44 protein-coding genes and 4 pseudogenes are annotated in these 49,581 nt (G+C 59.5%); 25 read left to right on the top strand and 23 right to left on the bottom strand.

Annotated elements, in window-relative coordinates; all coding sequences use genetic code 11:
• The first annotated feature begins 44 nt into the window (after window positions 1–44).
• The gene (locus ACIQWP_RS30415; protein WP_402795859.1) at window positions 45–335 is read left to right on the top strand and encodes a recombinase family protein; all 291 of its coding nucleotides are present in this window, start codon (window positions 45–47) and stop codon (window positions 333–335) included.
• 23 nt (window positions 336–358) lie between these two features.
• Here the strand turns inward: ACIQWP_RS30415 and ACIQWP_RS30410 are convergent, their stop codons facing one another.
• From ACIQWP_RS30410 to ACIQWP_RS30400, 3 genes and pseudogenes are all read right to left on the bottom strand, one after another.
• Window positions 359–1,360 (bottom strand): alpha/beta hydrolase family protein, encoded by a 1,002-nt coding sequence (locus ACIQWP_RS30410; protein WP_402795844.1) that lies wholly within the window; start codon window positions 1,358–1,360, stop codon window positions 359–361.
• Between the two features lie 161 nt (window positions 1,361–1,521).
• Window positions 1,522–1,752 (bottom strand): annotated as a pseudogene (locus tag ACIQWP_RS30405) (Tn3 family transposase); the annotation flags it as partial.
• A gap of 17 nt (window positions 1,753–1,769) precedes the next feature.
• A complete protein-coding gene (locus ACIQWP_RS30400; protein WP_402795841.1) occupies window positions 1,770–2,936 on the bottom strand; it encodes an ROK family protein in 1,167 nt (388 codons plus the stop codon).
• 141 nt (window positions 2,937–3,077) lie between these two features.
• Here ACIQWP_RS30400 and ACIQWP_RS30395 point away from each other — a divergent pair, with 141 nt between their 5' ends.
• The 9 genes and pseudogenes from ACIQWP_RS30395 to ACIQWP_RS30355 form a co-directional block, all read left to right on the top strand.
• A complete protein-coding gene (locus ACIQWP_RS30395; protein WP_402795838.1) occupies window positions 3,078–4,079 on the top strand; it encodes an extracellular solute-binding protein in 1,002 nt (333 codons plus the stop codon).
• Window positions 4,080–4,115: 36 nt separating this feature from the next.
• The gene (locus ACIQWP_RS30390) at window positions 4,116–5,114 is read left to right on the top strand and encodes an ABC transporter ATP-binding protein (protein ID WP_402795836.1); all 999 of its coding nucleotides are present in this window, start codon (window positions 4,116–4,118) and stop codon (window positions 5,112–5,114) included.
• On the top strand, window positions 5,111–6,820 hold the full coding sequence (locus tag ACIQWP_RS30385) for an ABC transporter permease (protein WP_402795833.1): 1,710 nt from the start codon (window positions 5,111–5,113) through the stop codon (window positions 6,818–6,820). The genes ACIQWP_RS30390 and ACIQWP_RS30385 overlap by 4 nt, the downstream gene beginning before the upstream one ends.
• Window positions 6,821–6,832: 12 nt before the next feature.
• Window positions 6,833–7,756: a sugar phosphate isomerase/epimerase family protein gene (locus ACIQWP_RS30380; protein ID WP_402795832.1), complete on the top strand. Its 924-nt coding sequence runs from the start codon at window positions 6,833–6,835 to the stop codon at window positions 7,754–7,756.
• Window positions 7,753–8,214: a hypothetical protein gene (locus ACIQWP_RS30375; protein WP_402795829.1), complete on the top strand. Its 462-nt coding sequence runs from the start codon at window positions 7,753–7,755 to the stop codon at window positions 8,212–8,214. Before ACIQWP_RS30380 ends, ACIQWP_RS30375 begins: the two co-directional genes overlap by 4 nt.
• A gap of 65 nt (window positions 8,215–8,279) precedes the next feature.
• Window positions 8,280–9,494 (top strand): IS701 family transposase, encoded by a 1,215-nt coding sequence (locus ACIQWP_RS30370; RefSeq protein WP_402795827.1) that lies wholly within the window; start codon window positions 8,280–8,282, stop codon window positions 9,492–9,494.
• 230 nt (window positions 9,495–9,724) lie between these two features.
• Window positions 9,725–9,892: pseudogene (locus tag ACIQWP_RS30365) on the top strand (transposase); the annotation flags it as partial.
• Complete coding sequence (locus tag ACIQWP_RS30360) at window positions 9,883–10,479, top strand: IS5 family transposase (protein ID WP_402795857.1); 597 nt, start codon at window positions 9,883–9,885, stop codon at window positions 10,477–10,479. The pseudogene ACIQWP_RS30365 and the gene ACIQWP_RS30360, both read left to right, overlap by 10 nt.
• Window positions 10,480–10,502: 23 nt before the next feature.
• Window positions 10,503–11,150, top strand: a pseudogene (locus tag ACIQWP_RS30355) (nucleotidyl transferase AbiEii/AbiGii toxin family protein); the annotation flags it as partial.
• A 76-nt stretch (window positions 11,151–11,226) separates the two neighbouring features.
• Here the strand turns inward: ACIQWP_RS30355 and ACIQWP_RS30350 are convergent.
• The 19 genes from ACIQWP_RS30350 to ACIQWP_RS30260 all read right to left on the bottom strand — a co-directional run bounded on the left by ACIQWP_RS30350 (window position 11,227) and on the right by ACIQWP_RS30260 (window position 30,156).
• Window positions 11,227–11,805, bottom strand: coding sequence for a MarR family winged helix-turn-helix transcriptional regulator (locus tag ACIQWP_RS30350; protein ID WP_402795825.1), 579 nt, complete (start codon window positions 11,803–11,805; stop codon window positions 11,227–11,229).
• A 58-nt stretch (window positions 11,806–11,863) separates the two neighbouring features.
• Window positions 11,864–12,661, bottom strand: a complete 798-nt coding sequence (locus ACIQWP_RS30345; RefSeq protein ID WP_402795854.1) for an ABC transporter ATP-binding protein — start codon at window positions 12,659–12,661, stop codon at window positions 11,864–11,866.
• Window positions 12,661–13,593 carry an ABC transporter permease gene (locus ACIQWP_RS30340; RefSeq protein WP_402795822.1) on the bottom strand — a complete coding sequence of 311 codons (933 nt, stop codon included), beginning with the start codon at window positions 13,591–13,593 and terminating at the stop codon, window positions 12,661–12,663. Before ACIQWP_RS30340 ends, ACIQWP_RS30345 begins: the two co-directional genes overlap by 1 nt.
• Window positions 13,590–14,534: an ABC transporter substrate-binding protein gene (locus tag ACIQWP_RS30335; RefSeq protein ID WP_402795849.1), complete on the bottom strand. Its 945-nt coding sequence runs from the start codon at window positions 14,532–14,534 to the stop codon at window positions 13,590–13,592. Before ACIQWP_RS30335 ends, ACIQWP_RS30340 begins: the two co-directional genes overlap by 4 nt.
• 73 nt (window positions 14,535–14,607) lie before the next feature.
• Entirely contained in the window at window positions 14,608–15,828 is a 1,221-nt protein-coding gene (locus ACIQWP_RS30330) for an alpha-hydroxy acid oxidase (protein WP_402795819.1), read from the bottom strand.
• 36 nt (window positions 15,829–15,864) lie between these two features.
• Window positions 15,865–17,292, bottom strand: coding sequence for an FAD-binding oxidoreductase (locus ACIQWP_RS30325; protein ID WP_402795816.1), 1,428 nt, complete (start codon window positions 17,290–17,292; stop codon window positions 15,865–15,867).
• Window positions 17,289–18,326 carry a prephenate dehydratase domain-containing protein gene (locus tag ACIQWP_RS30320; RefSeq protein WP_402795814.1) on the bottom strand — a complete coding sequence of 346 codons (1,038 nt, stop codon included), beginning with the start codon at window positions 18,324–18,326 and terminating at the stop codon, window positions 17,289–17,291. Before ACIQWP_RS30320 ends, ACIQWP_RS30325 begins: the two co-directional genes overlap by 4 nt.
• Window positions 18,327–18,417: 91 nt before the next feature.
• Window positions 18,418–19,101: a class I SAM-dependent methyltransferase gene (locus ACIQWP_RS30315; RefSeq protein ID WP_402795846.1), complete on the bottom strand. Its 684-nt coding sequence runs from the start codon at window positions 19,099–19,101 to the stop codon at window positions 18,418–18,420.
• 447 nt (window positions 19,102–19,548) lie between these two features.
• Window positions 19,549–20,412, bottom strand: a complete 864-nt coding sequence (locus ACIQWP_RS30310; protein ID WP_402795811.1) for a DMT family transporter — start codon at window positions 20,410–20,412, stop codon at window positions 19,549–19,551.
• Between the two features lie 392 nt (window positions 20,413–20,804).
• Window positions 20,805–21,677, bottom strand: coding sequence for a D-amino-acid transaminase (locus ACIQWP_RS30305; RefSeq protein WP_402795809.1), 873 nt, complete (start codon window positions 21,675–21,677; stop codon window positions 20,805–20,807).
• A 58-nt stretch (window positions 21,678–21,735) separates the two neighbouring features.
• Window positions 21,736–22,671, bottom strand: coding sequence for a 2-hydroxyacid dehydrogenase (locus ACIQWP_RS30300; protein WP_402795806.1), 936 nt, complete (start codon window positions 22,669–22,671; stop codon window positions 21,736–21,738).
• Between the two features lie 20 nt (window positions 22,672–22,691).
• Complete coding sequence (locus ACIQWP_RS30295) at window positions 22,692–23,105, bottom strand: VOC family protein (protein ID WP_402795803.1); 414 nt, start codon at window positions 23,103–23,105, stop codon at window positions 22,692–22,694.
• 40 nt (window positions 23,106–23,145) lie between these two features.
• Window positions 23,146–24,372 carry a gamma-glutamyl-gamma-aminobutyrate hydrolase family protein gene (locus tag ACIQWP_RS30290; RefSeq protein ID WP_402795801.1) on the bottom strand — a complete coding sequence of 409 codons (1,227 nt, stop codon included), beginning with the start codon at window positions 24,370–24,372 and terminating at the stop codon, window positions 23,146–23,148.
• Between the two features lie 25 nt (window positions 24,373–24,397).
• Window positions 24,398–25,567, bottom strand: coding sequence for a M24 family metallopeptidase (locus tag ACIQWP_RS30285; RefSeq protein WP_402795799.1), 1,170 nt, complete (start codon window positions 25,565–25,567; stop codon window positions 24,398–24,400).
• A complete protein-coding gene (locus tag ACIQWP_RS30280) occupies window positions 25,564–26,613 on the bottom strand; it encodes a mandelate racemase/muconate lactonizing enzyme family protein (protein WP_402795797.1) in 1,050 nt (349 codons plus the stop codon). Before ACIQWP_RS30280 ends, ACIQWP_RS30285 begins: the two co-directional genes overlap by 4 nt.
• 51 nt (window positions 26,614–26,664) lie before the next feature.
• Window positions 26,665–27,822 carry a M20 family metallopeptidase gene (locus tag ACIQWP_RS30275; protein ID WP_402795795.1) on the bottom strand — a complete coding sequence of 386 codons (1,158 nt, stop codon included), beginning with the start codon at window positions 27,820–27,822 and terminating at the stop codon, window positions 26,665–26,667.
• 15 nt (window positions 27,823–27,837) lie between these two features.
• Window positions 27,838–28,587, bottom strand: a complete 750-nt coding sequence (locus ACIQWP_RS30270) for an amino acid ABC transporter ATP-binding protein (protein WP_402795793.1) — start codon at window positions 28,585–28,587, stop codon at window positions 27,838–27,840.
• Window positions 28,588–28,598: 11 nt separating this feature from the next.
• Window positions 28,599–29,315, bottom strand: a complete 717-nt coding sequence (locus tag ACIQWP_RS30265; RefSeq protein ID WP_402795790.1) for an amino acid ABC transporter permease — start codon at window positions 29,313–29,315, stop codon at window positions 28,599–28,601.
• A gap of 31 nt (window positions 29,316–29,346) precedes the next feature.
• A complete protein-coding gene (locus ACIQWP_RS30260) occupies window positions 29,347–30,156 on the bottom strand; it encodes an ABC transporter substrate-binding protein (RefSeq protein ID WP_402795787.1) in 810 nt (269 codons plus the stop codon).
• 313 nt (window positions 30,157–30,469) lie between these two features.
• Here ACIQWP_RS30260 and ACIQWP_RS30255 point away from each other — a divergent pair, with 313 nt between their 5' ends.
• From ACIQWP_RS30255 to ACIQWP_RS30185, 15 genes are all read left to right on the top strand, one after another.
• Window positions 30,470–31,363, top strand: coding sequence for an FCD domain-containing protein (locus tag ACIQWP_RS30255; RefSeq protein ID WP_402795785.1), 894 nt, complete (start codon window positions 30,470–30,472; stop codon window positions 31,361–31,363).
• Between the two features lie 289 nt (window positions 31,364–31,652).
• Window positions 31,653–32,636: a GlxA family transcriptional regulator gene (locus tag ACIQWP_RS30250; RefSeq protein WP_402795782.1), complete on the top strand. Its 984-nt coding sequence runs from the start codon at window positions 31,653–31,655 to the stop codon at window positions 32,634–32,636.
• Window positions 32,637–32,884: 248 nt separating this feature from the next.
• Window positions 32,885–34,558, top strand: coding sequence for an ABC transporter substrate-binding protein (locus tag ACIQWP_RS30245; protein ID WP_402795780.1), 1,674 nt, complete (start codon window positions 32,885–32,887; stop codon window positions 34,556–34,558).
• A 76-nt stretch (window positions 34,559–34,634) separates the two neighbouring features.
• Complete coding sequence (locus ACIQWP_RS30240; protein WP_402795777.1) at window positions 34,635–35,648, top strand: ABC transporter permease; 1,014 nt, start codon at window positions 34,635–34,637, stop codon at window positions 35,646–35,648.
• Window positions 35,649–35,651: 3 nt separating this feature from the next.
• Entirely contained in the window at window positions 35,652–36,527 is an 876-nt protein-coding gene (locus tag ACIQWP_RS30235) for an ABC transporter permease (RefSeq protein ID WP_402795775.1), read from the top strand.
• Between the two features lie 32 nt (window positions 36,528–36,559).
• On the top strand, window positions 36,560–38,620 hold the full coding sequence (locus tag ACIQWP_RS30230) for a dipeptide ABC transporter ATP-binding protein (RefSeq protein WP_402795773.1): 2,061 nt from the start codon (window positions 36,560–36,562) through the stop codon (window positions 38,618–38,620).
• On the top strand, window positions 38,617–39,888 hold the full coding sequence (locus ACIQWP_RS30225; RefSeq protein WP_402795770.1) for an MFS transporter: 1,272 nt from the start codon (window positions 38,617–38,619) through the stop codon (window positions 39,886–39,888). Before ACIQWP_RS30230 ends, ACIQWP_RS30225 begins: the two co-directional genes overlap by 4 nt.
• On the top strand, window positions 39,885–41,318 hold the full coding sequence (gene hydA, locus ACIQWP_RS30220; RefSeq protein ID WP_402795768.1) for a dihydropyrimidinase: 1,434 nt from the start codon (window positions 39,885–39,887) through the stop codon (window positions 41,316–41,318). The genes ACIQWP_RS30225 and hydA overlap by 4 nt, the downstream gene beginning before the upstream one ends.
• The gene (locus tag ACIQWP_RS30215) at window positions 41,315–42,088 is read left to right on the top strand and encodes an SDR family NAD(P)-dependent oxidoreductase (RefSeq protein WP_402795766.1); all 774 of its coding nucleotides are present in this window, start codon (window positions 41,315–41,317) and stop codon (window positions 42,086–42,088) included. The genes hydA and ACIQWP_RS30215 overlap by 4 nt, the downstream gene beginning before the upstream one ends.
• A 35-nt stretch (window positions 42,089–42,123) precedes the next feature.
• The gene (locus ACIQWP_RS30210; protein WP_402795764.1) at window positions 42,124–43,164 is read left to right on the top strand and encodes an NAD-dependent epimerase/dehydratase family protein; all 1,041 of its coding nucleotides are present in this window, start codon (window positions 42,124–42,126) and stop codon (window positions 43,162–43,164) included.
• Window positions 43,164–44,105 (top strand): allantoinase PuuE, encoded by a 942-nt coding sequence (locus ACIQWP_RS30205; protein ID WP_402795762.1) that lies wholly within the window; start codon window positions 43,164–43,166, stop codon window positions 44,103–44,105. The genes ACIQWP_RS30210 and ACIQWP_RS30205 overlap by 1 nt, the downstream gene beginning before the upstream one ends.
• Window positions 44,098–45,807 (top strand): thiamine pyrophosphate-requiring protein, encoded by a 1,710-nt coding sequence (locus tag ACIQWP_RS30200; protein ID WP_402795759.1) that lies wholly within the window; start codon window positions 44,098–44,100, stop codon window positions 45,805–45,807. Before ACIQWP_RS30205 ends, ACIQWP_RS30200 begins: the two co-directional genes overlap by 8 nt.
• A gap of 21 nt (window positions 45,808–45,828) precedes the next feature.
• Window positions 45,829–47,163, top strand: coding sequence for a dihydroorotase family protein (locus tag ACIQWP_RS30195; RefSeq protein WP_402795757.1), 1,335 nt, complete (start codon window positions 45,829–45,831; stop codon window positions 47,161–47,163).
• A 10-nt stretch (window positions 47,164–47,173) separates the two neighbouring features.
• Entirely contained in the window at window positions 47,174–47,947 is a 774-nt protein-coding gene (locus tag ACIQWP_RS30190; RefSeq protein ID WP_402795754.1) for an SDR family NAD(P)-dependent oxidoreductase, read from the top strand.
• A gap of 45 nt (window positions 47,948–47,992) precedes the next feature.
• Window positions 47,993–48,778: an SDR family oxidoreductase gene (locus tag ACIQWP_RS30185; protein WP_402795751.1), complete on the top strand. Its 786-nt coding sequence runs from the start codon at window positions 47,993–47,995 to the stop codon at window positions 48,776–48,778.
• 56 nt (window positions 48,779–48,834) lie between these two features.
• Here ACIQWP_RS30185 and ACIQWP_RS30180 read toward each other — a convergent pair.
• Window positions 48,835–49,476: pseudogene (locus ACIQWP_RS30180) on the bottom strand (molybdopterin cofactor-binding domain-containing protein); the annotation flags it as partial.
• Between the last annotated feature and the right edge of the window lie 105 nt (window positions 49,477–49,581).

Raw genomic sequence — 49,581 nt, 5'->3', positions numbered from 1 at the left:
CTGTCCGGGATTTAGCGGAATCGCTGTCCGGGAATTACTGAAAACTGTGGCCGGAGATTACCGGAAATCTTGTCCGGACTTTACCGAAACCCGCAGCAGAGTTCGAGCGCGACCTCATCAGTGAACGCGTCAAGTCTGGACTCGCTGCCGCAAAGGCACGAGGTAAGAGGCTCGGCCGCCAGACTGGACAGCGCCTCAAATCAGATCGGCTTGCGCCGAAAGTAATGGAATCCATCGCAGAAGGCCGCAGCTATCGGTGGATCGCTCGTGATCTGGGCATCAGCAAGAACACCGTCACAGACATAGCGAAACGGGACCGCGCGCGCGGCGAATAATTTGGTTGCACTTGAAGCGCTAATTAATCTTGGCGTTTGCCCTGCAAAAAATCCACGGACTGTTCAGCGACGTAGTCGTGGATCGCAGTTCGCTCCAATCCCTGGCGGTCAACAAAAAGTTCGGGCGCTGCCTCTTGTCCGAATTCTGATCCTTCAGGAAGAAAGGTGTAATGGCCGACGCCACCACTCAAAATCTCATACTTACAGGCAGGGATGTTCTCATACAGCCAGCCACAGCAATCGCTCGGTGGTGCTACTGTATCTTCGTCGCCGGCGAAAATTCGAGTGGGTTTCCTGATGCCTCGGAGACTGTCTCGTGAGAAACCTAGCACAGATCGACCCGGAGCAATTGCGATTGCCTGCTCAACCCTGCGGTCAGAAAAATTGGCACGTCTTCGCTCCCAGGCAACTTGGAATACCGGATTTTGATTGAGCTTCGGCAGCTCGTCAGCAAGGTTTGGAAACTCACGCGGCCCTCGGATTGGACTCTTCACCGGATTGTCTGGTTCAAACTGCGAAAAGGCGACACGCGCTCCCATAAGCAAAAGGGCCGTGTATGCGCCTGCCGAGAAACCCGCGACGGAGGCCTTTTCTTCGATCTCGACCCCAAGCTCGCGTTGCCAAGAGTGGTCGTCGAGGATGGCAGTAAGGTCACCAGCTCTCTCCCACAAGCACAGAAAACCCTCAGCACGGTAAGGCTCCGAGCCAGTGTGGCCATGATGGTTCACAGCCAAGGCGACAAAGCCTCGCTGTGCCAATCGAAAACCAAGCCACTCCAATGCTGCTGCCGTAGCGCCCGTTCCATGCGACAAAAGCACGAGACGCAAGGACTGATCGGAACGAACTGCAGTTGCATTAGCTACTACAGGTTCTTTCTTAAACCACGACCTTTCAGCGGGAATTGCAGCACTTGAAGCCTCATCTGTCGGATACCACGCTGTCCAAACAAGGGGCCGGTGGCCAGTGCCATCCCAATTCGATCGCGACATATCAAAGCTGATGCCTGTTCTGAACCCAACCTGCATGGAAACCTCTGCGAAGTGGACAATGTCCCGATGAAGCCGGAAGCTTACCGGCGTCCGTGACGTTCCACCATAGCCAGAACTGGTCAGCAAGTTCCTTGATTGCTTAAGGTGTCATTCCGCCCCCAGCCGGAACCGACCCCATCGTCTGCGAGCGGGGGCTCTTAAGGTAGTATTTCGCCCCGTGCCGCAAATGACCCCCACCTCATCAGCTTCGAACCGACTGGGCCAATATGGTCGTTGACCTGCGTATAAGCTTTGAAGCCGGGCCCATTTCCGTACTTCGCATTGATCATATTAATGACTTCGCCCTGACGCGCCGAAGGAAAGAATTGACCATCGCTCGATGCCATCGTTCCCATGCCCCAGAACCGGGATATCGGCAGCTTCCTCTGTCGGCGTGGGGCAAACGTCAAGGCTGGAGAGGCCGCCGACCGTTCAAATGCATACTTCCTCCGTCGGCGACCGCACCCGTGAACAAGGCTCGATAGAACGGTAAGCAGCCGGCACCGACCGCTCCTGCCTGACTGCCTAGCTGCGAAGCACGGACCGGCGCAATAGGAAGGCCGCGCGACGGGCCTTCAAGCGGCTCCGCAAGAACGATCTCAACCAGGCGGCTGTTCATATCGCTTGGCAGTCGGCCTCCGATCACGATGCACATTGGATCGAAAAATGCCGCCGCTGCGCGCACTGAATGGCGCAGCTGTGCGCCGGCGCGATTGATCCACGCGCTCAGCGCTGGAACGGCATTTGGCGGTAACGCGCTCATCTCTTCGAAATCTCGAAGCGGGAATCCAGCCGCTTTCAGCGTTTCAAGAAGATCCTGCCCGGAGGGCCGCGGCTGATCGTAGGGGTAGAGTACCCCTGGTAGGCAAGCGTTCCCATTGGCACCGCGGAAAGGTTTGCCGTCGATCACAGCACCGCCCCCAACTCCGTGCCCAATGTGGATGAAGAACAACGGATCACCACCCGGCTCACCGCTGGCAAACACGAATTCACCTAGGGCTGCAGCCGTGCCGTCATTCTCGACATGGCATGGAATGTCGAAAGTGTCACGAAACGCCTCAACGGCGCGGCCATTCTCAAAGGCGGGGAAAAACGGGTGCGCCTTCAGCAGATTTGAGGCGGTGCCGAAATTTCCCGGAACCGAAACACCGATGCCTACCAGATCGGCCTTCGGGATTGACAGTTCGCGAAGCATGTCATCGACGGTGGCCTGTGCTGCCTCTGCCACCTCTTCCGGGCTGCCTGTTCTTACCTCTACCGTTCTCGTTGCAAGAATGGCGCCGCCCAGGTCGACGATGGCGACTTCCATGCGTGAAACCGAAAAGGTCACGCCAGCGGCATAAAAACGGCTCGCCCGCAGCTGCAACAGCCGACGCGGCTGGCCTTGCGCACCGCTTCGGTCTGCTTCCTCCGCAATCAAGCCGAAGTCGATTAAACGACCAATGAGGCGTGTGACCGAAGCGCCTGTCATGCCGGAGAGCTGCGCGAGGTCGACCCGAGCCATTCCCCTATTCTTGAATATCAGTTCAATGAGCCGTCGTTCGTTGAGGGACAGTTCAGGCAGAGAGGGCATGTCGCAGTCCTAGCGGTTCATCAAATCAATCGATCCATCGTTTAAAAAAGATATCGCAAAGAAAATTAAATTACGCAATGTAATTAATATGACACAAAGCCCACGTAAGAGGGGCGCATCCAAAAACTTGGGAGAAAATCGATGAAGCTTTCCTGTGCCTTTGTCTCGGCTGCGATCACGTTGGCCGCAGCACTTCCCGCGATGGCCGACAGCCTGACCATCTATTCGCCCCAGGGCGATGAGCGTGCAGCCTGGATCACTGAACAGGCTAAAGCCGCCGGTCACGACATAAAACTTTTGACAGCTGGTGGCGGTGAGCTTTTCGACCGCCTGCTTGCCGAGAAAAACAATCCCCAAGCCGACGTCGTTCTAGGCATGGTCGACACCTCGATGGCCCTACTCAAGAAAGAGGGCCTGTTCCAGGCCTATACGCCGACCTGGGCAAAAGACCTGCCGGCGCCATACAAGGACGCGGACGGCATGGTCTATAAGTTCTGGCAGACGCCAATCGTTCTCGCCTATTACCCCGACAGGCTGCCAGATGCCGAAGCACCTAAAAGCTGGCTCGACCTCACCAAAGACGAATACGCCGGCAAATATGTCATCGGCGCCACCGCTTGGCAGACCACTCGCATGTATCTCGCCGGCATCCTTGTCCGATTTCTCGACGCCAACGGTGAAGTCAAAGAAGGGGGCTGGGATTTCCTGCAGAAGCTTTATGCGAACGCCGTCGTCGTGAACGATGCTGACGCGCAGGTACAAGCGTTCAAATCTGGCGAAGCCTCGATTGATCTGAACTGGCTCGGCGGCACCTTTAAGCTTGCCAAGGACCTTGACAGAAACGTGAAGGTCGTCGACGCCGAGGGCGGCACGCCGGTCATCTCTGAAGGCTTGGCGATCATGGCCGGAACCCATCATCTCGATGAGGCCAAGGCGTTTGTCGATTGGTGGGGTTCGGCAGACGTGATGGCGGCCTATGCGACAAAATTCGGCCAAGCTCCCGTTTTGCCCGAGGCCTTGGCCAAGTCGCCGCCGACGGTGCAGGAGAACGCCAGGCTGGTGAAAGCGCAGCCGATCGATTGGGACGCCATCGCACCCAAGCTCGACACCTGGCTTCAGAAAATCGAACTCGAAATCCGCTAATCAGCGGCAAGACCTGAAAGGATCGGAGGTCTCGCCATGACTGAGAGCGTGCTGTCCCTGCAAAATATTCATGTCGGCTACCCACGCCTAACCGTCGTCAACAACCTGAGCCTCGACGTCGCCGACCGCGCGTTCGTATCGCTTCTCGGGCCGTCCGGAAGCGGGAAATCAACGGTGCTGCGCACCATCGCCGGGTTTCTCCCGGCCTTGGGGGGGAGGATCGCCCTTGAAGGGCGCGACATTACCACCCTCCCCCCCGAGCATCGCGATGTTGGTATCGTGTTTCAGAACTACGCGCTGTTTCCGACGATGACGGCGTTCGAGAACATCGCCTTTGCGCTGCGCGTCGCGAACAAGCCCAAGGCCGAAATCGAAAAGCGGGTCCGCGACGTTGCGGCCATGGCCAGGATCAGCGACCAACTGGACAAGAAGCCCGCCAGCATGTCGGGCGGCCAGCAACAGCGCGTCGCCATCGCCCGGGCACTTGTCACCGGTTCACGCGTCCTGCTGCTTGACGAACCCTTGTCGAACCTCGACGCTAAGGTTCGCGCCTCGATGCGCCAGGAAATCAAACGGCTGCAGACAGAATTGGGCTTCACCGCGATCTTCGTCACGCACGACCAGGAAGACGCCCTGACGATGTCGGACGTCATCGTGGTTCTCAATCACGGTAACATCGAACAGATCGGTGACGGCCGCACGCTCTATCGCAAGCCGGCCACGCCGTTCATCTGCGAGTTCATCGGCGTGTCCAATGAGCTGGCTCCTCCCCTAGCGGCTCGACTGCTCGGCAGGGAAATCAACGGGCGCAGCTTCGTACGGCTTGAAGATGTGATGCTCGGCGCCAGCGGCGGCGTCCCGGCCCGAGTGCGACACGTCGAATTTCTCGGTGCCTATAGCCGCGTCGACCTCGACGTAGACGGTCATGCCCTTTCGGCCATGCTCGTCGGCGATCAGCTTCCGGAACCGGGAAGCACGGTTCCGCTCGCGGCTCGCCCTGGTTCGGCTCATATATTCGAGGAGGCTGGGCTATGACCCGTGCTGCCGGCTTCGACCGCCTCCTTTGCTGGCTCGGCCTCGCCCTCATTGCCTGGGCCGTCGTCACCTTCTTGCTTGTGCCGATGGCTGCTGCCCTACATGCGGCCCTGTTCCGCCACGGCGGTCTCGCCATTCTCGATGCCATTGGCGAGCTGGTGCATTCGCGCCGTGTGCGTACAGCACTATGGAACACCACCTGGATGACGGGTGTCACGATCGTCACCGTCACGATTGTCGGGATGTTCCAGGTCACGGTCCTCGAATACTTCCGTGTTCGTGGGCGCGGCTTACTGAAAATCGCCTATTCGACGCCGCTCGTGTTCGGCGGCGTTGTCGCGGCCGCCGGCTACAAATTCACCTATGGCCCGGGCGGGGCCATCACCGCCGGTCTGACGGCGCTGTTTCCGTCGATGCCGCGTGACTGGTTCATCGGCTGGTTTGGCGTTCTCTTCGCCCACACCTTCCTGATGACCAGCTTTCACTTCCTCTTTCTGCGCGCTGCAATGCGCCGTATCGATTATTCGACGGTCGAAGCGGCCCGCAGCATGGACGCGTCGGAAGTAACGATCCTGCGGCGTGTCGTCCTGCCGGTCATCATGCCGACCTTGCTTGCCGTCACGCTGCTGACCCTCAACACCGCCGTTGGTTCGTTTGCCGCGCCCCAGGTGCTCGGCGGTCGGGACTTCCACATGTTGAGCCAGATGGTCCTGACGCTAAATAGCTTGCGCAGACCCGACATGGCAGCACTCCTGGCGCTGCTCATGAGCACGGTGATCATGGGTCTGCTGCTGCTCTCGCAATATTTTGAGGCAAGGGGCGCCTATACCTCGGGAGCGAAAGCAACTGCTCCCATCCAACTGCGCAAGATACGCAACCCGCTCGCCCGCACGCTTGTCCACGGCCTCGCCTATCTGCTGGCCGCGATGTACCTAGTTCCGGTCGCGCTCATCGTGCTTTTCTCCTTCGCGCCTGCCTCGAGCATTGGTATCGAGATCCTTCCCTCAACATTCACCCTGGCCAACTACGCTCGGGTACTAGGTGGCGGGTCGGCTTTCGTTCCCTTCCTCAACTCGATGTTCATGGTATCGGTTGCCGTCGCCGCCGGCCTCGCCATCACGCTTTTTGCGGTGCCAATCATGGTGCGTGAGCGCAGCTGGCTGACGCGGGCTCTGAACATAAGCTTCTTCCTGCCCTGGATCATCCCCAGCATTCTGTTGGCGGTAGGGCTGATCACCGCATTCGACGCGCCTAATCTGCTTGTTGGCAACACGGTCCTGCTCGGAAGCTATTGGCTGTTGCCAATCGGCTACATCATCTTCAGTCTGCCGCTTATGGTCCGCTTCATGCGCTCGGCCTTTATCGGGATCGATCCAGCCTTTGAAGAAGCCGCTCGGGCAATGGGAGCCTCCGGCCTCTATCGCTTCCGCCGGGTTTCCCTCCCGCTCGTCGCGCCAACTGCCATTCTCGTTGCCGGCATGAAATTCAACAGTCTGATGGCCGAGTATCCGCTTTCGGCGCTCCTCTACAACGTCAACAACAAACCCCTGCCGATTGCAATCGTCGATGGCGCCGTTTCGGCCGATCCAGATCAAGCTGCCATCAGCCTCGTTTACGTCACCCTGATCATGGCCTTCTCGCTAGCTATCATCCTTGTCGCAGAGCGCCTGAGCCTCGGCCGCACCCCCGAAACCACCAACCTCTGAATGGAGACGCAAATGGACACTTGCATCACCGTCTGGCACTGGGCCAAGCACGAACGCTGGTACGACGAGGGCGTCCGTCACTCGCTCGATCTCATCCGCGAGGCCGGTTTCACCCAAGTCAACTGGAATCCGGATTCCGGCAGCTCATACTGGCTGGCCGATGCAGAAATAGAGTTCACCCGCCGCATCATCGCGAGTGCCGGTCTGAAGACGCATACGGTCCACGCCAGTAATGGCGTCAATCCGTTAAGCGAAATCGCTCATGCCGGGCCCGCAACGTACACACAAGAGACGCGCAAGAACATCTTGTCGCCGCATGAATGGCAGCGTCAAAGCGGTGTCGAGCTTCTGAAAAACCGCATCGATCTTGCGGCCGCACTTGGTGCCCCGAACGTCGTCCTCCACGTCGATATTACAGATGGCACTTTCCGCAGCCCAGAAAGCGAGAAAGCGTTCTTCGAGCCGCTGTATCGCTCGCTCGATGACGTCCAGGCCTATTGCATTGAACACAAGGTCCAGATCGCCGTCGAGACGCTGTTCAAAGCAAGTCCGGCGAACTATCTGGCCCTCTACGACCGGCTGTTTACGCGCTACGACGTCGCGTTCATCGGCCTTTGCTACGACAGCGGGCATTGGGAGCTGATCGAGCCAGGCAAGGTTAGCGTTCTTGAGCAATATGGCGACCGGCTGATCGCTACGCACATCCATGACAATTTCGGTGCGATGGACAATCACTTGCTGCCGTTCGACGGCAGGCTGGATTGGACCGCAATCATGAAGGCCATCGCTGCCACGAATTATATCACGCCGCTCAACTTGGAGACACCGATGGATCGCTATGGCCTCGCGGAAGCCTCCTATTACCAACGCGCTTATGCCGTCGCTGTTCGTCTTGAGGAAATGATCGCAGCCGCGCGGGGTCGGACGGCAAAGTGATTCAGGATCTCGAAACGCGGCTCCAATTGCTCCGCGACGCAGTCTCCACCACGGTTGGCGCTTTTGCACTGCTGCGGTTTCTCAGCCTTGCGGAAATCGCCGTTGAGACCAAAGGCGAGGCCGACTACGTCAGCACCGTCAACCGCGACTCTGAAAGCCTCGCCCGGCAGCTCATGGCATATAGCGCTGACCGGAGAATATCGATGGCCGCCCTTAAGACCAGATGTGCGATTTGCGGCGAAAACGCCGGTAAGTTTTCCTTGTCGAATATATTCAGTTTGGAAAGGAAAATGGTCATGGAAAGAGTGATTTATGTTGGGCTGGATGTTCATGCTGAGACGATTGCTGTTGCGACAGCAGATGATGGACGGAGCGGAGAATTCCGTTTTTATGGCGTCATTGAAAACACCACCGATTCCGTTTTACACCTGACAAAGCGGCTTTCGGCCACCGGTTGATCAATGAGAGACCGTATTAGCATTACAGTTGCATATTTATCTGTAGTCTGAATCTATAGGTCTCCATGATTCGGAGGTCATGGATGACAGGTGCATCAATCGAGAAGACGCTTGAACTTTGGGCATTATCGCTGCGTGACGTAAAGTCACGTATTCGGAAGCTATTTACGCAGGAGCGGGTCGCAGCATCTGCGAACCTTTTCCTGGACGGCTTGCTGGGTGACGAGCGGCGCAAGACAGGTTGGATGCGCGCTGAGGCGGCCGGTGATCCCGGCCCGTGGCGGCAGCAAGCCATTTTGGGTCGCGGGCGTTGGGACGCGGACGCACTTCGCGACATCGTACGAGAGTACGTTGTAGAAAACCTCGCCACCGATGATGCGGTCCTGGTCATCGATGAGACGGGCTTCCTCAAGCAGGGCAAGACATCGTGCGGCGTTGCACGTCAATACACAGGTTCGGCAGGCAAGATAACGAACTGCCAGATCGGTGTGTTCGCCGCCTATGTGTCCGTTCGCGGTCATGCCTTTATCGATCGAGCCCTGTACTTGCCCAAGAGCTGGACCGGCGATCCGGCAAGGCTTGCAGCAACTCATGTTCCTGAGGCTATAGCCTTCGCTACCAAGCCAGGCCTGGCTGTCGATATGATACGGCGTTCGCTGGCAGCCGATGTACCGTTTTCCTGGGTGGCTGCAGACGCTGTATATGGCGTCGGGGACGTCGAAGGAGCCCTGCGTCGAGCCTGCAAAGGCTACGTTCTTGGGGTTAAATCGGACCACCATTTCGGCTCCTGGTCGGGCAAGTCTCCGGTCGCCGGCACAGCTCAGGAGATCGCCCGCGATCTTGATCCAGGTGCATGGCAGCGTCTTTCCGCCGGTGAAGGTACCAAAGGCGCGCGGCTTCATGACTGGGCCCACTGTGAACTGGCCGATCTCGAAGCAGCCGAATATAGCGAGACAGAAACGGGGCTTTGGACCCGTGGCCTCCTAATTCGGCGCAATATTAGCGACGGTGATCTCGCTTTCTTCACAACATGGTGCCCGGCCGGGACAAGCATCCAGATGCTCGTTTCTGTTGAAGGCCATCGCTGGGCGATCGAAGACAGCTTTGAGACCGCCAAGAACGAGCTCGGGCTCGATCACAACGAAACTCGGTCATGGCATGGCTGGCATCGTCACGTCTCTCTCGTCATGCTCGCCTTCGCCATGATGGCGGTGATCCGGTACCGCGCCAATGACGTGACGCCCCAAAAAAGACCGCGGATGCCGACCATCAGGATTTGATCCGCTGGTCTATCCAGGAAGTCCGGCGCATCACCACAAAGCTTGCTCAGCGTCGTATAAACCCCGCCTACATCATCGCATGGTCATGCTGGAGACGCGCCCATCAGGCGGCAGCTCGACGAGCTCATCTGATTTCTAAATTGCAACTGTAATGCTAGGCTCAGGACCTATTAAATCACTTGCACCGGCTTTCTCTGTTTGATTCATTGGGATCGAAAGGAGGCGCTGTTATGAGTGATTTGATGCTTCTGTCTGAGGCGCAGATGCGCCGCATCGAGCCGTATTTTCCATTGTCGCACGGCGTGCCACGCGTTGACGACCGCCTGATTTTGAGCGGCATTATCTTCGTCTTGCGCAACGGGCTGCGATGGCGTGATGCGCCGAAAGAATATGGTCCACACAAGACGATCTACAATCGCTTCATCCGCTGGAGCAGGCTCGGCGTATTCAATCGGATTTTGGCCGAACTGACAGCAAAACGCGGCAAGCCGGAGCAGTTGATGATCGATGCCACCCATTTGAAAGCCCATCGCACCGCAGCCAGCCTGCTAAAAAAGGGGATGTTCCCCGACGTATAGGACGCACCAAGGGCGGCTTAAACTCCAAGCTGCACGCAGTTTGCGATGGTCACGGTCGCCCACTGATCCTGCTTTTGAGCGAGGGCCAGATGAGCGATTACAAAGGTGCTGCCCGGATGCTTGAAGCCTTTCCCAAGGCCAAGACCTTGCTGGCCGACAAAGGTTATGATGCCGACTGGTTTCGAGATGCCCTGGCGAAGCGCAAGATCACCGCCTGCATTCCTTCGAGAGCAAACCGCAAGGCCGTGATCCCCCATGATCCCGCGCTCTACAAAAAGCGCCACAAGATTGAAAACATGTTCGGTAGGCTAAAAGACTGGCGGCGAATTCACACGCGATATGATCGCTGCGCACACACTTTCTTCTCAAGCATATGCATCGCTGCAGCCGTCATCTTCTGGCTTTGATCAACGAGTCCTGACCCTAAGACGTGAGAGACGTCGCCGCCTCGGTCCGAGGCCGCCTACTACAACTCGCCAAGGCAAGCGGACAAAGCTTTGATTTGGTTCTGTCGCGTTTCGCCCTTGAAAGCCTATTGTCTCGAGTTAGCCAGTCGCCACATGCGGGCCGCTTCGTTTTCTAAGGGGGCGATGCTGATGATGAGCTGGTTTGACGATCCGCACCGCGCCACCTGCGACCTCGCCCTGTTGGGCTTTGAAGACCCCGAACCGGGCCCAGTGCTGAAAACCTTTCGGGATATTCTGGCGCAGCAGGCTGATGATGGCATCACGTTCGATGCCGAAACCCTCCGTGTGGATCGTATCCGTGCGGGACTGGAATATGGTGGTCTCAGGCTGCGGATGGTCGCTTCGATCAGCGGCGCCTGCATCAACCTGACAGTCGATATCGGTTTTGTCGATGCGCCTGAGCCGGGCCGGGTGTGTTGGGCTATCCGTCCATAATGGATTTCCTCGCACCCAAACTCCGCGCCCATGCGCGAGAAACGGTCATTGCCGAGAAATTCCAGGCGATGGGGATGCTTGGGCGTGCCAACAATCGCATGAAGCATTTTTACGACATCTGGATCTACTGCGGGTCTTTCGATTTCAGTGATGATCGGCTCGCGGGCGCAATCGCCGTCATGGATGAGCATCTGACCGTGAACGCAAAAGCGCATACACTTCTCACACAGCCCGCAGAAGTTCTGCGGCAGCCTACTCCGACGAAGTGAATTGCGGGAACAACTTCGCCGAATTGGCGTCTCCAGCAACCGCTTGCCAGCCGCGGGCAACTGCGCCGGCACATGCATCTTCGATCCGATCGAGCATAGCGTGGAGGCTTTCGCGCTCGGCGTCCGACAGGCTCTCGAGGATGCGCGCTTCCATCGCCTGACCGATGACGACAATCTCCTCCAGCACCTTGTAACCCTCGGGCGTCAATTCGACCGCTGAGAACCGACGGTCTCCCACGCCGGCATTGCGCTGGGCAAAGCCGAGCGTGACCAGCTGCGCGATGCCGCGACTGACGGCGAACTGATCGAGCGCGCCGGCATGGCAAATTTCCTTGCTCGAAAGCCCAGGGCGGCCGCCGGCAATGGCGAGAATTCGCCAGGAGGCTTGGGAAAGCCCGTAGCGCGGCCCATAGTATGAAGCGAGTAGCTCCGCGGTGCTGCTCGCCACGAGGAACATGCGGTAGGGTATCCAGCGGTCAAGCCGAAACGAAGGCTTGGCAGCCTTCCCATCCTCGCGCTCCTCCACTGCTCCGCTTTCGCGTTGATTGTCTTTTAATTGCATTTTGCAGACATATTCCAACATGGTTCCGAAAACAAGCGACTGACGGTCGCGGCGGTAGTCAAGCGAGCAGAAGTCGATCTTCGGCAACCGCACCGCCACTGACCGCTCCGAATAGAGCGACCAGGTCCGGCACGTCGTAGCCGGCTCGCTCGTCGCCCGCGACATCGAGCACGATGCGTCCACCACTCATCATGATGGTGCGTTGGCCGTAATCGAGGGCATGGCGCATGCTGTGCGTGACCATCAGCGTCGTTAGTCGCTGACGATCGCTGATCTCCGCCGAGAGCGCCAGGATTCGCGACGCTGCCTTGGGATCCAGTGCCGCCGTATGCTCGTCGAGAAGAAGCAGCTTCATCGGCAGCAATGTTGCCATCAACAGGCTCACCGCCTGTCGCTGGCCGCCGGAAAGCGTGCCGATCCGCGCCGTGAGCTTCGTTTCGAGCCCGAGACCAAGATCGGCGAGTTGTTCTTTGAACCGCGCGCGCCCCATCCGCCCGCCGAGCGCAAGGGACAGCCCGCGTCGTCCGGCGCGCGCCGAAGCGAGGGCAAGGTTCTCCTCAACGGTAAGGGCCTCGCAAGTGCCGATCCGTGGGTCCTGGAATACGCGACCGATGAATCGCGCCCGCGTCTGGGTGGATAACCGCGTGACGTCGACGCCATCGATGACGATCCGGCCACGATCGGGCACGACTTCACCGGCAACGGCCGAAAGCAGCGTCGACTTTCCGGCGCCATTGCTGCCGATCACGGTTACGAACTGACCCTTGGGGATGGCCAGCGATACGCCACGCAGCGCGGCCACTTCGAGAGCCGTCCCAGGATTGAACGTGACCGAGATCGAATCGAGGTTCAACATCATGAGGTCGCTCCTTCTGCTTTCGACGGCTCGGGCAGAGGGGCGCGCCTGATGGAGGGCAGCTTCTTCATCCGCGCTTTCGAAACCATCACGGCGACCGCGACCACGACCGCGGTCACCAGGTTGAGATCCTGCGCCTGGATCCCGATCATGCCGCCATCCAGCGCCAGCGCAATGACGAGCCGATAGATCAATGCACCGAGGATACAGCCGAGCGTGGCTCGCGCGACGGATCCTGCGCCGACGACTGTCTCGCCGATGATGACTGCGGCAAGACCGGTCACAATCGTGCCGATGCCCATCGAGACATCGGCAACGCCCTGGCTTTCAGCATAGAGCGCGCCGGCAAGGCCGACGAGACCATTGGCGAATGCCATGCCCAGCATGACCATGCGGCCGTTGTCAACGCCCTGCGCCTCCGCCATTCTCGGGTTGGCGCCGGTGGAGCGCAAGGCCAGTCCGATCTGAGTGGCGAGGAACCAATCGACGAAAACCTTTGCGGCTAATACGATGCAGAGAAGCAGCACCGTGTTGGCCCAGACCCCGAGCGCCGCAATCCCGTCGATCCAGGAAAATATGGTGTCGGTGCCATAGAGCGATATGTTCGGTTTGCCCATGACGCGCAGGTTGATCGAAAACAGCGCGACCATGGTCAGGATTCCTGCGAGCAGGTTCATGATCTTCAACCGAACAGACAAGAACGCCGTTACGAAGCCCGCCACGGCGCCTGCGGCAAATCCCATAAGCGTTGCGACGATGGGCGGCACGCCGGCCATGATAGCCGAAGCAGCGACCGAGGCACCGAGCGGGAAGCTGCCGTCGACGGTCAGATCCGGAAAGTCGAGCACTCGAAACGAGAGAAAGACGCCAAGGGCAACGAGGCCAAATAACAGGCCTGCCTCGCAGGCTCCGGAAAGGGCGATGAGGCTCATTGTGCGATCACCTTTGCGGCCGCCTGCGTCACTGTCTCGGATAAGCTTACCCCCATCTTCTTCGCCGATGCGCTGTTCAGGTAAAGATCCTCGCTGTCGAGCGTGCCGACGGGGATGTCGGCGGGCTTTGCACCATTCAGGACCTTTGCGGCAATCTCGCCCGTGAGCCGGCCCAGCTTGTAGTAATTAAACCCGAGCGCAGCCATCGCTCCGCGTTCAACGGAATTGGTGTCGCTGGCATAGACGGGGATCTTCGCATCGACACCGACCTTGACCACGCTTTCGACGGCCGAAACCACCGTACTGTCGGTCGGGAGCAGGATGACGTCCGCCTTGCCGACGAGGCTGCGCGCGGCATCCGGCACCGCCGCCGATTGCATGGCGGTCGCCTCGACGATACTCATGCCGAGCTTTGCAGCCTCGGCCTTCATGTCCGCCACCTGTGCGACGGAGTTGGCCTCGCCAGCATTGTAGACGACCCCGACTTTCGTTGCTGTTGGTGTCAGCTTGCGGATCAACTCAAAAGTCAGATTCAGGGGTTGCTTGTCGCTGGTGCCGGTGAGCGTGCCGTCCGGCTGCGAAAAGCTTTTGACCAACTTGGCTGCAACAGGATCCGTTACAGCGGAAAACACGATCGGGATTGCCCCCTTCGCCGCGGCCTGACAGGCTTGAGCCGACGGCGTCGAGATGGCGACGATCAGGTCCGGTGCTTTGCCGGCAAAAGTTTTGGCGATCTGCGTTTGCGTCGGCATGCTGCCTTGTGCGCTTGCAATGTCGAGCGTGATGGTCTTGCCGTCGACAAAGCCCGCATCGGCCAGCGCATCGATGATTCCCTTGCGCGCGGCATCGATGGCGGGATGTTCAACGATATAGGTCAGCGCCACTGTCTTGTCCGCTGCCATGGCGACATTGGCGGCCAAAGGGACCAGAAAGGCCGACAGGGCCAGAGCATGCAATAAAACGGTTCTGCGGTTCATCGGACAATCTCCTCGAAAGGGCTTTATGGACGGTGGATCAGGCGGCAAAGGGTGATTGTGACCGCGGCAATGTGGACTCGCGGGCCGGAATTTGCTCGGGTCGCATCAGAACCGGGGGAAATCGAAGCTTGGACGGTCGGAGATCGGCAATGGTGGGTGCACCCATCATCGCCTGAGCGACGTCGAGTTCAGCGGCGATGATGCCGAGAGCCCGGAAAACCGCTTCCTCACCGCCACTCGCCAACGCATAGAGTGTCGCACGTCCGACCTGCACAGCCGTTGCGCCGAGCGCCAGCGCCTTGGCAACATCGGTGCCGCTGCGGAAGCCGCTGTCGACCAGGATTGCGAGCTTGCCTCCGACGGCGCTGACGAATTCCGGCAGGATGTCGATACTCGCAACGGCTCCATCGAGTTGTCGGCCGCCGTGATTGCTGACCACGATACCGTCAAGCCCAAGTTCTGCTGATCGGATCCCCTGCCTCGGATTGAGCAGCCCTTTTAGGATCAACGGCCCCTTCCAGCGATCGCGAATGAAGGCGATGTCGTCCCAGGAGACGGTCGGGTCAAGCTGTTGCTCCATCACCTCCGCGATCGTTCCCGCGGATTTGAGGTCGAACTCGGCTGCCATGACCTCTAAACGCGGAGCGCCGGCACGAGCCATTCGCAATGCCCAGGCGGGATGAGCGAGGAGGCTCAAGAGCTTTCCCGGCGTCCAGCGGAACGGCAGTGAAAAGCCATTGCGGGCATCGCGCAACCGTCGGCCGGGAACGGCGTTGTCGACGGTGATCTCAATCGCTTCGAAGCCCAGCGCCTCGGCATGCTTCAGTAGTCTGAGGCTCACTTCGCGGTCACGGAACAGGTAGAGCTGAAACCACTTTCTGCCTTCGGTGGCGGCTGCCACGGCTTCCATGGTCGCGCTGGCTGCCGAACTCATGACAAACGGAACACCCGCTCGCCCGGCAGCCCGAGCCAGCGCATGGTCGCCTGCTGGCCAGGCCGCGCCTGCCAGCCCGGTTGGTCCGATGATAACTGGCATTGCGAGCGGTTTGCCGAAGAGCGTGATGGCGGCCGAGCGATGACCGACATCGACCGGTGCTGAGCCGACGAGACGGATGCGATCCAGAGCCGCACGGTTTTCGAGCAGCGTCAGCTCCGAGCCGGCGCCGCCGTCGAAGAAATCAAAGACCATTTTCGGCAACGCGCGCTGCGCGGCAGTTCTGAAATCGGCGATCGAGGCCGGGCCATGCTGCTTGGACATGAATGTTGCATTACCTCCCTGGTTTATGGATCTCGCTCAATTGAAAGGCGGTGCCTCGGCGAGATTGAAAATCTTGCCTGGATTCATGATGTTGTGAGGATCGATCGCGCGTTTGATCGCGGCCATTACCCGGATAGCCGGACCGTGCTCGGCGACAAGCGCTGCCATTTTGCCGTGGCCGATTCCGTGCTCGCCGGTCGACGTCCCTTGCAGGGCGATAGCTCGGGCTGAAAGGCGTTTGGTCAGTACCTCGACGCGTTGACGCTCATCGGAGTCTGCGGGATCGAAAAGCACGCAAAGATGGAAATTGCCGTCACCTACATGACCGCAGATCGGCGCGAGAAGGCCAAGATCTCGCACGTCGGCCTTGGCGGCAAGTATGGCCTCGACAAGCCGCGATACCGGCACGCAGCTATCCGTCGGGAGGGCACTTGCGCCCGGGCGGAGCGCAAGGTTGGCCCACCAGATATCGTGGCGCGCCTGCCAAAGCTTGGCTCGGGCCTCCGCCGATACGGCCGTATCAAACCTGCTGGCTCCGGCGGCATGCGCCTCCTCCTCTATGAAAGGCAAGGCAGCCTCGACTGCCCCGCGGCTGCCGTGCAGTTCGATAAAAAGTGTCGGCTCGACCGGCAAAGAGAGTTTTGAATAGCTATTGACGGCCTCGACCTGCAGTTCATCGAGCAGTTCGATGCGTGCCAAGGTATCGGTGAGCCTCGTCGCAACAAGCACGAAACCGACTGCCTGTTCCAGCGTCGAGAAGCTTGCCGAAATCGCAACGACGTGGTCTGGAATTGGATGCAGCTTGACGGTCACGTCGGTCACGATGCCGAGTGTGCCTTCGGATCCCACCCAGAGCCGTGTCAGGTCGTATCCTGCAGCCGACTTGCGAGCGTGGCTTGCGGTCCGAATGCGATCACCGTTGGGCAGAACGACACCTAGTGAAATGACATTGTCTTTCATCGTGCCATAACGCATGGCATTCGTGCCGGAGGCGCGCGTTGAGGCCATACCGCCGAGCGAGGCGTCCGCGCCGGGATCGACTGGGAAGAACAGACCGGTGTCGCGCAATTCGGCATTGAGGCGCTTGCGGGTCACGCCTGCCTCGACAGTCGCTGTCATGTCATCAGGCTGAACCATCAGAATTCGATCCAACCGTGAGAGATCGACGCAGATTCCGCCCATCAGGGCTGCAACGTGCCCCTCGCATGATGTGCCGGTTCCAAACGGGATCACCGGCACGTCAAAGGCGTGGCAGGTTGCCACGATACGCGATACCTCATCGGCCGTTTCAGGAAAGATGACTGCGTCCGGCGGGTAGGAGGGATGCCAGCTGACGTCGCGGCCATGCTGATCCCGCACGGCCGCCGCCGTTGTCAGTCGATTGCCAAAATGCAGCTTCAATTTCGCGATTGCCGCATCGGCGAGATCGTTTTGGTGTCCGCTATGGTTGATCACGGCTGTCATCGCGGGCTTTCGCTTTCCTGTTGACGGTTAGACCATCGAAAGGCGGCCGGAGGCTTGGTTCCCCAGGAACGGAGATTTTCCTCGCTGCGGTTGCGCAGATGGCGGCTAGCCATTGGAAATGTGCCGAGAACAACGACCTCGCGCGCATGACGAGCGAGAATATCGAGCGCATCGGCCACCTCTGGGATGGCGGGATCACCCTCGAACTCGCAAAGGAAGCGAGATGGCACGAACTGACCGCCGACAAGATAGCTTTCGATCTTGGTCATGTTGATGCCATTGTCGGCAAATCCGGCGATGGCGTGATAGAGGCACCCCGGTCGGTTCTGGGTACGGAAGACGATTGTCGTCAGAAGCTGTGTTTTGTGCTCGATCGCCTGAGGTTCGGCGGACAGCACATAGAAGCGCGTCGTATTATGTGGATCGTCTTCGACATTGCGTTTGAGGATATTCAGTCCGTAGAGGTTGGCGGCAAGATCCGAAGCAATCGCCGCCTCGCTCGGATCCGCGCGGGACGCCACCAGCTCGGCGGCGTGCGATGTCGTCGGAGCGGCAATGGCCTCGAGATCGAGCGCCGCAATAAGCCGGCTGACTTGACCAAGTGCCACGGGGTGCGAACGAACGCGCCGGATACTGGCGAGCGTCGTGCCTGCCGGCGCCATGAGGCAATGCTCGACGCGTTGGAAATGCTCACCGACGATATGCAAACCGCTGTCGGGCACGATCCTGTGCACATCCGGCACGCGCCCAACCAGGCTGTTTTCGCATGGCAGGAGGATCCGGTCGACTTCACCGCGGACCGTGCTTGCAATCGCGGTCTCCAAGCTCGGCATGGCGATGCGATCTGCGGATGGGAACGCCATCCTGCAGGCAACATCTGCAAATGCACCAGGCCGACCGTTATAGCCAACTTTATGGACAATGGTGTCCGGGCTGATTTTCTTGGCGTCCGGAACCAATGGACCAGTATCTGGATCGAAAGGGGCCGCGGGGGGAGGGGCCGTGGATCCACAGTTTGCGGCGGTAAATGTCATAGGCGATCTCCGAAAATTCGCACACGCCAGGTCATGCCGCGGTCGGATTTGCCCGGTCCCGCGTCAAGCGCCTGTCATCGGCCATCTATGATTAGTTTGCGGGTGGCAGCCTCGTCGTTTCCATCACGGTCATTGGCCAAAGCAGGGCGATGCCGTTGCCATCGGAAACGACGTCCAGGTGGCGTTCCGCTGCCACAAGGCAGTCGTTGTCGTCGAAAATATCGGTTGCAGAGAACAACAATCGCAGAAAATGTCCGAGATCCGCCCTGGTGTCGAAGCGCCAGCGGGTGGTGACATCGGTGAATTGAGGTTTATCCCATCCGGTCAGACCACACAGGCTCGTTGCAAACTCCCGCGAGAGGAAGGATACTTCGTGGCCGGTACAGCAGCTGAGCGCGATAAAATCGTCGAAATATGCGGCAAGTCGCGTTCCGGCGAAGATGTCGGCAATCACCAGCTTGCCGCCGGGTCGGACATGGGCTGCGATTGCCTTCCAGGCGGCCGTCTTGTCCGAAATATGGTGCACGGCGCCGCGTGACCAAGCCATGTCAAAATCGCGAATCGGCAGGTCGAGCATGTGCGCTGCCTGACCGAAGACCTTAATCCGGCCGCCACTTTCGACTTCGAGATCCTCAAGCTGTTCAGTGGACGGATCGGTTGCCACCAACAAGCCGGTAGGGCCGATATCTTCGGCAATCGCCCGGCTGAAATGACCATTGCCGGCGCCAATCTCCAAGACGCGTCGACCGTCGGCCGGCTGCAGGAAACTGCGCATGGCGGCAATATCGTCAAGCCAGGCATCGGGAAAGAGATGGAGTGCGTCGCGGTATGTTGCCGAGCGGCGACCTGAGAAGACGACCTCGGATTCGATCGGTGTCGAGGACATATACATGGGACATATGCCTTCCAGAGTTGTTGCGGTTTGGACATCTCCCTAGATTCTAGTTTTACGGGCAATCGCGATGCGATTTACCTCTTATGATTAAAACTACAACACAGATTTGATAGGAAATCAATTGCTATTTGCAAGTAATTTAAACACGCTTAAACTTTGTGCAATCGATCTTATCGGAGGCAACTTTACCGGAGTTAAAGGGATATTCTTCGCTGGACTGGCGCTTTTCCCGACCAGCGGATGGGTGGTTAAACGGCACCCAAACTGTGATTACAACTCATGACGGATGGGGTTCCGATCACAAAACGCGTGATGGATTGCTCCGCTTCAGGCGTTGAGCACTAGAATATTTCCAAGAAGGATCGTCGCACCACCGAAGGCGAGACGTGTATCGACATGCAGCCCTTCGAACATAACGGAGATCGTTATTGCAACAATCGGAACAACCGTTAGTGCATAGGCGGCTCGCGCAGGGCCAACCTTCTCAATGAGGGTAAAATACATGAGAAACGTAACACAGGATGCGACAATTGCCAGGTAGGCAAGCTGTGCCAGATAGCCGACGGTTACAGGTATTGTGAGCGACGTGCCGACAACCACAGCCCAGGCGAACCCGAAACCGCATCCACACAATGCACCCCAACCCATTAGCACCGGGATCGGCACGCCGCGCCGCTGGTTACGCGCAGCAATTGCAGTTCCCGCACCCGTAGCCATGGCCGCGACACCGGCCCAGATAAAGCCTGTCACAGTTTGCGGGTTGAGATGCAGCGCGAAGATCTGTGGGGCGGCCACGATGCCAAGACCCAGGAGACCACAAACTATGCCAATTGTCGCGCGGCGGCTTATCCGCAGCTTCAACAGCAAACGGCTGGCAATGGCTGCAAATAGCGAAGAACTCGACAGCACCAGTGCTGCGATCCCACTCGGGATACCCTTCGTCGCCTTGTAGAAGGCGATAAAGGCAAGCCCGAAAAACAATATGCCTTGCATCATCACCCAAAGGCGGTCGCCACGGGCAATCGTGATCGGTTTGCCGGTAGCGATCGAAAACCCGAGCATGCCTAACCCAACGAGAAACATGCGGATCGCCACAGACAATTCTGGCGCGGAAACACTTGCCTGGAGCGATGTCACAATGGCGCCCGAACCCCAGAAAAGCACGGTCGCGAAAAAGAGGGCTGCGGTCATCTCACATCCTTTGTGGCCTAAGTGGTGATCCAGGTAATAGCTTGGCCTCACTGTGGTGAGCCGGGCTCTGTATATAATGTCAATCATTTGCTTGCAAAATGCAATTAATATTAAGAATATTGGTCGCACGGTTGCAGCTCCAGCCTCTGTCTGATTGATGTGGAAGCAGGAATAATGAGGTGCCGTCCAAATAAGCGGCTACGTTTTAGCTTTGGAGCGAGGTATCTCAAAACTTGCTGAAGGCAAGGGCCTCTTCAAGCTCGAATGCTTGGCCATCAATGGCCTGCAACTTTTCGGTGAGCCTCGCTTCTTGTCGCTTGACCTAAAATCGGATCGTCGGTTTGATGCCCTTTATTTGGAGCGGTGTTCTCCAAGGTGCCATACCAACCGTATCAACTTGCTGCTGCTGTTGCTCGTTCTATATAGATTTCTCGCAGACGCTTGCTCACGGGGCCGATGGTGCCGTCGCCGATAGCCACTCCATCGATCTCGACGACGGAGGTGACGAAGGATGTCGCGGAGGTGATGAAGGCCTCCCGTGCGTCGAAGGCTTCTTGGAGTGTGAACGATCTTTCTTCCAGGATGTATCCGGATTCAGCCGCGAGCGTGAAAACCGCGGCGCGAGTGATGCCATGAAGGATATCGAATGACAGCTTGCGTGTGACGATCTTACCATCCGAGGTGACGATGTATGCATTGGCGGAGGACGCCTCCGTCACGTAACCGTCCTGTACCAGCCAAGCGTCGTCCGCGCCCGCCTTGTAAGCGGCATTTTTCGCTATGGATGGGTAGAGGAGTTGTACAGTCTTGATGTCCCTACGGCCCCAGCGAATATCCGGTAGCGATATGACTTTGAGGCCGCGCTTAGCGAGGGGACTTTCGATGACCGGCCGGGATTGGGTGAACATGACGACCACTGGTCGCGTATCCTCGGGCGGGAAATTGAAATCGCGGTCAGCCACGCCACGGGAAATCTGCATGTAGATGAGACCCTCGACGACATTGTTGGCCGCCACCAGTTTACGGTGGATCGCCAGAAGCTCTTCGACAGTCAGAGGCATACCCATGTCGAGTTCGCCCAGGGAGCGCTGCAGCCGCGCCATGTGACCATCGAAATCGACAAGCTTGCCGCCGAGCACGCAGGTAACTTCATAGATGGCATCGGCGAAAAGATATCCGCGGTCAAAAATAGAGACCGTGGCTTCGGATTCCGGGCAATACTGGCCGTTGACGTAGACAGTGCGTATAGGTGACGTCATGTTCACTCAATTCCCAAAGAGGTTTGCTTGCATTGAAGAGAGGCGCATTGGCGGCATGCCGCCTTTAATATCCGCGCGCGAAATCGACAGTGGATGGAAGTATGGCGGTGCGACGAAAGGTTCGAATATTATCCGCTACAAGCGCCGCCGCCGTTTCCCGATCCGTCGGGGCAGAGATATGCGGCAGCACGGTGATCCGGGGATGGTCCCAAAAGGGTGCATCGCTGGGCAGCGGCTCCACATCGAAAACATCCAGAACCGCGTGATTTAAACGGCCGGTATCGAGTGCCTGAAACAGATCGTTACTCACCACGATCGGGCCTCGGGCGAAATTGATCAGCGACGCGTTTGTGGGCAAGAGGGCAAGCCGCTCGGTGTTGAGCAGCCCACGCGTTTCTGGCGTGAGCGGTAGAAGGCATACGAGGATATCGGATCGGCTCAGCACCGTGTTTAGACCGTCGTCGCCGAAGCAGGTTTCGATCCCTTCGATGTCCTTTGCCGAGCGGCTCCATCCAATCACATTGAAACCGGCTTCGGTCAGACGATGCGCTGCCGCTTCGCCGAGCGCGCCCAGTCCAAGTAGACCGACAGTAACCTGTTCCGGACGTCGATAGGATAATTGCTGCCAATTGCGCTCCCGTTGAAAACGGGCATAGGCCGGCATATCGCGAAACAGATAATAGGTCCAGGCGAGAACCGCTTCGGCCATGGTGCGGCTCAACTGCGGATCGACCAGCCGCACGACGGGCAGAGTGCTGTCGCCAAGCTCACTCACGAGACGCTCCACGCCGGCCCACAGGCTGTGAATCCATTTCAAGCCGGGCAAGCGGACAAGGTCCATCGGATCGGGGTTGGCGACGATGGCAATGTCGACCGCCGCCCGGTCTTCATCATCCAGGTGCCGGAACGAGACGATCTTCTCGTCCGGCATCTCGATCGAGAGAACATCAAGCCAAAGGCGCTCCGCCTCATCGGGTATACGCGTTACCAGCGCAATCATTTGACCGGTCCCTTTCTCACTCAACGAGCGAAAACGCTGTCGAAATCCTTGAAGCCTTTGACTTCGATCGGGTTTCCGCTCGGATCGAGGAAGAACATCGTGCGTTGCTCGCCGGTCTGGCCTTCGAAGCGCACGACCGGCGGAATGTCGAATGCCGTGTCGGCGTCTTCCAGCCTTTTGGCAAGGGCGAACCAGTCATCGAGCGCCAGAATGACGCCGAGATGGGGCATCATTACCATGTGATCGCCGACCTTGCCGGTACGCGTCGTTTCGAACGGCTTGCCGAGATGCAGGGAGATCTGATGGCCGAAGAAATCGAAATCGACCCAGGTGTCGGTGCTGCGACCTTCCTCGCAGCCGAGCACGCCGCCGTAAAAGCGACGCGCATCGTCAAGATCGGTGACATGATAGGCGAAATGGAAAAGCGAGCGCATAATGGTTTGCCTTGTCTGAGATGTGAGTGAACGGGGTATGCTACGAGATTGATGTCAGAGCTCTGAGGGCCGCGGCTTTCAAAAATGCCACGAGCAGTGGATGGGGCTTGTCGGTTCGTGACGACAGTTCCGGATGCCCTTGCATGCCGATGAAGAAGGGATGATCCGGCAATTCAATGGCATCGACGATCGCGCCTGATGAACTACGTGCGGCAGCGCGAAGCCCGGCCGCCTCAAGAGCCGGCAGCAGGACCGGGTTCAATCGGAATTGGTGGTTGCAGCGCACCTGAGCCTCCGAGTAAATGATCTCGGAGAGCCGGGTGCCCGGTATGATGTCGATCGGCTGATCACCAATCCTGTGGATCGGCAGGCGAGTGCCGTCCTCTCCCTCATCGCCGGCCATCGGCACGAAGGTCTTGATCCTAGCATTCGGGGCGGCCTCGGCCAGATTGGCTGCCTTGCGACCGAAAACCCGCCACGCCAAAGCCGTCACCATCGTCTGCATGCCAAGACACAACCCAACAGTCGGCAGATCCGCTTCAAGACTTAACGCGGCAGCGGCCGTCTGGCCGGCGACATTCTTCATATCCGCCCCGCCGGGAAGCAGGATTCCGGAGAGGCCCTCGAAAATGGCGGGACTTTCAAACCGGTCGGCATGGACCGGATCGATGAAACGCACATCGATCCCGATCGAAAGGCTGTCTGCCGCGTCGGCGAGGCTTGCCAGCGCTGCCGGGTAGACATCGCGATGATCGCTTTCCGCACCGATAAAGCCGATCGTCAGATCCGAACTCGTTTGCCGTTGCGGTTCCCTCAATCCGATACGCCCGAAACGATCCCGCCAGGCAAGCACCTCCCGGGTCGACACATCGAAGAAGCGATCGGCGTCCTCGCGAACGGTGATCATTTCCAGCTCTACTGCATGGGCTTTGGCGGCAGCCGCCAATGCTGTCGGCACATCTCCATCGATCAGAAATGCCGGATGAATGGGCACCACCACGTCCCGCACCGCGATCGCGTCAACGACCGCTTCCGGCATTGCCACGGCTGGCACCTGGTTCCCCGAAAGCCGTTCGAACCAGCACAGGCCACTCGCGCCAAGACCGCCGCTTGCAATCACATGCTGTGCCGCGTCGGCATGGAGCTTGGTATCGAAGCGCGCCGGGACATGCATGAAGCCGCATTGCCGGGCGGCAGCAATTGCAGCGGCGACCGCGCCATAAAGGGCGGGCTTTGACGTATCGTGAAAAACGAGGATCAACCCCATGGCCCGCTCCTTTCAATCGGCTGCTTCAGACTTCGAGAAGATCGCGCTTGATGGTTCCAAGCGCCCGATATCCTGTTTCCGTGACGACGATGGTTTCGCTGACGCCGACGGTGAAGCGGCCGTAGATACGCAACGCCGGCGGCAGATGAAAGGTCATGCCCGGCTGCAGTTCGGTCTTGACCCCTGCGTTGAGGCTGAGGATCGCCCCCTCGCCCCAATCCGGCGCAAAGGAGATCCCGACGCTGTAGCCAAGGCGCTTGCGGAAATTGTCGGTATAGCCTGCCGCGTCAATGATCTTCTGGCAGGCGATATGCGGAACTTCGCAGGATACGCCCGGACGGATGGTATCAAGCGAGACCTGGAGCGCCTCCTGGCAGACCCTCATCATGTCCGCCGCCTCGCTGGGCGCGCGGCCGATCCAGGCCGACCGCATGAGTGCGGCATGATAACGATCATGGCAGGCGGCCATTTCGAGGAAGGCCGGATCACCATCCGCTATTTTAGTGCGGCGCCAAGTTCCGTGCGGCACGCCGGTGCGTGCGCCGACAGAAACAAGCGGCTCCATCCCCATATATTCCGATCCGGCTGATATCGCCGCCTGCATCATCGCGGCGACCAGATCGTTGTCGCTGGCGCCGACCTTGACAGCGGCAAGCCCCGCTCGCATGCCGGCATCCACATAGAAGGCCGCGCGTTCCAACTTTTCGATTTCCAGCGGCGATTTGACGGCGCGCAGCTTTTCGATGACGCCAGCGCCGTCATGAACCGCTCCCAGCCGTTCGCGCAAGGATTCGTAGACAAATATCGGCAGGAACCAGCCCTTTTTGTCGATCGCCACGCGCTTTCCCGCCAGCCCACGCTTCTCGATCAGCGCGATCAGGAAGGAAACGGGCTCATCACCATCCTGATAGACTTCGGCATCCGCAATGAAGGTGTTGGCGATGAAGTTGAAATATTCGAGCTGGCGGATCACGAAGACCGGGTCGCCGTCGGCGGTCAGAAGGAGAGCCTGGAACGTGTAATAGCCCGGCGTCTGCTGGCCGGTCAGATAGAAGATGTTTTCCGGACCGGTCACGACGAGCGCATCGATGCCGGCCTCGACGAGATTTTGACGCGCACGCGCCACGCGGATCTCATATTCCTCTTTCGGGAAGGCAGATTCCTGTCCCTGTACGACATTGCTTGCGATCGTCACCTTGCGAACTCCTTCAAGAGACTTGTCTTCGATAGATCAACAACCAGCCCGAGGCCGGGAGCCTGAGTGCCCGTCACACAGCCCCGCGCATAGACCAGGCCGGAGGCCGCATCGTTGGCCAATCCATCTGCTCCATACAATTCGGCGAATGAGGGGCCGGTGGCACAGGCCAGATGCAGTGCCGCGGCCGTTGCCGCCGCCCCCTCATTCATCTGCCCGATCATGAAAGGGATATTGTTCCGGCGCAGCGCCGCCGCCGCCTTCAGTGTTGGCGCGATGCCGCCAAGCTTGACCAGCTTCAGATGCGCCCACAAGCGTCCCGAAGCTTGGACGATAACCTCCACGTCCCGGAGGTTGGAGACACTTTCGTCCAGCATCAGCGGCATCGGGCTTTTCTCCGCAAGCGCGAGCAGGAGGTCAAAATCTCCGGCAGGAATGGGCTGCTCGACATAGGCGAGATCGAATTGCGCCAGCTGCGCGAGCTTTCCTTCCGCGTCGTCGCGGCCCCAGGCGCCATTGGCATCGACCGCCAGCTTGATGGTCTGCCCGAAGCGCTCGCGCAATTGCGACAGCCGCCAGAGGTCGTGATGAAAAGTACCGGCGCCGACCCTGACCTTCAGATCGCGAAAGCCGCGGGCGACATAGGCCTCCGCCTGTGCCAGAAATTGTTCCGGCGTGGATATGAATAGTGTCTGGTTGGTTGAATGCGAAATGTCAGTCGAAGCGGCGGCTCCGAGCCATTGGGCTAGTGACAGGCCCTGCCGTCGCGCCAGGAAATCGTGAAGTGCAATGTCCAGCAGCATCCGTACCGGGGCGCTCGCTTCCGCCCAGAGTATTTCGTCCGCAAGAAGATCTGCCGCATCCCGCGACCAGTCGATCCGGTCGAAAAAAGACAGCGCCTCCTCCAGGACCACCTCGGCCGGAAGACCGTTCAGATAGGCAATGTTGATGCGGACCTCGCCGGTTGCGACGACATCACCATCCCGCAGGCGCAGGTAAAGCGTATCGAGACCGGCGACCGGGCCGGATGATGCGGTATGCAGCATCAAACCGTTCCCGTAGCGCAGTATCGCGCGGTGGAGGGACGCCTGCATCGATCAGCCCCGCAACATCGATATCGCGACATCGCGATAGATCAGGCTCGCGGTTACGAACTCGTCCGTGGGGACGAATTCGTCGGGCTTGTGGGCAACCGACAAGTCACCCGGCCCAATCACCGTGCCTTGCGCGCCGATCTCACGAAAATGCACAAGATCGCAGCCGCCCTGGAAGCCGAAGGGACCAGGATCGGACACGCCGTGAGACCGGCAAGCCGCCATGCTGGTCTGAACGATGGTGCTGTCGACGGCGGTTTCCGTTGCGCCGCCCGTCGTCGCCCTGTAGTCGACGATTTCGGCCCGAACGCCGAAACGGGTATGGGCGAGCGCCAGCAGATCGGCAAACTCCTGCTTCACCGCAGCCTCGTCCTCCCCGGGCACCATCCGGCGGTCCAGCAGCAGATCGCAGACATACGGCACCACATTGTCCGCATGCCCGCCGGAAATGCGCGTCACCGTCAGGCTGGCCTCACCAACGAGTGGATGCGTCCGTCCACGCACCACCTCGTTGTGATGGGCCTCGATGAGCGAGAGGAGCTGTCCGGCGCGGTAGATGGCGTTATCGCCCAGATGTGGTGTCCCGGAGTGTGCTGCCTGCCCGTGAACACGCACGACAGGCCGGAGACTTCCCTTATGTGCCGCAAAGGTCGTGTTGGATGTCGGCTCGCCCACAACGGCGAAGTCGATTTTCGGCCTGCCGGCCGCATAGAACTTGGCGCCTTCGCTGGCGATTTCCTCGTCACCGACGAAGACACCGAGCAACGTGCCCGACCATGCACCCCGGTCGGATGCCAGCATGCGCATAGCTTCCACCATCGATATCAGCGGCCCCTTGCAGTCGCAGGCGCCGCGACCATAGAGCTTTCCATCCGCCTCGCGCAGGATGAACGGATCGGACGACCATCCGTCCCCGGCAGGCACGGTGTCCATGTGTGTGTTGAAGGCGAAGACCGGACCCGGCCCGTTTTCCATCCGCGCTTCGACATTGAAACGGCCGGGCTTGTACTCCACCACATCGACCGCAAAGCCCGCGGACAGGAGCAGATCGCGGACATAGACGGCAGCGTCCGCCTCTTGGCCAGGCGGATTTTCCGTTCTGATGGCGATCAGTTCGGCGAGTTCACGCTTCATGCGCGCGATATCGGGGGTATGGGACATGTCTGCCTTCCGCAGTTAATGCAATATCTGACTTAGAAAGAGGCTAGCGCGCTCGTTGACCGCTCCGCCGAAGAACTCTTCGCTCGACGCGTTTTCGATGACCTCGCCGTTCTCCATGAAGACGATCTGGTCGGCGGCGCGTCTGGCAAAACCCATCTCATGGGTGACGACGATGCTTGTCATGCCGTCGGCGCTGAGATCGGCCATCACGTCCAGAACCTCGCGGATCATCTCCGGGTCGAGCGCCGATGTCGGCTCGTCGTAGAGCATCAGCTTGGGCTTCATGGCGAGCGCTCGGGCTATTGCCACGCGCTGCTGCTGTCCGCCGGAGAGTTCATCGGGACAGAAATCGGCTTTTTCCGGGATGCGGACCTTCTCGAGCAATTGCATCGCCATGTCGTGCGCATCGAGCCTGCTGACGCCCGAGACCTTCATCGGCGCGAGCATGATGTTTTCGGCTGCCGAAAGATGCTGGAACAGTTCGAAGTTCTGGAAGACCATGCCGATATCCCGGCGGATCTTCGGAGCATTGCGAAGGTCACGGGTAATGTCGTCGCCGTCGAAGAAGATATTGCCGCCGTCTGCCGGCTCCAGCAGGTTCACGCATCGCAGCAGCGTCGATTTTCCCGATCCGGACGGACCAATGACGACCATGGTCTGCTTGCGAAAAACGTTCAAACTGCAGGTCTTGAGAATCCGCGTCGGCCCAAAACTCTTGTCGATACCGATGACTTCCAGAAGCGGCTTATTGTCAGGCACAACCATATCGTCTTCCCTCACTGGATCTCGGATTTCGGGGCAATGAGGCTGAAGGGCTTGCGAACGCTGCCCCGGCGGCCGCGCTTCGGGTCAAACGCGCGTTCGAGAAACGACTGGAAGACCATGAAGATCGTCGTCAGCAACAGATAATAAATGCCGGCCGCCGTCAGCGCTTCGAAATAGCGGAAATTCGCGCTGGCGGTCTGATTGGCGACAAGAAGCAATTCTTCCACGGCGACGACGGAAACAAGTGCGCTGGTCTTCAGCATGCCGATCATCTGATTGCCGACCGCAGGCATTACGATGCGGGCCGCCTGTGGCATCACGATGAAACGCATGACGCCCGCCCGCGTCATCCCGAGCGCAAGCCCCGCCGTGCGCTGCCCCTTCTTTACCGCGTGCAGGCCCGACCGCAGGATTTCCGCCATATAGGCACCTTCGTTCAGCGACAGGGCAATGACGGCGCTTAGAAAGGCCGATAGACGAATTCCGAAGTTCGGCAGGACATTGTAGATGAAAATGATCTGGAACAGGACGGGCGTGCCGCGAAACAGCCAAAGATAGGCGAGCGTCGCCACCTTGATGGGACGCAGGCCCGTCTCCTGTAAAAGAGCGATCACAAGCCCGACGATGATCCCGAAGAACAGGGACACGACGGTGATCAATAACGTCAGCAAAGCGCCGTGAAAGAAAGCGGGCGACAGCAGATAGTCGACAACGAGTTCGAGAGACATCCCCGCTCCTTCTTCGGTATCAAGCCGGAGGTCAGTTGAAAATCGAGACGGAGGCCGGCAGCTTCCACTTCTCGATCAGGCTCTTGTAGGTGCCATCCGCGACGATCTCGGCAAGCGCCGATTTGATGGAAGTCTGAACGGCCGCGTCTCCCTTTCGGGTGGCAATGCCGATGCTGGTGTCGGATTCGAATTCGCCACCGACGACCTCATAAACGCCTGGAACCGCGGCCTGAAGAACGACCGCACCCGGCGTCGAATCGTATTCCGCATCCGCACGCCCCTGCCGCAACGACACCGCGGAATCCTGCGCTGTCGGCAGGGTGAGAACCGCTACGCCCTTGAGACCCTTGGCCTTGCAGCGTGCATCGTCGGCACGCGCCTGGTTTTCCTGAATGCCGCCGAGCGTGACGGCTATCGTCTTCCCGCAGAGCGTATCATCCCGGCCGGTAATCTTGGCCGGATTGCCGGCCTGAACGATCACCTGATTGCCGATCTTCATATAGGGAATGAAATCGACCTGCTCCGAGCGCTTGTCGTTGATGTACATGGCCGAGTTGATGATATCGATCCGGCCGGAGAGCAGCGCCGGGATCAATCCCTTGAATTCCATGTTCATCGCCGCCGGTTTCGCGCCAAGTTTCGCCGTCAACGCTGCGATCAGGTCGATATCGAAGCCGGACAGCACTCCATCCTTCTGGAATTCGAACGGCGCGAACGTGGCGGCGACGCCATAGGTGACGGATCCATTTTCGACGAGACCCGACTTCGGAAGGTCGGCCGCGGCGACGGCGTGCGTGAGCATTAGCGGCAAGGTAAATGCGGTCATGAAAGATCGAAGCATGGCAGTTCCCTCTTGTTTGATCGAGCTATAATTGCTCTGATTGAATACAATGGTACAATGCTGCCGTCGAAAGAGTCAAGCCGAGAAGCTCAAAAATAGGCATTTCTTAATTGTGCTCAAATAATGGGCGTATGGGTGAAATTTTAAACTAAGACGCAGCATTCTATAAAGATATGCACGGGCACCGAACCTCCAATCACCTGTTTTCTCGTGAAAGCCGTGAGTTTCGGGTTTTGATGATGTTGTTTGTATTGCCGATGTTTGCGCTGTTGTTGTACTAATCATATAATTTTGTACAAACTCGGATAACTTAATGGCCAGTGTCCCACGTCAAGGACGATATCGCCTCGCAAATCAGATTCTCGATCTTGCCCGCAATGCGCGCTTCGAACCGGGGCATCATTTGCGCGAACAGCAACTCGGCGATCTGATCGGCGTATCGAGAACGCCGGTTCGCTCTGCACTGCTGTTGCTTGCCGAACGCGGCATCGTGGAGGCGCGCAGGAACCAGGGATTTTTTCTGAAGGTACTGCCCGAAGAGTTGCTTCGAGTGGGAGTGGAGGTGCCGGCGACGGCCGATCAGGATCTCTATTCGCGGATCGTCGAAGACCGCCTTTCAGGCGCGCTCTCGGAAACTTTCACGCAGTCGGAAATCGCTCGTCGTTTCGATGTGGACCGCGTTCTCCTGCAAAGAACGCTTACGCATCTGGTCAATGACGGATTGCTTGCGCGCAATAGCGGCAGGGGCTGGACCTTCCTGCCCACGCTCGATTCACAGGTCGCGTTGCGCAATAGCTATGATTTCCGGGCTACGATCGAGCCGGCCGGACTGCTGCTGAGCACCTTCCGCCCCGATCCCACCTCACTGGAACGATCGCGTCTTCAACATCTCTATCTTGAAGCTCATCCCGACATAGCCTCGGTAAATCCGAGACAATTGTTCGATACGGATGCGCAGTTCCATGAAATGATCGCGGAATTCAGCGGCAATATCTTTTTCCTGCAATCCATCCAGCAGCAGAACAGGCTGCGGAGATTGCTGGAATTTGGCGGCTACACCAATCGCAGGCGAGTGAAGGACTGGTGCCGGGAACATGTTGCGATCTTGGACGCCATAGCATCTGGGCAGCGCAAGCATGCGGCCGAACTCATGGCCGAACACCTACAGGCAGCATTTTCGGCTGCGCCGCAATATGGTGTGCAGTAATCCTAATTTGAAGGCGGCAATTCAGCTTTATTCCTCATCTCTGGAATGGATAGATCCGCAGGCCTCGGTGCGATTTCCATCAAGAGCACCATTCACTTAAGGGTGAGTCTGTGCGATTACTCGACAAGAGGCCGTTACGGCGGGCCAAACAGCGAGATTGATACGCATTACAGTACGTCTCTTTATCAAAGAAGAGACAGTCATGGTCGTTATCGTCTGCAATCAGACACGCCTTGAAAAGAAGCGAGCACCCTTGGGCGATGCCTGCCAGACGTAGTATATCCGACGAATGACGCGACAGTCCTTCTCACTTGATCAGTTGAAGCAAGACGGGCGGCCGGTGCGCATCGGCTTCTTTCTTGCACCGGATTATCCGCTGATGACTTTCTCGGCGGCGCTCGATTCATTGCGGCAAGGAAACCGCTTGATCAAGCGCAAAGCGTTCGAATGGATACTGATTTCAGCCAACGGCAAGGAAGCGAGGTCGAGCAGTGGGCTCGCTTTCTCGGTGGACTACGCCATGGCGCAGGCACCGAAATGTGATATCCTTTTTGTCTGTGCCGGCGTTAACTACACCGAGAGCTATGATCCATCCCTTTTTTCCTGGCTTCGTCGCATCTATTCCGAGGGCTGCGTTCTCGGCGGTGTCAGCACGGCGGTGTTCTATTTGGCACGGGCCGGGCTCCTTGAGGGCAGGCGGTGCGCGGTCCATTGGGAGTCCCTCCCGAGCTTCCGCAGTGAGTTTCCCAACTGCTTGGCGACTGATGACATCTTCGCGGTCGACGGGCGTCTGATTACCTCCTCTGGCGGCACTGTCACACTTGATATGATGCTCTATCTGATTGCCGCGATTGAAGGACGAGAGCTCGCCGAGCAGATCTCTGATCAGTTCAATCATCCCCGTATGCGAAGACAGGACGACGTTCAGCGCATGGTGCCCGAGGACCGCTTCGGCATTCGGAATGCCAAGCTTGGTTTTGTCATTCGTCGCATGGAAAGCAGCCTTTCCGAACCCATCGAGATCGCCGAGCTCGCGGAAGCCGTCAAGATCTCAGCTCGGCAGCTTGAGAGACTGTTCCGCAGCAATCTGAACAAAAGCCCGTCACAGTTTTATATCGATCTGCGCATGGCGCGGGCCAAGGAACTGCTGATTCATACGGATCTGAGCGTAGCCGATATTGCCGGCGTCTGCGGATATGGCTCTCCATCGCATTTCAGCCGGTTCTATCGCAGTCACTTCCATGAGAGCCCTGCCGCGACGCGGCGCTCCTGATCCAAGCTGTCTCAAATTCAGCCCGGCCATTGGCCAAAAAGCACGCTTCGCTGCAATGCAACAATGTGTCGTGCTGCGCATATTCCATGTCGGATAAATGCATTCTGCCTCGGTGGCGTTGGATGTAGGTTTAATTACGACGGCGAAAACGGACATCAGATCCGCGCAAGTCGAAGCGGCAGGAAACTGCTCCGCTTCGCGTTCAGAAAACATCGGGAACAGTCTGCACGAACTCGGAGAACACTATCTTGGATAAGAATCAGCATCCCTATATTCCAACCCTTATAGAAGATCTTTCAAACGGCCGTGTCAGTCGCAGGGATTTTTTGCGCAAATCGACACTTCTCGGCCTTTCGGCCGCTGCTGCTTACTCTCTTGCCGGTGTTCTTCAGCCGTCGAGCGAAGCCAAGGCAGACGATTTGCCAAAAGGCGGAAACCTGCGCATCGGCATGCGCTGCATGGAAATCAAGGACCCCCATCTGGCCGATTTTGCTGAAAAATCGAATGTCATCCGCCAAGTTTGCGAATATCTGACCTTTACCGACCGTGACAACATCACGCATCCCTATCTGCTCGAAAAATGGGATGTGAGCGACGACCTGAAGACTTGGACGCTGCATGTCCGCAAGGATGTGAAGTGGCGCAATGGAGGCCGGCCGCTGACGGCGGACGACGTCGTCTGGAACCTGAAGCGCGTCAGCGACCCCAAGGTTGGCTCGTCTGTCCTCGGCCTCTTTACCGGCTATCTCGTCCAGGAATATGATGGCGGTGAGAAGGACGAGAAGGGCAATCCGAAGAAGTCGAGCAAGCTCTGGTCTGACAACGCGATCGAGAAAGTCGACGACCACACGGTTCGCCTCAACTGCTTCGCGCCACAGATCGCCGTTCCCGAGCATCTCTACCACTATCCGATGTTCATCCTGGATCCGGCCGACAATGGCGCCTTCGGCCCCGATGCCAACGGCACCGGCCCATTCGAGATGACGGAATACACTGTCGGCAAGGCCGCTAAGTACAAGGCCCGCACCGACTATTGGGGCACCGGGCCCTATCTCGAGACTTTTGAATTCGTCGACCTCGGCGACAATCCGGGCGCGGGCATTGCGGCCATGGCGTCCAAGCAGATAGACGGCCTGTCGGAAGCCGACGCCGTTCAGATCAGCTCGATGAAGAACTTCCCGCATGTGGCGGTTTACAAAGTCGAGACGACGCAGACGGTCGTCGCCCGCATGCATCCTGACGTCGAGCAGTTCAAGGATAAGCGCGTCCGCCAGGCGATGCGCTTCGCGATCGATCGCGAGAAGGTCATCCAGACGTCGCTGCTCGGCGCCGGCACGCCGGCGGAAGATCACCATGTCGCGCCGTCGCATCCGGAATATGCCGCCTTGCCGAAATATCCACGCGATATCGAGAAGGCCAAGAAGCTCCTGGCCGACGCGGGCTATCCGAACGGCTTCGAATTCGACATGGTCACGCGTCCGGATCCGATCTGGGAGCTGAATACGGCTCAGGTTCTGGCCGAGCAGTTCAAGGACATCGGCGTCAAGATCAACATCAAGTCGCTGCCGAGCGCGCAATATTGGGAGGTCTGGACTTCTGCACCGTTCAGCCTGACGGCCTGGGGCCATCGCCCGCTTGCCATCATGACGCTGTCGCTCGCCTATCGGTCGAATGCCGCCTGGAACGAGTCCCATTATGCCAATCCGGAATTCGACCAGCTCTTGACGGAGGCCGAGGGCATCCTCGACCCAAAGGAGCGTAGCAAGGTCATCGAGAAAATCGAGTTGATCATGCAGGATGACGGGCCGATCGTTCAGCCTTTCTGGCGCATCTTCTCGACCGTGATGGACAAGAAGGTCAAGGGCTTCGAGCTCCATCCCTCGCAGTACATCTTCGCGCATCAATACGCGATCTCCGCCTGATCAAGCGGCGCCAGGATCGCCCGGCCTCGTCCGGGCGATCCCTTGCTGACGCATGAGAAAACCGGATGATAATGCAATGTCGAAATTCCTTCTGAAACGACTGATCATGATGCTGCTCACCATGCTGTGCGCATCATTCCTGGTCTTTGCCGTCTGCGAATTCACCCCCGGCAGCGTGGCGCGCAAATCGCTCGGCCCCTTCGCCACGCAGCAGCAGGTCGATATCCTGACTGAAAAGCTGAAGGCCAATGATCCGCTAGTCGTGCGCTATGGCCGGTGGCTTGGCGTGTTGGTAGGGGCGATCCCCGATCCGCTGCAGGACCCGAGCACCGGGCTCAATTTCAAGGATTCGCGCGGGGCGCAATATTTCGGCAATTTCGGCTACTCGACGCTGAACAAGCTGCCCGTCAATGACGTGATCTGGAGCAGGCTTGGCAATACGGCGATCCTCGCCGGCCTCGCTTTTCTCTTGATCGTGCCGCTGTCGATCATCTTCGGCATTCTGTCCGGGTTGAAGGAGGGTGGGGTGCTTGACCGAACGCTGTCGGTCATCTGCATCACCTTCACGTCCATACCCGAATTTGCATCGGGCGTTTTCCTGGTCACGCTCTTCGTCATCCTTTGGCCGGTCCTGCCGGGGACGAGCCCGCTCAACAGCGATGGCGGATGGGCGGTGCCTTATCAGTTCGTGCTGCCGGTCGCCGTGCTCGTGATCTACGATTTCGGTTATGTCGCCCGGATGATCCGCGTCTCGATGATCGGCGTCATGGAGCGGCCATATATCCGCACTGCCGTCCTGAAGGGCATGAGTACCCGTCGCATGGTTCTTGGCCACGCGCTGCGCAACGCCATGATCGCACCTTTCACCGTGCTTCTTCTGCAGATCAACTTTCTCATCAGCGGCGTGGTCGTCACCGAGCTCGTCTTTGCCTATCCGGGCTTCGGTCGCCTGATCCTCGACGCCAGCCTCTTCGGCGATATCGCCACGCTCGAAGCTGCAACACTGATAACAGTCGCCGTCGCCGTCGTCACGCAGTTGCTCGGCGACCTCGGCTACATGCTGCTCGATCCACGTATCCGGGTGAGGTAAGCCATGGCACTCCAAGACAATATCGCCGGGATCAAGGTCACTGCAGCCAAGCGAGCGGCGCGACCGAACTGGGTGCGGATCTTTCATTCCAAGACGGCCATCGTCGGCCTGTTCCTGGTGGTCTTCTGGGTGGCAGCCGCCGTTCTCGCGCCGATCCTGCCGCTGCCGTCCCCGACGGATTCGGACGTCATGGCGATGGGCAATCCCTTTCCATCCGCAACCCATTGGCTCGGCACCGATATCCTGGGCCGAGACGTTCTCTCTCGCCTGATCTTCGGCGCGCGCACCGTGCTTTTCGTTGCGCCGCTCTCGGTTGCCGTCGCCATGGTCGTCGGCATCGCCATGGGCATGGTCGCGGGCTATTACGGCGGCTGGATCGACACACTGATCAGCCGCTTCTCCGACATCGTGCTCGCCTTTCCTGTTCTCGTGATCTACGTGATCCTGATCGCCAATATCGGGCCGTCCGTACTCAACATCGTGATCGCGACGACGATCGCGTCGTCGCCGGGCATTGGCCGCATCACCCGCGGCCTCGTCCTTGGCCTCAAGGAACAGGAATATATCGCCGCCGCGAAACTCAGGGCGGAGAGCACGATCTACATCATGGTCGTCGAGCTTCTGCCCAATTGCCGCAGCCTGCTGATCGTCGATGCCTGCCTGCGCATCGGCTATACGATCATCACCATCGGCATTCTCGGCTTCCTTGGTCTTGGCCTGCCACCGCCGAACCCTGATTGGGGCGGCATGGTCAAGGAGAGCGTCACGGTGCTCAACGTCTGGCCGCTGATGTCGCTCATCCCATCAGCCGCGCTCGTCAGTCTCGTTCTCGGTTTCAATCTCCTGGCCGATGGCATGCGCGAGGCATGGAAGCCATGAACCTGTCCGTATCCAACATGCAAGGGGCCGCCATGTCCGACGCTCCAAAGTCCGATCTCGAACCGCTGCTCGACATCAGGGATCTCAGGATCGAGTTCCGTGGCAAGAGCGAGACCGTGGTCGCGGTGCCGAACCTCTCCTTCAGCGTCCGGCCGGGCGAGAGCTATGGCCTCGTCGGCGAGTCCGGCTGCGGCAAGAGCACGACAGCCATGGCGATCATGGGTTATCTCGGCAATACCGGCGTGATCGCCGGCGGCAGCATCCGCTTCGATGGCGCGGAGCTCGTCGGTGCCAGAGAGAAGGAGCTGCGCTCGATCCGGGGCCGGCGTATCGCCATGGTCTACCAGGACCCTATGAGTGCGCTCAATCCGGTCAAGACGATCGGATCACAGCTTGCGGAAGTGCCTTTACTGCATCTTGGATCGACCAGGAAAGAGGCCATGGAGATGGCTGCCGCCATGCTCGACGATGTGCGCCTGCCTGATGCCGGCGACATGCTGAAGCGCTATCCGCATCAGCTGTCGGGCGGCCAGCAGCAGCGCGTCGTCATCGCCATGGCACTTCTGGCGCGACCTTCACTGCTATTGCTCGACGAGCCGACGACGGGTCTCGATGTGACGGTCGAAGCGGCAGTCATCGACCTGATCGGCGAGCTGCGGCGCCGCTATTCCACGAGCCTGCTGTTCATCTCTCACAATCTCGGCCTGATCGCCGAAGCCTGCGATCGCGTCGGCATCATGTATTCCGGCGAAATAGTCGAAGAGGGCACCACCGGCGATCTCTTCCGCAGGCCGCGCCACCCCTATACGCAGGGGCTGATCGACTGCATTCCCGATATCGGCAGCGACAAGCATAGCCGCGCGCTGGCCGCGATCCCCGGCCATATCCCGTTGCCGCAGGAGCGGCCGGAAGGCTGTTTCTTTGCGCCGCGCTGCGCCGGATTTACCATCGGCCTTTGCGACCGGCCCGGTCTTGCATTAACCGAGGCAGGTGCTGATCACCTGGTCCGTTGCGCCCGCTGGCCGGAAATGGAGCGACCGGGTGGAAAGCTGCCTCCGGAATTCGGCCAGGTCACGCTGAAGGAAGAGGCGATTGCGCTCTCCGATGTAACGAAGCTCTATCGGATCGGCGCGGATAAAACGGTCAAGGCCAATGAGGCGATTGCCTTCGGTGCCCGCAAAGCCGAGATCGTTGCCTTGGTCGGCGAATCCGGCTGCGGAAAATCGACGCTTGCTCGTATCGTCACTGGTCTCGACAGTGCAACGTCGGGCTCGATCCGCATGGCCGGCGAAAATATCGCCGAGCTGCAGGCACGGCAACGATCGCGCAATATGCTCCAGTCGATCCAGATGATCTTCCAGAATCCGGATAGCACGCTCAATCCGTCACACTCGGCCGCCTTTTCCATTCGCCGATCGCTCAAGAAGTTCGGCATCCGCAAGGGAAAGGCCGCAATCGAAGAACGGGTGCGTGAACTTCTGGAGATGGTACGGCTCTCGCCCACCGTTGCCGATCGCAGGCCGAGCCAGCTTTCCGGCGGCCAGAAGCAACGTATCGCGATCGCTCGCGCCTTTGCGGCCGAGCCTTCGCTGATTGTCGCCGACGAGCCGGTCTCGGCGCTCGACGTCTCGGTGCAGGCGGCGGTCGTAACGCTTCTGCTCGATATCCAGAAAGAGAAGCACACAACGATGCTTTTCATCAGCCATGATCTGGCGCTGGTGCGGCATGTCGCCGACAAGGTCGTCGTCATGTATCTCGGCAAGGTCATGGAGCAGGGTAGGGTTGAAGAGGTGTTCGGCAACGGCACTCATCCCTACACGGAAGCCCTGATTTCGGCCATCCGTAGTCCGAACCTCGACGATGCGCCGCGCGAACGAATCCGGCTGACCGGCGAAACGCCGAGTCCGGTGAATGTGCCCGCGGGCTGTCGTTTCGCAACCAGATGCCACCGCAAGGCCGGCGGCATCTGCGACACGGTTGCGCCGCCGATCAGGCAGATGTCGGCGACGCACCAGATCGCCTGCCATATCGAAGAAGACCGGTTGCGGGCGCAAATGCCCGTCTATTCACCGGCGACAGAGGTTAACGGATGAGTTCCGAAACCTCAATCGAGGCGAGCTTCTGGAAAAGGGCGGCGCGCTTCCGCGCGCTCGTGCCTGTCATGGTGGCGATATGCGTCATCGGCACCGGAAACAGTCTGTTGACGACGTCCGTCTCGCTCAGCCTCAGCCGACCGGAGATCGATCCGAGCGCGGTGCAGTTGCTCCTGACCGGCTTTCCCGTCGGGTTTCTTACCGGATGCCTTGTGGCGCGCTTTCTCGTCGCACGCCTTGGCCATCGTGGCACCTTCCTGACGGTCAGCTTCCTCGCCGCCCTCGCGGGCTCCGGCTATATGGTGACGACAGTGACATCCTTATGGCTTGTCTTGCGCTTCCTTAACGGCTTTGCAATGGCCGTTCTGTTCGTGGTCTCCGAAAGCTGGATCAACCTTTACGCCGATCAGAACAATCGCGGCGCCTATTTTTCACTATACATGATGATGACTTCGCTTGCGGTGCTCTTCGGCCAGTTGATGGTCGAGGCCGCAGGTCCGCATTCGCCGCATCTCTTCCTGATAGGGGGCCTGACAGTAACGGCCGGTGCGCTCTATTGCCGGTTCGTCGGGCGTCCCTGGCCGACGCTCCCGGTTCGTTCTGTGCCTCCTCTTCAGGCTGAGGTGTCTGCTGCCGATCATCGCTGCGGCCTGTGGAAACTCGCCGCTCTCGCGCCGGTTACGATCATCGCGGTCTTCCAGGCGGGGATGACGAACATGAATGTCTTTGCCTTGATGCCGCTTTACGGCGCCAAGATCGCGCTTCCCGCCGCGACGACGATCGGGATGGTGACGGCGTTCAGCATGGGCGGCATGCTCGCCCAGACGCCGGTCGGCTGGCTGTCAGACCGGCTCGATCGGCGCTGGATGCTGCTTGTCCAGGGTATTCTTGCGGCGATGCTCTGCGCTGCGATCATCATGCTCGCAAATCGCCACGTGCCCGTGCTCTTCGTGCTCTTCTTCCTCTACGGTGCCACCGCCCTGACGATCTATCCTGTCGGTATCGCCTTCGCCAATTCGCAGATCGACAGCCGCCATATGGTGTCGGCGTCGGGCGGGCTGCTGCTGATCTATTCGATCGGCAACGTCATGACGCCGGGGATCGCTGCCGGGCTCATGGATTATGTGGCGCCTTATGCGCTTTTCATCATGCTCGGCAGTGGCGCCGCATTGGTTTCGGTCGGAGCATGCGTCAACCTTCGACGCAAGAGAACCTCTTCCACGGCGAACGCCGTTGCCGATTGCCTGACATCCGGAGTGAATCAATGAGCAAAGACGTTCCCTTCGATCTCGTTATCCGTGGCGGAAGCGTTGTGCTGCCGGATGAAACGCTGGCGGTCGACATCGGCATTCGCGACGGCAAATTTGCGGCGATCGGCCGCGACCTTGCGGAAGGCATGCAGGAAATCTCGGCCGAGGGGCGACTGGTATTGCCAGGCGGCGTCGACAGCCATTGCCACATGGATCAGCAGCCCTGGGAAGGGAAGGCGACGGCCGATGATTTCAATACCGGCACGCTCTCGGCACTTTGCGGCGGCACGACCACGGTCGTTCCCTTTGCGATGCAGATGCGTGGACAGTCCCTGCGGGACATCGTCGACGACTATCACCAACGTGCGCAGCCGAAGGCGCATATCGACTACGGCATTCACCTGATCGTCGGCGATCCCTCGGTGGAAGTGCTGCGCGACGAGATCCCGGCGCTGATTGCCGAGGGCTGCACCTCAATGAAGATCTATTTGACCTATGAGGGCCTGAAACTGGACGACTATGAGGTGCTGAATGTGCTGGATCTCGCGCGTTCAGAGGGTGCAATGGTGATGGTGCATGCGGAGAACGATGCCTGCATTCGCTGGCTGACCGAAAAATTCATCGCGGCGCGCAAGACCCAGCTGCGGTATCATGAGAAGGCTCATTCGGAGATCGGCGACCGCGAGGCCACTTTCCGCGCCATCAGCCTTTCGGAATTAATCGAGACGCCGATCCTTGTCAGCCATGTTGCCGCTGGCGGTGCGGTCGAAGAGATTCGCCGCGCCAAGGCGCGGGGACTGCCGATCTATGCCGAGACCTGCCCGCAATATCTCTTTCTGTCGGCCGAGGACATCGACACGCATGATCTCTCCGGCTCGAAATGCGTCTGCACGCCCCCGCCGCGCGACAAGTCGAACCAGCCGGACATCTGGCGCGGCATTCTCGATGGCACGCTCGAAGTCTTCTCTTCAGATCACTCGCCCTGGAATTACGCCGACAAAATTGCCGGCGGTCCGGACACGCCGTTCAATCGCATTCCGAACGGCATTCCCGGCATCGAGACGCGGCTGGCTCTGCTTTTTTCGGCCGGCGTCAATGGTGGCCGCATGTCGCTGCAGAAATTCGTCGAGCTGACTTCCGCCGCTCCGGCGCGGCTCTTCGGACTTTATCCCCGCAAGGGCCGGATTGCTGTCGGATCGGATGCCGATATCGCTATTTGGGACGCGGATCGGATTGTCACCATCAACAACGACATGCTGCACCATGCAACCGATCACACACCCTATGAAGGGCAGACGGTGCGCGGCTGGCCGGTCATGACCATCTCCCGCGGCGAACTCGTCTGGGACGACGGCAAGGTTCTGTCGCGGCCGGGTCGCGGGCAATTCGTCCCGCGGCTCAGGCCCTTTCCGCCGCAACAGAAGCTTTCCAAGGTGCTGGCATCATGACTTCAGCTTTCGATCCACTTTCGGCAAGGCTCGCGGGCAAGGTCATCATGATCACGGGTGCTGCCAGCGGCATCGGCGCGGCTATTGCACGCCGGTGCCTCGCTGAAGGCGGCAGTGTCATCTGTGCGGACCGATTGGAGGACGCCGCCGTCAATCTCGCCGAAGAGTTTGGGCCGCGCACCGTCGCGGTTCGCTGCGACGTGACAGACGGGCGGTCGATGGAGCGCGCGGTCGATACGGTACGCAGCCGCTTCGGACGGCTGGACGGCCTGGTTCACAATGCCGCCGCCCCTTCGCTGGATGGGACAGTGGTCGATCTTAGCGAGGAGCAATGGCGCCGCGAAATCGACGTGAGCCTGACGGGTGCTTTTCTCGCCGGCAAATTTGCTGTTCCGCTGATAGCTGCCAGCGGCGGCGGCTCAGTCGCGCTGATCGCCTCGCAATTCGCGCATGTAGCCACAGGCAACGCGGTCGCCTATTGCGCCGCCAAGGCGGGCCTCGTCCACCTTGCCAAGGCGATGGCGATCGACCACGCAGACGAAGGTATCCGCGTCAACAGCCTCTCGCCGGGGGCGGTCGCAACGTCGCGTCTGCTGCAGCGCTGGCCAGACCTCGAGGCCGCCGACCGGAAACTCGGCCCGGCGCATCTGCTCGGCCGGATCGCCAAGCCCGACGAGATCGCCGCGGCGACCGCCTTTCTTCTTTCCGCCGACGCCTCCTTCGTGACCGGCACCGACCTGCTGGTCGACGGCGGCTATGCGGTGCGCTGAACCATTGATTGCAATGATCTGGATTGGATTTTGAAATGACCCTTCTCGTTACCGGTGGTACAGGCTTCGTCATGAGCGTCGTGGCGCGGACGTGGCTCGATCGCGATCCGGCCGCCCGCGCTGTCATCCTCGATCGCTCCGGTCTCGATGCCATGGCCGAACGCTATTTCGCTCCGGTCCGCGACCGGCTTTCGGTCATCACCGCCGATATCTGCGATCCCTCGCAATGGGAGGCTGCGTTAGACGCACACGGCATCAGCGTCATTGTGCACGGCGCGACGATCACGCCGATTTCGCGCGGCAGCGCAACGGAGGCCAAGCGCCAGCCGGAAGCCGAGGAGCCGGCACGCATTGTTGACGTCAATCTGATGGGCACGGTTCGCATGCTCGAATGGGCGCGCAGCCATCCCTCCGTCAAGCGCTTCATCTATGTCAGTTCCGGCTCGGTCTATCGCCATCACGGACCGGATTGGGCCGGCGAGCCCTTGCCGGAAGACGGTTATGTCGCGCCGCTGACGCTTTATGGCATCTCAAAATTCGCTTCCGAAATGGTGGTCAATCGCTATGCCGATCTCTTTGGCCTTTCGGCGTTGAGCGTCCGTCTCGCTTCCGTCTACGGCACGATGGACCGAGCGACGGGGAGCCGCAATTTCCGCCATGTGCCAAACCGCGTGGCGCATATGGCGCTGGCGGGCGAGGTTATCCGGCCGAACAGCCTGGAATCGGTCGGCGACTATGTCCATTCCGCCGATGTGGCCAATGCCGTCATTGCGCTGCTGACGGCGACCCGCCTTCGCTATCGCCACTACAATATCGGTAGCGGCCGGACGTCGACGACAGGCGACATCGTCGAATGGGCACGGGAACGCGTGCCGAAGCTGAAGGTCGAAGTCAGCCCGCACGAAACCGCTAACGTCATCCAGGATGCGACACTGAAGGACGGCATGTGGGGGGAATATGATCTCGCCCGCATCGAGCGTGACACGGATTGGCGCCCGCGGCCCGGCAAGGAGTCATTCCACGACTACATGGACTGGATCGTCGCGAATGAAGGCGCATCCGAGGAGAAGAAGTAATGGCCGCACTCGTCAAACCGGAAAACACGGAATGCCAGGCGCGCGATTTCATCGGCTACGGTCCGAAGCCACCCGTCATGAGCTGGCCCGGCGGCGTAAAGCTCGCCATCAACCTGGTGCTGAACTACGAGGAAGGCTCGGAATATTCCTGGCTGGAGGATGGCCGCAACGACAATTGGGGCGAGTACAATATTCCGAACAGCCCGCCGGTTCGCGATCTCGGCACCGAGACACATTTCGAATATGGCAGCCGCGCCGGCGTCTGGCGATTGGCACGCCTCTTCGATCGCACCGGCATTCCGATCACCGTTTCGGCCTGCGCCGTCGCGTTGGAGAAAAACCCCGCGGTGATCGAGTGGATGAATAGCCGCGGGCATGACCTGCTCGGCCACGGCCTGCGCTGGAGCGAATATTCGACCGTCGAGCGCGAGGTTGAAGAACGCGAGCTGCACGAGGCCGTCGCTCTCTATAAGAAGCTGACCGGCCGCCGCCCGATGGGCTGGAATTGCCGATCCTTCCCGAGCGTCAATACCCGCGATCTGATCGTAAGGGAGGGCGGCTTCCTCTACTACTCGGACCCCTGTAACGACGATCTTCCCTATTTCATCGATCATGACGGGACGCGCCTGCTCGTCGTCCCCTATTCCAAGACTTTGAACGACAGCCGTTACTTGATCGCGCCGGGCTACAGCAATCCGCGCGACTTCGCCGAGGATTGCCGCTCTGCCATCGACTATATGATCGGCGAGGCGGACGAGACCGGCGGGCGTATGCTGACGATCGGCGTCCATGCGCGATGGATGGGTCAGCCGAACCGCGCCTCCGGCCTGCGCGATGTCATCGAACATGTCCGGAAGACACCAGCCGCCGCATTCATGCGTCGCGAGGATATCGCCCGCCATTGGCTCGACAATCATGAGAGCTTCAGCGGCAATGCGTGACAGGATCGAGAGCAGCGTTGAACCGCTGGGGGAAACGAGAGAAGAACGGGCCATGTGGGGCGAGAACATGAACGGCGCGGAGGTCGTCGCCTCCATCCTGAAGCAGGAGGGTGTGAAACACATCATCGGTTTTCCGAACAGCGAGCTGTTCGACGCTTCCGCTCATCTCGATATCCCTCCTGTCATCACTCGGACGCCGCGCGTCGCCGTCAATATCGCCGAGGGTTATGCGCGCACGACTGCGGGACGCGAGCTTGCCGTCGTCACCGTGCAATATGGTCCCGGCGCGGAGAGCGCTTTCGGCGGCATCGCGCAGGCTTTCAACGACCGCGCGCCGATCCTCTTCCTGCCGACGGGCTATCCGCGCGGGTCCGAAGCCGTGGCGCCGAATTTCGAAGCGAGCCGCAACTTCCGCCATGTGACCAAATGGTGCGAGGCCGTGACACAGGTCGAGCACCTGCCAAAGTTGATGCATTCGGCCATCTCCCGCGTTCGCAACGGCCGCCCGGCGCCGGTCCTGCTGGAATTGCCGGTCGATCTGCTCGCGGAGCGGCACAATCCTTCGGGCGATCCCTATCTCAAGCCGCGACGCAGCGTGCCGCAGGCGGATAGTGGCGAGGTCGCCGAGCTGGTCGCAGCGCTGCTAGCGGCCAGGAACCCGGTCGTTTTCGCCGGACAGGGCGTACTCGCCGCCGCTGCCTCTCAGGAGCTGGTGGCGTTTGCGGAGCTGTTTCGCATCCCCGTTATGACGACGCCGAACGGCAAGAGTGGATTTCCGGAAAACCATCCCCTGGCGCTCGGCACGGCGGGGCGTGCGCGACCCGAGACGGTCGATCATTTCATGAACAAGGCCGATGTTGTACTCGCACTTGGCACAAGCCTGACGCGCTCGCACTACATACTGCCCATCGCCAGGGATAAAACGCTGCTGCAGGTGACGATCGACGAAGGCGATCTCGGCAAGGATTATGCGATCGCGCAGGGCGTGGTCGGAGATGCCCGCTCCGTTCTCCGGCAGATGATCTCGCTTGTCGGCGAGAAGCGTCTTGATGTTCCGGCGCGGGATGGAATGGAAGAGGAGATCAGTGGCGTGCGGGCCGCTTTCATGCGGCGGTGGATGCCGCTCCTGACGGCGGAAAGCGAGCCGATTTCACCCTATCGCGTCGTCTGGGAAATCATGCGGGCGGTCGATCCGGCAAAGACGATCATGACCCATGATGCGGGCAATCCGCGCGATCAGTTCAGCCCCTTCTATGAGGCGACCGTGCCAGGCAGCTATATCGGCTGGGGTAAGACAACCCAGCTTGGCAGCGGCCTTGGCTTTGCGCTCGGCGCCAAGCTGGCGCGGCCGGAAGCGACGGTCGTCAATCTGATGGGGGAGGCGGCATTCGGCATGGTCGGCATCGATTTCGAGACTGCGATCCGCTGCAACCTGCCGATCCTGACCGTCGTGATGCGCAACAACGTACTTGGCGGCTACGCCGCCAGCATGCCGATCGCGACGCGGAAATATGGTGCGAACCGAATGTCGGGCGCCTATGCGCCGATCGCGGAGGCGCTTGGCGGCTATGGCGAGTGCGTCGCTTCGCCGGCGGATCTCCGTCCGGCGCTTCTACGTGCCCTGACCAGGATCAGCGCTGGCCAGGCGGCACTGATCGAGGTCGTCACTCACGAAGAACCTCGCCTGCCGGGTCTGCGCTGACGGACGGAGTGGGAGAGCCGCATGTTTGATACAATCATTTCTGGCGCGACCATCGTCAATGCGGACGGCGAAACAAAGGGCAATGTCGCTTTCCGCGATGGCCGGATCGCGGCCATATTGGCGTCCGGCGATGCAGCGGAAGCCCGCACGATCGTGGATGCCGATGGCTGCCACCTCCTGCCCGGTCTGGTCGATGCACATGTGCATCTGCGCGAGCCGGGGCTGACGCACAAGGAGGATTTCGACAGCGGGACGCGCGCGGCGGCATTGGGCGGAGTGACTACCGTGCTCGATATGCCGACGGACCATCCCTGGACCGCGACCGCAGATCAGCTCGTCGCGAAAATGGAGATGGCGAGGGGACGCATCCATGTGGATGTCGGCTTTCAGGCCGTCATCAGTCGGGATACCGGCCCGCTGAACAGGCTGCTGGATTTACGCCCTGTGTCGCTGGAACTCTTCACGGCGGATGTGCCGGAAGCCTTCCTGTTCGAGAGCATGGATGCAGTCGTGGAGATCGTAAAACGCCTTGCCGCGCACGATTCGCTCATCGGCATTTCGCCGGGCGATCAATCGATCTTGGTTGGCAGAGACTTACGCAACGATGCTGGCGATATCACAGCATTCCTGGAGAGCCGTCCGCCGCTGGCGGAGGCTTCCGGTGTCGCCCGCGCCATTCTGGCAGCGGCAGGAACGAATGCCCGCATCCATGTGCGTCAGGTCAACTCAGCACTGGGGATCTCCGCTTGGCGGCGGCTCCGGGATATGGCTGATGCGACGGTCGAGACGACGCCGCAGAATTTCTTTTTTACCGCCGCGGACTACGAGACATCGGGCGCGAACCTGAAAGGCTCGCCGCCGTTCCGGGAAAAGAGTGATGTCGAGGCGCTTCGCGCCGCGCTGTCAGAGGGGCTGATCGATATCGTCGGCACCGATCACGCGCCGCACAGTCCTGCGGAAAAGGCGATGAATTATCCCGCCTTCGCAGACATCCCCGGCGGCATGCCGGGTCTCCAAACCTTGCTTCCAACCATGCTGAGCCTGGTCGAGGAACGGGTCATCGATCTCAGCCATCTCGTGCGCGTATGTTCCTTCAATCCGGCCAGACGCTTCGGCCTCGGTCGCTCGAAGGGGACGATCGCCGCGGGCTTCGATGCGGATATTCTGGTTCTTGATCGGCATCGCCCGAGCCGCATTTCGCATGCCGAGCAGGCCTCGCGTGCCGGTTACACCCCTTTCGACGGCTGGAGCGTCCGCGGGACGCTGACCCGTGTTTTCCTGAAAGGTCAGGAGATCGTCCATGACGGAAAGATCATATCCGAGAGACGCGGCAGCGTCGTCATCCGTGAAGCTTGAGGAATAACCCATGCCCATGTTGCAAGACAGAATTGCCATCGTCACCGGTGCAAGCTCGGGCCTCGGCCGCGCCATCGCCTTGCGCTATGCCGCCGAAGGCGCTTCCGTCATCATTGCCGACACGATCGAGACGCCCATAGAAGGCGGCGAGACGACGCCGGAGCGTATTCGAGCAGCCGGCGGCAACGCGCTCTTCGTGCGGACGGATATTGCGAACTGGGATGCCGTCGATGCCATGGTGAGCGAGACCGTTCGTCGTTTCGGCCGGCTCGACGTGATGGTCAACAACGCGGCGATCTACACATCGACCAATCTGCTGGAGACCGCGCCGGAGCAGTGGGCACGCGTCATCGGCGTCAACCTCACCGGCTTCTTCTATTGCTGCAAGCGGGCCGCGCAGCAATTCCTCGCCCAGGAGCCGGTCAACGAGGTGCGCGGCCGCATTATCAACATCTCCTCGCAACATGGAATGGTCGCCTGCCCCGGCGATTTTCCCTATGGCGTCAGCAAGGGCGGCGTCGTCCAGATGACGCGCCAGATCGCGGTCGATCATGCCGACGATCTGATCATCTGCAACGCGATCGCGCCCGGCAAGATCGTCACCGGCAAGCCCGGGGTCGCCAATGATCCCGATGCGCTTGACTATTCGCGCCGCCGCACACCCTGGCCGCGCCTCGGCGTGCCGGAGGACGTCGCAGGAGCGGCGCTTTTCCTGGCAAGCGACATGGCGAGCTACATGACCGGCATCAATCTCATGGTGGACGGCGGCTGGATGGCCGGCTGACCCTCAACGAAAACAGGCTCTGCCGCAGAATGAAAGGAAACACAGATGGAACTGGGACTGAAAGGGAAGACGGCGCTGGTTCTTGGTGCAGGCGGCGGCCTTGGCGGCGCGATCGCAAGGACGCTTGCGGCGGAAGGCAGCCACGTTGCCGTTGCCGATATCGATATGGAGGCTGCGGAAAGGACGGTCTCGGAGATCGAGACAAACCGCGGCAGTGCCATGGCGCTTGCCTGGGATCTTGCCGATCTCGGGGTCATCACTTCCAACCTTGCGTTGATCGAGGCCCGGTTCGGTTCGGTGGACGTGCTTGTCAACATCACAGGCGGCCCGCCGCCGACGCTCGTTTCCGGGCAAAGCACCGAAAGCTGGCGGAAATACTTCGACAGTATGGTCCTTTCGGTTATCGCCATTACCGACGCGGTATTGCCAAGGATGCGCGAGAAAAAATGGGGTCGGATCATTACCTCGGCGTCCTCCGGCGTCGTAGCGCCCATTCCCAACCTCGGGCTTTCCAACGCGTTGCGCATGTCTTTGCTCGGCTGGTCCAAGACACTCGCCGGCGAAGTCGGTCGAGACGGGGTGACCGTCAATATCGTTCTTCCCGGCCGTGTCGCAACGCAGCGCATCACGTTTTTGGACGAGCAGAAGGCCAAGCGGGAGGGGCGTTCGGTGGAAGATGTGTCGGCGCAGAGTACCGCTTCCATCCCCGTCGGACGTTACGGTGAGCCGCAAGAATATGCCGATGTCGTTACCTTCCTAGCAAGCGCACGCGCATCGTATGTGACGGGAAGCGTGCTACGGGTAGATGGTGGCCTCATCGCGAGCGTGTAAGTGCAATCCGGGTCGGCCCTTGCTTCCGACTGGTGGAAGCAAGGGCCGACGTTCGGTCAGCGTGATCCGTTCCAAAGGCTGCGTGTTTCTACTCGAGGATGGTAGTGACGCAACACGGTCGGACGGAGTCGAAATTCACCATTGGGAATAGGATTACGCTTTGTCTCTGACTTAGTTCGCCATTTCATTCCATAGGATATCGCAGGCATTGCGTATCTCTTGCGCCGTTGCTGGAGCACGCAGATTGAAGAGAGCGCTGTGTCCACGTTCCACTCTCGACGTCCTGACGGCATCCTTGATCGCGAAGAATACCGAATTTGCAAGCACGAGAGGCGGGTCGCCGACCTCCTTGGCAGAAAAGATACCCTGATCGTCCGGGGAATGTTGATCACAGAGGGATCGTTTCGCGGGAAAAGCGAGACATTGAACTCAATGGGGATCTTGACATGCGCCGGAATTTTATAGTGCCAGGTGTTGGTGGAGTTCAAATGTCCTTTCTCGTTCGGACCAGTGTCGTCCATTTGGGTCACGAGATTTTCGGTCAGCAGGAATCCGATGCCTCGGACGAAGGCGCCTTCGACCTGCCCGACATCCAGCGCAGGATTGAGGCTCCAGCCGCCGTCATAGACGAGATCGGAACGCAGGATCGTTGTCTCGCCGGTGAGGAGGTCCACTTCGACCACCGAACAGGCAGCAGAATAGGTAAAGCGGCGATGTCACGTTGTCTGCAGCTTAACGGTTGGCGGATAACTAGGCGAGGATGAGCTCGCCGACGATCAGTTACAAGAACCACCGCTTTCCGC

It is taken from the genome of Rhizobium sp. NPDC090279 (genome assembly GCF_044769665.1).
Taxonomy (GTDB): Bacteria; Pseudomonadota; Alphaproteobacteria; order Rhizobiales; family Rhizobiaceae; genus Rhizobium.
This window is presented reverse-complemented; position numbering and strand designations above follow the sequence as displayed.

What these genes read in the sequence shown, in the direction of transcription:
- ACIQWP_RS30410 (WP_402795844.1), bottom strand. Translation starts at nt 1,360, where the DNA reads ATGCAGGTTGGGTTCAGAACAGGCATCAGCTTTGATATGTCGCGATCG.
- ACIQWP_RS30400 (WP_402795841.1), bottom strand. Translation starts at nt 2,936, where the DNA reads ATGCCCTCTCTGCCTGAACTGTCCCTCAACGAACGACGGCTCATTGAA.
- ACIQWP_RS30395 (WP_402795838.1), top strand. Translation starts at nt 3,078, where the DNA reads ATGAAGCTTTCCTGTGCCTTTGTCTCGGCTGCGATCACGTTGGCCGCA.
- ACIQWP_RS30390 (WP_402795836.1), top strand. Translation starts at nt 4,116, where the DNA reads ATGACTGAGAGCGTGCTGTCCCTGCAAAATATTCATGTCGGCTACCCA.
- ACIQWP_RS30385 (WP_402795833.1), top strand. Translation starts at nt 5,111, where the DNA reads ATGACCCGTGCTGCCGGCTTCGACCGCCTCCTTTGCTGGCTCGGCCTC.
- ACIQWP_RS30380 (WP_402795832.1), top strand. Translation starts at nt 6,833, where the DNA reads ATGGACACTTGCATCACCGTCTGGCACTGGGCCAAGCACGAACGCTGG.
- ACIQWP_RS30370 (WP_402795827.1), top strand. Translation starts at nt 8,280, where the DNA reads ATGATTCGGAGGTCATGGATGACAGGTGCATCAATCGAGAAGACGCTT.
- ACIQWP_RS30350 (WP_402795825.1), bottom strand. Translation starts at nt 11,805, where the DNA reads ATGCAATTAAAAGACAATCAACGCGAAAGCGGAGCAGTGGAGGAGCGC.
- ACIQWP_RS30345 (WP_402795854.1), bottom strand. Translation starts at nt 12,661, where the DNA reads ATGTTGAACCTCGATTCGATCTCGGTCACGTTCAATCCTGGGACGGCT.
- ACIQWP_RS30340 (WP_402795822.1), bottom strand. Translation starts at nt 13,593, where the DNA reads ATGAGCCTCATCGCCCTTTCCGGAGCCTGCGAGGCAGGCCTGTTATTT.
- ACIQWP_RS30330 (WP_402795819.1), bottom strand. Translation starts at nt 15,828, where the DNA reads ATGTCCAAGCAGCATGGCCCGGCCTCGATCGCCGATTTCAGAACTGCC.
- ACIQWP_RS30325 (WP_402795816.1), bottom strand. Translation starts at nt 17,292, where the DNA reads ATGACAGCCGTGATCAACCATAGCGGACACCAAAACGATCTCGCCGAT.
- ACIQWP_RS30320 (WP_402795814.1), bottom strand. Translation starts at nt 18,326, where the DNA reads ATGACATTTACCGCCGCAAACTGTGGATCCACGGCCCCTCCCCCCGCG.
- ACIQWP_RS30315 (WP_402795846.1), bottom strand. Translation starts at nt 19,101, where the DNA reads ATGCGCAGTTTCCTGCAGCCGGCCGACGGTCGACGCGTCTTGGAGATT.
- ACIQWP_RS30310 (WP_402795811.1), bottom strand. Translation starts at nt 20,412, where the DNA reads ATGACCGCAGCCCTCTTTTTCGCGACCGTGCTTTTCTGGGGTTCGGGC.
- ACIQWP_RS30300 (WP_402795806.1), bottom strand. Translation starts at nt 22,671, where the DNA reads ATGATTGCGCTGGTAACGCGTATACCCGATGAGGCGGAGCGCCTTTGG.
- ACIQWP_RS30295 (WP_402795803.1), bottom strand. Translation starts at nt 23,105, where the DNA reads ATGCGCTCGCTTTTCCATTTCGCCTATCATGTCACCGATCTTGACGAT.
- ACIQWP_RS30290 (WP_402795801.1), bottom strand. Translation starts at nt 24,372, where the DNA reads ATGGGGTTGATCCTCGTTTTTCACGATACGTCAAAGCCCGCCCTTTAT.
- ACIQWP_RS30280 (WP_402795797.1), bottom strand. Translation starts at nt 26,613, where the DNA reads ATGCTGCATACCGCATCATCCGGCCCGGTCGCCGGTCTCGATACGCTT.
- ACIQWP_RS30275 (WP_402795795.1), bottom strand. Translation starts at nt 27,822, where the DNA reads ATGTCCCATACCCCCGATATCGCGCGCATGAAGCGTGAACTCGCCGAA.
- ACIQWP_RS30270 (WP_402795793.1), bottom strand. Translation starts at nt 28,587, where the DNA reads ATGGTTGTGCCTGACAATAAGCCGCTTCTGGAAGTCATCGGTATCGAC.
- ACIQWP_RS30265 (WP_402795790.1), bottom strand. Translation starts at nt 29,315, where the DNA reads ATGTCTCTCGAACTCGTTGTCGACTATCTGCTGTCGCCCGCTTTCTTT.
- ACIQWP_RS30260 (WP_402795787.1), bottom strand. Translation starts at nt 30,156, where the DNA reads ATGCTTCGATCTTTCATGACCGCATTTACCTTGCCGCTAATGCTCACG.
- ACIQWP_RS30255 (WP_402795785.1), top strand. Translation starts at nt 30,470, where the DNA reads ATGGCCAGTGTCCCACGTCAAGGACGATATCGCCTCGCAAATCAGATT.
- ACIQWP_RS30250 (WP_402795782.1), top strand. Translation starts at nt 31,653, where the DNA reads ATGACGCGACAGTCCTTCTCACTTGATCAGTTGAAGCAAGACGGGCGG.
- ACIQWP_RS30240 (WP_402795777.1), top strand. Translation starts at nt 34,635, where the DNA reads ATGTCGAAATTCCTTCTGAAACGACTGATCATGATGCTGCTCACCATG.
- ACIQWP_RS30235 (WP_402795775.1), top strand. Translation starts at nt 35,652, where the DNA reads ATGGCACTCCAAGACAATATCGCCGGGATCAAGGTCACTGCAGCCAAG.
- ACIQWP_RS30230 (WP_402795773.1), top strand. Translation starts at nt 36,560, where the DNA reads ATGTCCGACGCTCCAAAGTCCGATCTCGAACCGCTGCTCGACATCAGG.
- ACIQWP_RS30225 (WP_402795770.1), top strand. Translation starts at nt 38,617, where the DNA reads ATGAGTTCCGAAACCTCAATCGAGGCGAGCTTCTGGAAAAGGGCGGCG.
- hydA (WP_402795768.1), top strand. Translation starts at nt 39,885, where the DNA reads ATGAGCAAAGACGTTCCCTTCGATCTCGTTATCCGTGGCGGAAGCGTT.
- ACIQWP_RS30215 (WP_402795766.1), top strand. Translation starts at nt 41,315, where the DNA reads ATGACTTCAGCTTTCGATCCACTTTCGGCAAGGCTCGCGGGCAAGGTC.
- ACIQWP_RS30210 (WP_402795764.1), top strand. Translation starts at nt 42,124, where the DNA reads ATGACCCTTCTCGTTACCGGTGGTACAGGCTTCGTCATGAGCGTCGTG.
- ACIQWP_RS30205 (WP_402795762.1), top strand. Translation starts at nt 43,164, where the DNA reads ATGGCCGCACTCGTCAAACCGGAAAACACGGAATGCCAGGCGCGCGAT.
- ACIQWP_RS30200 (WP_402795759.1), top strand. Translation starts at nt 44,098, where the DNA reads ATGCGTGACAGGATCGAGAGCAGCGTTGAACCGCTGGGGGAAACGAGA.
- ACIQWP_RS30195 (WP_402795757.1), top strand. Translation starts at nt 45,829, where the DNA reads ATGTTTGATACAATCATTTCTGGCGCGACCATCGTCAATGCGGACGGC.
- ACIQWP_RS30190 (WP_402795754.1), top strand. Translation starts at nt 47,174, where the DNA reads ATGCCCATGTTGCAAGACAGAATTGCCATCGTCACCGGTGCAAGCTCG.
- ACIQWP_RS30185 (WP_402795751.1), top strand. Translation starts at nt 47,993, where the DNA reads ATGGAACTGGGACTGAAAGGGAAGACGGCGCTGGTTCTTGGTGCAGGC.